This is a genomic window from Candidatus Polarisedimenticolia bacterium (genome assembly GCA_036004685.1).
In the GTDB taxonomy this organism is placed as follows: domain Bacteria; phylum Acidobacteriota; class Polarisedimenticolia; order Gp22-AA2; family AA152; genus DASYRE01.
On sequence record DASYRE010000023.1, the window covers coordinates 1 to 57,671 of the forward strand.

The following is a 57,671-nucleotide window of genomic DNA, read 5'->3' on the forward strand; positions in this document are numbered from 1 at the left end:
TGAGGTGGGAGAGCTTCTTGTAGGCCCCTTGTGACACCGCCTCCTCTCCGATGAGCCGGGCAAGCATTCCTTCGAGCGGGTCCGACTGCGGCGCGGGCGCCGTGCGACCGGCGGAGGGAATCGCCCATAGGAGAAGCACGCAGGAAATCCCCCTCCACGCGACGCGCAGCGGACGGTAGGACATGACGGACTCCTTCGACATGCGTAATCGTGGGACGGGAGGAGGGATTCTGGAAGCAGCCCGGCAGGTTGTCAAACGAGGATGCGGACGCCACAAGTGGGCTTTGAGTACGAGCTTGATAGAATGCGGTGGCTGTTTGCATGACGCACGCCTGTGATGGGCCCTGGATGTTCCCATGACGAGAATCGAGCAGCTCCAGAAGACGGGAATTCGTCGCCTCGGAACGAAGGAGCGCGGGTTCCATTACAAAGGTCCCGCGGATGCCGCGGTCTCGGCGGCGGATCGGAATCGCATCCACCAGCTCAAGATCCCGCCCGCCTGGAACGACGTTTGGATCAACTCGGCCGCCGGAGGGACGGTCCAGGCGATGGGCCGGGACGCCGCCGGCCGCCTGCAGTATCTGTACCACGCCGATCACCTGCGCCGCAGGGAAGCCAGGAAGTTCAGGCGCCTGATCCTATTCGCCCAGGCGCTCCCCAAGATGCGCGGCGCGGTCGCCGCGCACCTCCGGCGGCCGGGCCTGGGAAAAGAGACGGTGATGGCCTCGATTCTGAGGATTCTCTCGACCTGTTTCCTGCGGCCCGGGAGCCAGGTCTATGCCAGCGAGAACGGGAGCTTCGGCCTGGCGACGCTGCGGCGCAGACACGTGCGGGTCCAAGGGAACGTCGTGGAGTTCGACTTCACCGGAAAGTCGGGAGTGCAGCAGCAAAGCCGCCTCAAGGACCGCCGCGTCGCCCGGATCGTCCGCGGCCTGCTGAGACATCCCTCCCGCGATGTCTTCAAGTTTCAAAACGGCGACGGCGAGTTCGTCAACGTCACGCGCCACCACATCAACGAGTACATTCGAGAAGTCATGGGCGAGAGCTTCAGCGCCAAGGATTTCCGCACCTGGGCGGGGACGCTCGTCTGCGCCTGCGCCCTCGCGAAGTTTGGCGCCGAGAACGCCGAGACCGGCGCGGCGCGCAAGCGTAAGGTAGTCGCGGCGATCCAGGAGACGGCGGACATCCTCGGGAACACGCCGGCGGTCTGCCGCAGCTCCTACATCTGCCCCGAGATCCTGCAGGGCTTCGAGAAGGGAAGAGTCATCCGCCGCTTCTTCAAGAGTCCCGAGGAATTGATTTCCTATCGCGGCCGAAGCCTGCACGTCGCCGAGAAGTCGCTTCTGGCTTTCATGAAACGCAGCTCCGCCGATTAGAGAATCGGGATGACGCGCCGGCTCCCGTCGATTCTCGTGCTTGCCGCCGTTCTCGCCCAGGGCGGGTGCGCCATCCTGCCGCACTTCGCGGGCCAGCGAAACCAATATCAGTTCCAGCCCCCCTTTCCCGTCGAGGACCCCCAGTTCCGCCGATCGCTCGACAACATCGGCGGCGTCATCGTGGGCGGCAACTCCGCCGTGCTGCTCGAGAACGGCGACGGGTTCTTTCCCGCCATGCTCAAGGACATCCGGGAGGCCAAGGTCTCGGTCAATCTCGAGGCCTTCATCTACAAGCCGGACGAAGTCGGAAGGCAGTTCGCCGACGCGATGATCGAGGCGTCCCGCCGAGGAGTCGAAGTGCGTCTCATGGTCGACGCTCAGGGCTCGAAGCTGGGGAGCCTCCGGAAAGAGCTCGAGGCCGCAGGCGTCATCTGCAGGGATTACCGGCCGGCCAGCCGCTACCCGATCTTCGGCCGGCGCACGCACCGCAAGCTCCTGGTCATCGACGGCAAGATCGCCTACACCGGCGGGTTCTGTTTCGAGAAGCGCTGGCTGGGAAACGCCCGCGACAAGACCGAGATTCATGACAGCGCGGTGCGCGTCACCGGCCTGGTCGTGTCACAGATGCAGGCGGTTTTCTGCGAGGACTGGACGTTCACGACCGGCGAGATCCTCGCCGGCGACGTCTTCTATCCGAAAACGGCGCCGGCCGGATCGATGGAATCCCAGGCGGTCAAGACCTCCAAGGGCGACGCTTCGTCCCTGCCGAAGATGCTCTATTTCATGGCAATCCAAGCCGCCCGCAAGAGCATTCACATCCAGAACTCCTACTTTCTCCCCGACCGGCAGATTCGCAAGGCGCTGATCGCGGCGGCGAACCGGGGCGTCGACGTGAAGGTGATCGTTCCCGGCAGGCACATCGACTTCCCGCCGGTCCGCCTCGCCTCCCGCTTTCACTACGGCCCCCTCCTCCAGGGAGGAGTCAAGATTTACGAGTACCGGCCGTCGATGATCCACTCCAAGACTTTGATCGTCGACGGCATCTTCTCGACCATCGGCTCGATCAATCTCGACGTGCGCTCGATGTCGAAGAACGCCGAAGTGAGCCTGTCGTTCTACGACCGCTCGTTCTCGGGGGCGATGGAGGCGATGTTCCAGAGGGATCTGAAGATCAGCGAGGAGATCACGTACGAAGGCTGGAAGCACCGCGGCGTGGCCACCCGCTTCTTCGAGCTGCTGTCGGGGATGTTCGAGCCGCTGTATTGAGCCGGCAAGGCTGACCCGCAAGCCCGCGCCGTCGCCGCCTACGCTTCGGGCAGCTCGGTCACCGCATCCGTCACCCTCACCCCGCGCCTGGCGTACTCGGCGAGGAAAGCCTCGACCAGGCGCCCGCCTCGGCGGCCAGCAGCTCCAGCGGGAACACCCCGGGCTTCCGGGCATTGACACCATACTCCGGACTCCGAAAATCCTGCCTGGGCGCCGGGTGCCGGTGAAACGCCCTCCGGCCGGGCCCGGCGCGGTGAAACTTTTCCCAAAACCAGCGGTATTAACAGCATCGTCAGGGTTTGCGGTGACTTGGCGGAACCGTGTCGCGGGTGAGGGTGTCGGGAGCCCGTTGGACCGCATCATGACCCGGAGAACACGCCGGAGCGCCGGCCCCGCCGGCTCAAGGGGGAAAACGTGCAAACGCTGTTGCTGGACCTGCGCTACGCGTTTCGCGTGCTGCGCAAGCGCCCTGCGTTCGCGTCGATCGCCATCCTCACCCTGGCCCTGGGCATCGGCGCCAACACGGTGATGTTCACCGTGGTGCACGCCGTCCTGCTCCGCCCGCTGGGCTTCCGCGATGCCGCGCGGCTGATCCTGGTGGCCGAGAAGAACGACTTCAACACCATCACCGTGTCGTACCAGAACTACCTGGATTGGCGCGACCAGAGCCATTCGTTCGACGGGCCGTTGCAGGCGACGCAAGGCGCCAACACGACCCTCACGGGCGCCGGCGAGCCGGAGCGCCTGAGCCTGCGGCGGATCACTGCGGGCCTCCTGCCAATGCTCGGGGTGACCCCCGTGATCGGGCGCGGCTTCACGGAAAGCGACGATCGCGCCGGCGCGCCGGCGGTGGCGCTGCTCAGCTACGGCTTGTGGCAGAGGCGTTTCGGCGGGTCCGCGGACGTGCTCGGAAAGAGCCTCGCTTTCGACGCGCAACCCTGCACCATCGCTGGAGTGCTCCCCCGGGGATTCGAGATCCTCCAGCCGGCGGAGGTGTTCGTTCCGTTCCATCCTTGGGCGTCGACGCTGCCCGACGATCGCAACTGGCACCCCGGCATCGTCGCGGTGGGCCGGCTCAAGGCCAGCGTGTCGCGCGAGCAGGCGCGCGCCGAAATGGTCGCCATCACCAAGGGTCTCGAGCAGCAATACCCGGACTACAACACCGGCATCAGCGCCGACGTGGTCGGGCTGCAGGACCAGATGGTGAAGAACGTCCGGCCGGCGCTCTGGATCCTCCTCGGCGCCGTGAGCTTCGTGCTCCTGATCGCCTGCGCCAACGTCGCGAACCTGCTGCTGGCGCGCGCCGCCTCCCGCGGCCGGGAGGTCGCCATCCGGACTTCCATGGGCGCCAGCCGCGCGCGCCTCGTCCGCCAGCTGCTCACCGAGAGCGTGTTGCTCGCGCTCACGGGCGGGGCGATCGGGCTGTTCTTCGCCTGGATCTCCCTGGACGCGCTGCTCAAGCTCGCGGCGGGCGCCTTGCCCGCCGCGTTCTCCGTCGGGCTGGACCCCGCGGTTCTCGCCTTCACGTTCACGGTCGCGGTCGGCACGGGCCTGGCCTTCGGCGTGGCGCCGGCGCTCCGCACGACCAAGCTCGACCTGCGGGAGTCCCTGAGCGAGGGCTCGCGCGGCGCGACCGGCGGTCCCAAGATGCAACGCACGCGGCGCATGCTCATCACGGCGGAGATCGCGCTGGCCATGCTGCTGCTCGTCGGGGCGGGGCTGCTGCTCAAGAGCTTCGCCCGCCTGCAGAGCGTCTCCCCGGGGTTCCAGGCGGATCACCTGTTCGTCGCCGACCTGCCGCTGTCGCAGGCGTCGTATGCCGAGCCGGCGCGGCGCGCCGAGTTCTTCGACCGCGTCGTGGAGCGCGCCGCCACGCTGCCAGGGGTGCGCTCCGCGGGGGCCGCGTCGTTCTTGCCGGTGAGCGGCGCCGGCGGCTTGCTGCACTTCAACATCACCGGGCGCCCCCCGAAGGGGCCGCACGACTTCATCGCCGCCGGCTACCGCGTCGTGACGCCCCGTTATTTCGAGACGATGGGGATGCCGGCGGTCAAGGGCCGGCTGCTCACCGCAAGGGACGACGAGCGCGCTCCGTCGGTCGTCGTGATCAACGCGACGATGGCGCGCACCCATTTCCCGGGCCAGGAGGCGCTCGGGCAGCGGCTCCAGCTCGGCGCCACGCCGGACGACAGCATCCCGACGATGGAGGTCGTCGGCGTCGTGGGCGACGTGATTCAGGGGCTCGATCTCGAGCCCAAGGCGGAGATGTACCTGCCCTACCGCCAGGCGGACCGGATCCTGCCCGCTTTCCAGCTGTCGATCGTGATGCGAACGGCCGGCGAGCCGCTTCTGCAAGCCGCGGCGCTGCGGCGCGCCGTCGCCGAGATCGATCCCAGCCAGCCGCTCGTGCATCCGCGCACCATGGAGGACGACGTGGCCGCCTCGGTGGCGCAGCCGCGGTTTCGCACCTGGCTGATCGGCATCTTCGCCGGCCTGGCGCTGCTGCTCGCCGCGGTCGGGATCTACGGCGTCATGTCGTACAGCGTCACGCAGCGCACCAGCGAGATCGGCGTGCGCATGGCCCTCGGCGCGCAGCGGCGCGACATCCTGCGCGCCGTGGTGGGTGAGGGGCTGCGCTTCACGCTGCTCGGCGTCGCCCTGGGGCTCGCGGGCGGGCTTGCCGTCACGCGGCTGCTGCAGGGCTTCCTGTACGGCGTCAGCGCCTCCGATCCCGCCACGTTCGTCGGCGTCGCGGCCCTCCTCGTCGCGGTCGCCGTGCTGGCCTCGCTCGCCCCCGCGCGGCGCGCCACGCGGGTGGATCCAATCGAGGCCCTGCGCTACGAGTAGCCCTCACGCCGCCAGCTCGTGAGCGCTGCCCCCGACCCTCAACCCTAAGCTTGGACGACGAGGGTCGTCGCACCGCCTCAGAGGCCCCAATCACCAGTAGGTCACAATCAGGTCCAGACGAAGGAGCCGCGGGCTCCTTATAATGAGCCGTGGAAGTGTTGCAATGAGGACTGCCAGCGAAGACGGATCCCCATGCCCAACATGAAAGCTGCGGCGCTTTATCGTCCTTTCGTTGTATGGACCGAGTGCATCATTGGGCTCGCCGCGGCGTTGCTTCTCCTCTCGTCGGCCCCGCCAGACCCGTTGCCGCCGCCAGGAAAGCCCCCCATCGCACCCGTCCGAAAAGTGGTGGATGATTACTTCGGAATCAAGGTCACCGATCCCTACCGCTACCTGGAAAACCTTCAGGATCAGGAAGTGCAAGCCTGGTTGAAAGCCCAGAACGATTTCACGAAGGCCACGCTCGGGCGCCAACGGGCCCGCGCCAGCCTGTTGGCTCGCGTGAAGGAGCTCGACGAGTCGGCGCCCGGCCGCGTGGGCGGCATCCGCCGCCTGCCGGCCGGCCCGATTTTCTATCTGAAGGCGTTGTCGAAGGAATCGGTATTCAAGCTCGTCATGCGGGATCACGGCGCCGGCGAGGAGAGGGTTCTGGTGGACCCGGAGGGAATGGCCGACGGCGGCCCGCCGCACACGATCGATTATTACACGCCGTCGGATGACGGAAACTACGTTGCCTACGGAGTGTCGCCGGGCGGCTCGGGAGAGTCCGTCATGCGGATCCTTGACACGCCCACCCGGCAGAACACGGCCGAGATCATCGATCGGGCCGAGTTCGGCGATCACATCGGTTGGCGGCCGGATGGCCGGTCATTCTTTTACAATCGGCTTCAGGCGACCCCGACCAATTCGCCGCCCAGTGAGAAGTATCTCAGGAGCAGAGTCTACCTCCATGTCGTTGGAGCGGATCCCGCGAAGGATGTGCCCGCGTTCGGCTTCGGGGTCTCGCCGCGCGTGAGGCTGGAACCGGCGGACATCCCCTGGATCATGACCGCACCCGGATCGCGCCATGTGCTGGGTATCGTGCAACACGGAGTGCAAAACGAGGTCACGGTCTACGTCGCGCCGCTCGATTCGGTCGCCACCCCGGACACCCCCTGGCGCAAGGTCTGCGACGTTGAGGATGACGTCACCAGCGTCGCGCTGCGCGGCGACGATCTCTACTTGATGACTCACAAGAACGCCTCGCGCTTCAAGGTGATCCACACCCGGGCGTCGAAACCCGATCTGGGTCGCGCTGACGTGATCCTGGCTCCTTCCGAGGCGGTAGTTACGGATCTCGCCGTGGCGCACGATGCCCTCTACGTCCGGATCCGCGATGGAGCCGGCGGCCGACTCCTGAGGGTCCCCTTCGCAGCCGGGGCCAAGCCCGAGCCCGTAGAACTGCCCTCGGACACTTCCATCGGGATTGAGCCGAGCGACCCCCGGATCCCGGGCGTCGTCTTTATCGGGATGGGATGGACACGAGCCCCCCGGGTCTTCGCCTACGATCCTCGGACGAAACGCGTGGCCAATCTGGGTCTTCTGCCCGCCGGAACGTTCGACTCCCCTCCCTCCCTTGAAGCGTTGGAAGTGAAGGTGCGCAGCGCCGACGGCACGATGATTCCTCTTTCCATCATCCACACCCGCGGGCTGACGCTCGACGGTTCGCACCCGACGCGGCTGTACGGCTACGGCGCCTATGGAATATCGATCGACCCCTACTACGACCCGAAGTCTCTCGCCTGGCTCGAGAGAGGCGGCGTTTACGCGGTCGCGCACGTGCGCGGTGGCGGCGAATACGGCGAAGACTGGCACCAGGCGGGCCGAAAGCTCACCAAGCCCAACAGCTGGCGCGATTTCATCGCGTGCGCCGAATATCTGATCGCCCGGAAGTTCACGTCACCGGCGCATCTCGCCGCCGAGGGCAGAAGCTCGGGCGGCGCCCTGGTCGGGCGGGTCATCACCGAGCGGCCGGATCTCTTCGGGGCCGCGATCCTAGAGGCCGGCGACACCGACTCCTTGCGGACCGAGCTCATGGAGACCGGCCCGGCGAACATCCCCGAATTCGGCACGGTGAAAGAGCGCGACGGATTCAAGGCTCTCTACGACATGAGCGCCTACGCGCATGTCATCGAGGGCGCGCGCTACCCGGCCGTCATGCTGCTCACGGGGATCAAGGACCACAACGTGGCTCCTTGGCAGCCGGCCAAGATGGCTGCCCGCCTGCAGGCGGCGACCACCGGTGGCAGACCCGTCCTGCTGCGCGTCGAATACGAGAGCGGGCACGGCATCGCGTCCACGAGGAAGCAGTGGCAAGAACAGCTGGCGGACAAGTTGGCGTTCCTCTTCTGGCAACTCGACCCAACCGCGCCGCCCTAGGTGGCATCGGGTTCGGGTTCCCCTTCACGGAATCCTTGTAAAGCGGAGTGCATTTCGGTACGCGAAATCCGTCGATACGAGGAGGCACAAATAGTGGAGAAAGGAGAGCTTGCCGAATCGGCGAGTGGTTTAGAATCAACCATGCGAAAGTGGCGGAACTGGCAGACGCGCCGGACTTAGGATCCGGTGGGGAAACCCTTGGGGGTTCGAATCCCCCCTTTCGCACCAACCCTCTTCATCATTCTTCCCGCAAGGCGATCAGAGGATCGACGCGGCTCGTGCGGCGGGCGGGAACGTAGGCGCTGATCAACCCCACGGATGCCACGACCAGCGCGGCTGCGGCGAGGCTCACCGGATCCCCCGGCTCGACCTCGAAGAGCAGCGCGCGCAGAAATCGCGTCGTGGCGACCGCGGCGAGCACGCCCGCCACGACGCCGCCCGCGACGAGGAGCGCCGCATCGTGCATCACCAACCCCATCACCTGGCGGGACGAGGCGCCGAGGGCCACGCGGATCCCGATCTCGCGAGTCCGCTGCCGCACCTGCCACGAGATGATCGTTCCGAGCCCGAGGGCCGCGAGCGCGGTGGCCGTGGTCGCAAACAGGCCGAAGACCGCCGCCGTGAAGCGCGGGTGCTCGACCTCCTGCGACACGGCGTCGCTGAGCACCACGACGTCGTCGATCGGCAGGTCCCGATCGATGGCGCGGACTTCGGCGCGAATGGCGGCCGCCAGCGTCCCCGGATCGCCGTCGGCGCGCAGCACGAACGTTTGCACCGGGTAGGGGCATTGCGCCGAACTGATGTAGAGATCGAGCCGCGGGTCGCGCAAGCCGCGATACTTCGCGTCGCCGACGATGCCGACGACCGTGAACCACTGCTTGTCGTAGGGCGAGCCGGGCAGCGGAAACTGCAGGCGCCGCCCGAGTACCGGGCCCTCGGGCCAGAACCGTCGGGCGAAGCTCCGGCCCACGACGGCCACCCCGGGCCGGCCGTCGCGATCGTCGGCATGGATGTCCCGTCCTTCGAGTAAGGGAATACCCAGCGTGGCGAAGTAACCGGGGGAGATGGCTTCGAGATTCGTGAGCGGGTTCCGCCGGGCGTCCGCGGGGCTCTGGCCTTCGATGATGACCGACCAGTCCATGCCGACTGTCCCCCAGAACGGACGCAGCAGCACGGCCGCCGTCCGGCGCACGCCGGGCAGAGTCGCAAGCCGCGGGAGCAGCCGGTCGGCGAACCGCAGGCTGTCTTCCGCCTTTGGATAGCGGCTCGGCGGCTGCGGGACGGCGAAGGCCAGCACCCGGTCGGCGCGGAAGCCCACGTCCACGGCGCGCAACTTGAGGAAAGACCGGCCGACGAGGCCGGCCGCAACGATCAGCACGACGGAGAGCGCAATCTCCCCCGAGACAAGCACGCGGCGGAGCACCGCACGATCTCCGGAGAGCGCGCCTCCGCCTCGCTTCAGCACGGTCTGCACGTCGGCTGTCGTGGCCTGCAACGCGGGAATCAGCGCGCAGAGGACGGTCACGATCGACACCAAGCCGAGCGCGAAGGCGAGCACGCGTCCGTCGACGCCGACGTCGGCGAGCCGGGGGATGTCGGCGGGCCCCCACAGCTTCGCCACTTCGACCAGGCCGATGGCGAGCAGGAGGCCGAGCGTTCCGCTCGCGGCGACCAGTAACGACGATTCGGCGAACGCCTGGCGCACGAGATGCGATCGCTCGGCGCCGAGCGCCACGCGCATCGCGACGTCGCGGGCGCGGGCGGCGCCGCGCACCAGGAGCAAGCCTCCGACGTTGGTGCAGGCGACCGCGAGTAGCACGAGCACCGCGGCCAGCAGCGCCCACAGAGCCGGACGCGTGTCACCCAGCAGCTCGCGCGCCAGCGGCATCACCGACAGCTCCTCCCGCCCGCGCGCAGGATGGAACTTGCGTGCGATCTCGTCGACCGGCGTGGACAGATCCGCGCGGACGCCGTCGGGCGTGACGCCCTTTTTCATCCGTCCGATCATCTCCATCCATCCGGCGCCGCGCTCCTCAACGTATTCGGGGACGGCGTGCGCGACCGTCACCCACAGATCGGTCCCCGCCGGATAGGCGAACCACCGCGGCGCCACACCCGCGAGGAGGAACGCCCGGCCGTCGAGCGTCAGGCTGCGCCCGACGACGGTCGGATCGGCGCCAAAGCGCCTGCGCCAGAACCCGTCGCTCATCACCACGCTGGGAGGTGACGCTGGATCATCGTCGACGGTCGTGAGGGTCCGCCCGATGGCGGCGGAGACGCCGAGCACGTCGAAGAAATTTCCCGACACGATTCTCATCGGCACCTGCACGGGATCGTCCTGGCCCGTCAGGGTCATTCCGGTGCCGGTGTTCTGCACCGCGACCACGGCCTCGAGGCTGCGGCCGATGCCGGCGATGTCGCGGACATCCGGCCAGGAGAACGCCCGCCGCACCGTGTCGCGGCCCGGGGCTACCCCCCAGATTCCGACGAGCCGGTCGGCGCGCGGGAAGGGCAGCGTCCGCAGGACGACGCCGTTCACGATGGTGAAGACCGCGACGGAAGCGCCGATCGCGGTGGCCAGGCAGGCGATGGAAGCGAAGGTCACCGACGGCGTCCGGGCCAGGGATCGTGCCGACTGCCGGAGCTCGGTCATGAAATCGTCCAGCATGCTGCCTCCAACCCCGGATCGCGACCGCCGTACGATCGCTCGTTGCCTCCGAGCGCTTGTCACTGGTGCAGACCCGCTGGACGCGCCCAGACCCATCGCTCATCCCCGATGAACGCCGCCGGAGCGCGATGTCTTCGTGATAGTTGCGTCGCAAGCGTGCGGTTCAAGACCGCACTTCTCGTAGTACGGGAGGATCGGGAGAAGGTTTCCGAGCCGGGAGTCATGGGACGGGCGCGACCGGTCCGGACGCAGTGATCCTCGCGCCGAGCAGTTCCGGTCGCCGGTGGAAGCGCGGGATCGTGATATCTCGAGCTATCGGGGCGACACCTTCGACAAGGCCGCGAGGCGAGCCGCCTCGAATTCGTCGCCCGCATTCCACTTCGGCATCTGCGGTGACTGGGCTACGTCCAGGCCGAGATAGAAGTCGAGCTGGAGATCCTGCACGGCGCCCCGGAGATCCCAGTCGGAGTGAATCTCGTCGCTCGGCTGGTGGTAGTCCGTGGATTCGTATTTGTCGTACTGCTCTTTTCCCCACCCCGCGGGCTTGCCGATGATCTCGAGACCCGACTCGAAATAGGCCGCCGGCACGCCGATCTTCGCCAGATTGAACTGATCGGAGCGGTAAAAGTACCCGCGATCGGGGAACTGGTCCGCCTTCACCACCCGGCCCTGCATCCTCGCGATCGCCTCGATCTTGCCGTCCAGGGTCGATTTCCCCTTGCCGATGAAGGTGAGGTCCCGAGCCGGGCCCCAGATCGAGATCCCGTCGATGTTGATCACGGCGGCCATCCGTCCCGGCTCGATCACAGGATGCTCCGCGAAGTATTTCGAGCCGAGGAGCCCTTGCTCCTCGGCGGCGACGGCGGCGAAAAGGATCGAGCGCTTCGGCTTCACCGAGAGCGCGTTGTAGGCGCGGACGAGGGTGATGAGGCTGGCGACGCCGCTGGCGTTGTCGAGCGCCCCGTTGTAGATCGCGTCCTCGCCCGCCTTGGCCCCTTCCTTCTTTCCAAGGTGATCGTGGTGGGCCATGTACACCACCGCCTGCTTGGACGACTTGGGATCGGACCCGGGCAGGATTCCGAGGACGTTGGCCGTCTTCACGTGCCGGATCTTATTGGCCATTTCGAGCGACAACCTGGTCCCCAGGAGCACGGGCCGAAAGTCCTTCTTCTGCGCCGCGGCTCTCAGCGCGTCCAGGTCCTTCCCCGAAAGCGCCGCCAGCCTCCTGCTGGCGTCTTCCGTCGCCCATCCGTTGAACGCGGTCGTCGGACCGCCTTCCGCCGGAATCTCGAACTGCTCTCCGGACCAGGAGGTCTGGACCACCTGCCACGGGTATCCGGCCGATTCGGTCGTGTGGATGATGATCGCCCCGGCCGCCCCCTTGGCGGCCGCCATCTCGAACTTATAGGTCCAGCGACCGTAGTAGAGCCTCGTCTTGCCCGCGAACAGCGCCGGATCCGCCGAGGGATCGTTGTTCATCATCAGAAGGACCTTCCCGCGCACGTCGACGTCCTTGTAGTCGTCCCAGCCGTATTCGGGCGCGACGATCCCGTACCCGACGAAGACGACCTCGGCGTCGTGGACGCTCGAAGTCGCGGACTGGCCGCCCGAAACGCCGATGTATTCGTCGGAATACTTGAGCGACAGGTGTTTTCCCGCGTTCTCGAACTGGATCGTCGGGGGCGCCCCGCTGTCGACCCCGACGAGCTCGAACTCCTGGAGCCACGATCCGCTGGGACCGGCCGGCCGCAGCCCTTCCGCCTCGAACTGGGTCGCGATGTAGGCCTGCGCGAGCCGGTCGCCGGTGGAGGCGGGGCCCCTTCCTTCCAGGAGATCGCCGGAGAGGAAGCGGATATGCCCGAGCAGCGTGTCGGCCCGGATCGACTGGGCCGCGCGCCGCGCATCGCTCGTGGGCTGATAGGTCGAGACGACCGCGAGGGCCGCCGAAACCGGGAACGCGATGGCCGCCAGGATGATCTTCTTCATGGGTGATCGAACCCTCCAAGGGAGTGGACGCGATCGAGCTTCGTACTCTCATCCCGTCCGCGCTGTCAAGGGGCCGAGCGGGCAGCGCGTCGCAGCGGACGGCAGCCCCGCTCGTCGAGACCGGACGGCAAGGCACGCCTCGAGGCGGATCGGCGGGCGCGAAGCGGCGCACCCGTTCAGGGCGTGGGCGCGGGCAGGATGCGCGCGAGATCCACTTCGTACAGATTGCCGAGGCCGTTCTCGATGCCGTGGATGCGCCCGACCAGCTCGGCGTAGGTCCAGGGCGCCGCGCGGGCCTCGGTGGGTACGCCCCGCTCGCTCGCGAAGAGGAGCCGCCTTCCGTCGGGCGAGAGGCGGGGACTGTACTCGCGGGCCGCGGTGTTGAGGCGCGGGCCGAGACTCTGCGGCGCCAGCCACCGGCCGTCCTGCCGGTAGCTGACGTAAAGGTCGCTGTCACCCTGGGAGTCGTCTCTTCCGGCGGCAGTCAGAACGAGAAAGCTCTCGTCGGGAGCGATCGCCACTTCGAGGTTGAATAGATTCGGACCGTTGATGGCATCTCCCAGGTTCGTGGGCTCCCCGTAACCTTCCCCTTCCGGCTCCGCCGTCCACACGTCCACGAGCCCTTTGCCGCCGGGCCGATCCGAGGTGAAGTAGAGCGTGCCGTCGCGAGCCTCGGCCGCGAAGTGGTTGCCCCAGTCGCCGTTGATCGGCCGGTCGAGCGGGCGCGGTGCGCCCCAGCCGCCGGCCGTCCGTTCCATCCGCCACACGTTGTAGCGGTCGTTCGGCACGCCGGCGGAGAGGGGGCGATCCGAGATGAAATAGAGCCGCTTTCCATCGAGGGAGACCGTGACGTCGAAATCACGCCACGTTCCCGAAAACGACGCGACGCTCGGCTCGCTCCAGCCTTTTCCGTGCCGGCGCGCCATGAGCACGGTGTAGTTCTGCGACCGTGGAATGGAACGGTTGAAGAACAGGGTCGCTCCACCGTCGGCGAGCTGGCCGCCGAACTCGTCGGCGGGAGTGGAAATCACGCCCTCTCCCACGAGATGGAGCAGCGGACGGCCCTCGGGCCCCAGGCGCTCGACCGGCACGCGATAGATGTTGCCCGCGCCGTTGAGCACGGAGCGCCGGGCGCGCTCGAGCGCGCCGGCGTTCGGGCGGTGCGGCATGGGGACGTGGAAGGCCCCGCGCTCGCTCGCGAACGTGAACCAATGCCCGTCGGCGGAGAACGCCGGGGTGGTTTCGGCGGCCGGAGAGTTGAGGGGCGGATCAAGATGGACGGGAGCGCTCCAGCCGCCCGCACCCGACCTCGACAGATAGAGGTCGGCGCGCGGGTAGGGCGCGCCGCCTTCCCGGAGCTCACCGTCTCGTCCGATGGCCACGAAGACGACCAACGAACCGTCGGGGGAGACGGCAGGCTGCGTTTCGGTCGCTTCGCTATTGAGCGCCGACAGGTTTTCCGGCTCGCCGAAGCGGCCATCGACCCATCGCGAGCGATACAGATCGAGGCCGCCCTTGCCTCCCGGACGGAACGACGCGAAGTACAGCGTGCCGTCCTCGGCGACGGAGGGGCTGCCCTCGAACCCCGCCGTGTTGATCGGGGCGCCCAGATTCCTGGGCTCTCCCCACCCACCGCCCGCGGCGCGCTCGAGAACCCAAAGGTTGTAGTCGGCCGCTTCTCCGCTCGACGAGCCGTCGTGCGGCCGGTCGGAGGTGAAGAACAATCGGCGGCCGTCGGTGGAGACCGCGGCGCCGAAATCGGAATAGCGGCCGGAGAAGGGAGCCACGCGCGGCTCGGACCAGCGGCCGTCCCGCCACTCCGTCTCGCAGATGACGAGACGAGGCGGGGAGTTCGTCGTGGGGGTGCGCTTCGTGAAGTAGGCGCTTCGGCCGTCCGGCGTGGCGGCAAAGCCGAACTCGTCGTCCGGCGTCGAAATCACGCCGGGCGCGACCATCGCGGGATCACCCGGTGGCCCGGCGCAGGACGGCCGGAATCCCACCCCCAGGCTTAGGAACGCCATGGCCAAGCCGGTCCCGCGCGCAACTCGAATGACTCCGACGCACATGCAGCTCGCCGATGGTAGGTCAGCCTTCCGGAAGGTCCTTGGCGCTTTCATGGTGCGCCTAAGCCAATCCGTTCCGTCGGCCTGCGGTCGATTCCCGAGGCTCCCCTTCGGGCCACCCCAGGGCATGCATCACGACGTGGCCCGGTTGCGCCGGATCAAGGCTGGGTCGTCCGGGTGGATCCGAACTGGGAAAGCTCCGACTGGACCTTGGCCTCGTCACCCACCACCACGATCGTCTGGCTCCTGGAAGCATAGAAGTCCCGCCCAGCCTGCCGGATCTGCTCGACCGTGACGGCGTTCACTTTCCGCACGAAATCACCCAGCGCTTCCGGCGGCAGGCCATCTACCCAGTTGGTGGCCAGGGTCCCGGCGACGGCGCCCTGGATCTGGTTGCGCAGGAGGTAGAGGCCCCCCTGGTAGCGTTTCGCCTTGGCCACTTCCTCCGACGTCGGCACCGTGGCGCCCATCCGGTCGAGCTCATAGAACATCTCCAACAGCGTGGCGGCGGTCACTTCATTGCGCACGTCGGCCCGCACCTGCAGGAGACCCCCCTCCTCGCGAGTCTGCACGCTGGAGTAGGCCCCATAGGAATATCCCTTGTCCTCCCGGATGTTGCGGGAGAGACGGCTCCCGAAGGCTCCGCCGAAAACGGTGTCGGCGACGAGCAGTGGGAAATACTCCGGGTCGGTCGCCGGCACCGTGGGCCGGCCGAGCATGATGAGCGACTGCACCGACCCGGGGCGGCTGACGACGAGGAGCTGCCGGGCCTTCGCCCCCGGTGAAGGCGGGGTCGGTGCGGGCGCCTCGCCCTGACCCTTCCAGCCGGCGAACACCTTGCCGATCGTCTTGCCGGTGGCGGCGGCGTCCAGGTCGCCCACAACCACCAGGAGCGCCCGCTCTGGCCGGAACCGTCGCAAGAACTCGCGCTTCAGGATGCCGGGGGTGATCGCCGCGATCGTCTCGGGAGTGGCCGCGACGGTGCGGTAGGGGTGGTCATCGTAGACCGCCGCCGCAAAGGCCTTCTGGGCGAGGAACTCGGGAGTGGAGGCCTGGACCTCCAGGCCCTGCAGCGCGTTGGCTTTGGCAAGCTCGACTTCCTGGACCGGAAAGGAGGCGTTCCGCGCCACGTCCGCGAGAATCGTCAGCAACCGGGTGGAGCCGCTCGCGAGGCCTGCAACCGTGAGCTGGATCACGTCGGAGGTCGCATTGGTGGAGAGAGTGCCGCCGACCTCCTGCAGATCCTCGGCGATCTGCTTCGAGGTCCGAGCCGCCGTGCCCTCGTTCAGCGTGTCGGCGAGCGTGTCGGAGATCCCTTCCATCCCGCGCGGGTCGGAGGCCGTGCCGCCGCGCACCGTGAGGATCGCGGTGACCATGGGGAAACCGGGGCGCTGGACCAGCCAGACCGTGAGCCCTTCCGGGAGCTTCGACGCCTTGATGGTGGGGACGGGCAGCGGCGAGTCGGGTCCGAAAGGCGGCAGCTCCTTGGGAAGTGGCTTCTCCTCACCGGCGAGGAGAATGGCCGGAAAAGCGGCCAGTGCGACCAACAGAACGGCAGGGACTAGAGCTGTCTTCTTCATGGACGTTGCCTCCTATCTCGGGTCGGCGGCAGGATCCGCGGCGGCGGTCTGCGGGGCCGGTTTGCGATCGACCACCGTCCGGTTGGCCGCCGTCAGATAGGTGGCCGCCACGCGCTGGAGGTCGGCCGAGGTCACCGTCTCGATCCGGCCGGGCAGCTCGTTGATGGACGCTGCGTTCCCGGTGAAGAGCTGGGCCAGGCAAAGGGCGGTGGAGCGGTTCAGGGGCAGCTCCAGCGTCGAGTAGAGATCGGCCGCCATCTTGGTCTTCGTCCGGGCCAGCTCGCCGGCCGGTACACCTTCCCGAGCCACCTTTTCGATCTCTCCGTTCATGGCGTCGACGACGGTCCGGGCGTCGGTGGTCGGTTTGTAGATGGCGAAGATGTCCAGCAGCGTCGGCCCGTTGTAGTCCCACGGCGTCCCGAGCGGCCAGTTGAGGCCTCCCTGGACGCTCAGGAGGATCTCTTTCCCTTTCACCAGCACCTGGTAGAAGCGGGAGGCTTCGCCGCCCACGAGCAAGTCGGCCAGGACGGCCGCGGGGACGTGGTCCCGGCTCCCGCGCGCCGGCATTTTCCAGGCCACCGCGATCCCCGGAACCCGGGCCAGGGGATCGGTCTGCTCCAGGGTCCGCTCGCCCTGGTTCATCGCCTCGGAGACGTCCGGAGGCTGCGGAGTCTGGCGCGCCGGAATTCCTCCAAAGTACTTCTCGACCTTTCCGAAAACCTCCGCCGGCTTGACGTCGCCCACGATGGCCAGAATGGCGTTGTTGGGCCCGTAGTAGCTCTTGAAGAACGCCTCGACGTCTGCGAGCTTCGCCGCGTCCAGATCCTCGAACGAGCCGTAACCGTCGTGCGAGTTCTCCCACTTGTCGAAGGCCTTGCCGGCCACGTCGGTCCAGAAGAAGATGCCGTAGGGCCGGTTCTTGACGTTGACCCGGATTTCCTCCTTGACCACTTCCTGCTGGTTCTTGAGGTTCTTCTCGGAGAAATCCAGGGTCTTCATCCGATCCGCCTCCAGCCACAGGATCGGATCCAGCGCCGAAACCGGCGCCGTCTCGATGTAGTTGGTGTAATCGTACCGGGTGGAGCCGTTGTTGACCCCGCCGCCGCCTTCGATCACCCGGTCGAAGACTCCCTTGGGGGCGTTGGGCGTTCCCTCGAACATCATGTGCTCGAAGAGATGGGCGAACCCCGTTCGCCCTTTCGGCTCGAGCCGGAACCCGATCCGGAATGCCAGGCAGAGACCGAAGGTCGGGGCGGAATGATCCTGTGAGACGACCACGGTCAGGCCGTTCGGAAACTTCTTGACCTCGATGGGGATCTGCCAGCGTGCCGCGTGGGCCGCTGCCGGTCCCGCCGGGGCGAGAAGGACGCCGCCGAGCAGCAGGGGAAGTGCCAGCCAGGCTCTACGCATCATGCCTCCCTGAGAAAAGCTTCGCCGATTCGTCAGCAAGTACGTCCCGAGATTCCGAAAGTTGCATGCATGACGACATCCCAATCGTTCAGATCTGGAACATGGCTGGAAAACCCCCGAGGCCCCCTCCCGGGGAAATAGACGCCCGGGGGAGAGAACATCCGACCGTGAGAGCCGTATACGACACCGATCCGTTCAAGGCGCCGGAGATCCGTTCAAGGCACGCGGCGCGGCGCGCGGTGGGATCCTGCCGATCGCCCGGCCGTCACTCTCTCAAGGAGAGCCATTCCCGATGCTCTACCCTCGATGTCCTGGTCGCGCCGTCCTCCTCCCCCGACTCGCCCGTCCCTGCGAAGGGGAGGCCGGGATCGTGACCTTCCTTCGCAGGAGCGCGTTCCCTCTCGGGCTCGGGCTGGTGCTCGCGGCTTCCGGGGCGGCGGTTCCAGCCGTCAGCTCGCCGCCGTCGACGCCGGAACTCCGCGTGACGCTCGTCAGGCCCCTGCCCGGCAGTCTGTCCGACTCCGGCGTAGCGGCCGTTCCCCTCGACGATGGTCTTCTGATCTCAGGATTCTCGGACGCCGGCGGCGTCGACTCAGGTCTCCTGCTGCGAGTCAGCGCCACGGGGGACGAGATCTGGCGGCGTGCCCTCCCGAGCGGAGGGGACGGTGCGATCTGGTGTCTCCGGGCGATCGGAGACGGCACGTTTGCGGGTGCCGGATGGGTGAAATCGTCCGCGGGGGATCTCGATGCGACGTTGATCCGCTTCGACGCGGCCGGGAAAGTGATCTGGCAGACGTCCTACCCCGGACCTCATAAGGAGCGCCTCTGGTCGCTGGAGGTCGTGCCCCAGGGACTATTGGCCGCCGGTGAGGCGCTCGAGGCGGACGGGACGTCGAAAGCCCTCGTGATCCGGGCCGATCTCGACGGAAAGGAGATCGCGCGCGTCTCGACCGGGGGAGCGCCGGTGGAGCGCGTCTTCTCGATCCAGGCGCTGGCCGATGGCGGCTACGTGCTCGCGGGTCTGAGCGGGGGCGGCCCGCGTGAAGGGCCCGGGTACGACGCGAAGATCGCCCGCTACGATGCGGCCGGCAAGCCGATCTGGTCCTGCGTGTGGGGAGGGCCGGGGTTCGACGTGGGACACGACGTCCGGCGCCTCGAGGGCGGGGGATTCCTGGCAACGGGATACACGGATGCCGGCGCCGGGCGAGGCACCGACGTTTTCCTGCTCAAGCTGTCGGCCGAGGGGAACGTCGTCTGGTCGCGCACGTACGGCGGACCTCGTGACGACCGTGCGGTTCACCTGGCGCTCTTGCCCGGCGGCGGCGCAGCCATTGCCGGCTACGCGCAATCCGCTTCGGGCGATTGGGACATCGTCGCGCGAGGGACGTCCGGTGACGGCGAGGAGCTCTGGGCGCGGCGGTTCGGAGGAGCCGGGAACGAGCTGGGCCGGACGGTCGCCGCCACCGGCGACGGCGGCCTGATCGTCGTGGGTCACTCGCAGAGCTACGGCCCGCTCGAGCGGATCCTCCTCGTCCGGCTGCATCCTGGGCGCGCCTCGCGCTGACGCCCCTCGCTCCGGCCCGAGTCCAGCTCTCCGGGGAGCAACGCCAGCCCGGCGTCCATCCCATCGCGGAACCCCCGGCCGCGGTGCGCTTGATCGGCAAACCCCGCCTGGAGAGCGATGTCGGCGAGCGCCGCCGCCTCACCAGGGCTTGGCAGCTTCCCGCCGCTTCAGGATCCCGTTGACGAGATCTTCCGCCAGGCCGGTGATGGCGGCCAGGCGCGGGATCGGAAGGTCGGGATGGGAGAGGACGAACTCCTCCTTCTCCTTGTAGCCGGGGGTTTCCTTGAGATAGAAGAGCCGCTCGAGCAGAGCGGTGATTTCGGAGCGCTGCGCGTCCGGGTCGTCCTTGCCGGCGCGAACCTCGAGGAGAACGTTCGTGCTCAGGTCGCGGGCGAAATTTCCCAGGGTGGTGTCGCGGTCGGGACCGACGGGGAGCGGCGCCGCGGGGACGGAGCCCCGGATCTGCCGCGCGTCGTTCCGGCTGCGGTAGATGGTCAGCCTCACTTCCTTCCCGCCTTCGTTGGAGACACGATCGAGGTACACCGTCTCCAGCTGGTAGAAGATGATGGGCAGCTCCCGCCCCCGATAGTGAATCCCTTGCTCGTTGACGACGTTGAAGGCGGCGAAGTAATCGGTGCCGCGCAGATCCATGCGAAGCTGATAGGTGTGGCCCGCGTACTCCGATTGCAGGTCCCGCACGACGCCCCGCTTGACCGCGAGCGCGGCTTGCGGAAAGAGGGCCAGCAGGCCGAGAGCCATCGTGACGAGTCGAGCGGCGGTGCCCAAGGGCGTCCCCGGATGAGGTGATGAAGACCCGCCGATTATAGCCTGGGATTCGGGGCTCAAGAGCGCGGCGAGGAGCGCTGGATCTGGAGGACCTTCTCGATGCGGTCGACCGACTCCACGGGAAGCGTCAGGAATTGGATCCCGACGTCGTATTCCCCTTCCTCCGTGGGACTGGTTCGCCGAATCCTTCCCTGCGCCATGATCGAGCGCCGCCCTTTGTCGGGGTTGAACCGGAGGTTCACGAAGAAGCCGACCCGCAGAGGGGTCGGCGTGCGGACCAGCATCCCGCCGCTGCTGAGATCCATCGAGCGGCCGAGAACCTCGGACTTGACCGTCCCGTAGGAGATGGAGAGGACGACCGACAGGCGCTCCTCCTGGCGCTGGGCCACACCGAGATACTCGGCGACCCGCGGCAGAAGGCGCGAGAAATCAACGGGGGCCGGGCTGAAGAGGCTGCAGCCGGACTTCCGGCACGACACCTCGATCCTCGGCGGCTCCGGAGGCCCCACGATGATGACCGGGACCTTGACGAGCCGCTTGTCGGCCCGAAGCCTCCGGCACACCTGATCGCCCTTCATGACGGGCATCGAGTATTCGAGGAGAAGAAGACCAGGGTCCGAGGTCCCCGCGAGGGTGAGGACCTCGGACCCGGTGCGCGCCGACAAAAGGCGGATCGAGGTCCGCCTGAGGAAGGTCGGCGCCGGACCAAGGCTCGATAGGATTCCTTCCGTGATGATTAGAGTCCGACCGTTGGCCGGGCCCTCGCTCTCGGCCATGATGGTTTGCCTCGCGACGATCGCTTTCAGCAAAGGGCAGGCCAGCCACGGCCGATCAAGCGAAACTGCCTGAACTTCAAGCAGATAGAGAAAATGATCCGAGCTAAGGCAGGAAGGCAGGAGGGTGTCGGAGCCGATTCCGGCGAAGCGTCGCGCCGCGGAGCGCGGGAGGTCTTCTCGAAGCTTTCCTTTATCAATCACTTAGAGCATCCGTCTCACGCGGCGCGCTGAGACGCTCGTGAGACGCTCCGCACGTAACGTATACTCCACAAGGATTTGCCGGCATTCGCATGATCGCCTGATGAAGGAATCCGTCTCAGCAGCGGACGCCGGGCCTCGGAATGCGGCTCTACTTATTAATACGCCCGCCGCAGCGGTCGATCGGGAAGGGCGATGAAGGCGGCGGTCCGGCGGAAGCCGAGGCGCACGAGGGAAAGGTGATGCTTGGGGCGGAGGTCGATCAGCGCGGAGCGGTGATGACGATGTGCGTGGGCGTTCCGTCGGGCTGGAAGCTGAACTCGATGCCGCTGTCGTAGCGGTACCAGCGATCGGCGTCGGCCCCGATGCCGCGCGAGCTGGGCTCGCCGAAAGCATGGAGGATTTCGCTCCGCTTGGAAGAGAGAGTGAGGTCGCCGTTCATCCGTCCCGGATACTCGCGATGGTCGTCCGTTCCCTCGTGATAGAGGAAGATGCTCTTGACCTTCCCTTCTTCCAGAAGGACGTCCAATCCGCGCGCGGGATAGAGAAGGTAGGCGGTCTCCTTCCGCTTCTCCCCGCTCACGCCGCTCGCGGTTTCCTGCTCGGGCTTCCCGAGCGCCTTTTCCACCGTGCTGCGGCTGTCCCCCAGCTTGATGCCGGCGGCGCCCACGCCCGGCCGGATGTCGCCGCCGTACCGGCAGGCGGTCGCGAGACCGGACAGAGTCACGGCCAAGGACAGCGTCCGAAGCAATGTCGTCCGCGAGGGGCGAGCCCGATGAAGCATCCAGACCTCCAACGTCGATTGAATGAGCGTCATCTTATAGCACACCGCGCCCCGCGGGGGCAAAGCCGGAGAGGGACCTCCGCGAACCCGGGATGCGCGCCGTCCGGGGTTTGCACCCCCGTGGAACATCTGCTAGCATCCGAAGCCTCTCCGGAGTGATGCGTCCGGGACCTCCCCACGAACAAAAGCCGAGGCCCTCCCAGCACAGTCAGGGGCGCGCGATGAAGGTGACGATCAACGAGCTCAACAGCGTGAAGCGCGGGATGGAGGTGGAGATTCCTCCCGAGGTCGTCGCCACGGAGATGGAGAAGGCCTACGAGACCTATCGGCGCAGCGCGCGGATTCCCGGGTTCCGGAAGGGGAAGATCCCGTTGTCGATCGTGAAGCAGCGTTACGGCAAGCAGGTGGAAGGCGAGGTTCTTTCCAACCTCATCGAGGAATTCGCCCACCGGGCGCTGGATGAGAAGAAGATCCAGCCGGTCCACCGGCCCGTCCTGGATCAATATGACTACCGGCAGGGCGAGCCGCTGGTCTTCCGGACCACGTTCGAGGTGAAACCCGCGCTCGAGATCCGCGATTACCGGGGTCTTCCGATCGCCCGCCGCGAGGTCGCCGTCACCGACGCCATGGTCGAGGAAAGCCTCCAGGCCCTGCGCGAGCGCGCCGCCAAGTATTCGACCCTGGCCGATCGGAAGGCCGAGAACGGCGACGTCGTCGTCGGCGCGCTCTCGGGCCGGTTCGTGGAGGGGAAGGGAAAGGACTTCACGGGCGAAGCGGTGACCATGCGCGTGGGCTCGGACGACAACCACCCCGATTTCAACGCCGCGCTCCTCGGCCTCGCCGCCGGCGAGACGCGCACCTTCGACGTCAAATACCCGGACGACTACCCTTCGGGGGTCCTCGCCGGCCGGCGGGTGGAATACTCCCTGGCCGCCCGGGAGGTGAAGGTCCGGGAGGTCCCCGCTCTGGACGACGAGCTGGCCAAGGAGCTGGGGGAGTTCCAGACTCTCGAGGAGCTCCGGAGCCACGTCCGGGAGGAGCTCCTGCGGCGGGAGTCGGCGGCGGAGGAGACGGAAGCCAAGGACAAAATCCTGACGATCCTCGTCGATAAGCACGATTTTGAGGTTCCGGACGCGCTCGTCGAGGCTCAGCTCGACCGCCAGGTCGAGGATCTGGTCCGGCACCTTCTCCTCCAGGGGATCGATCCGCAGCATTCCGACGTCAACTGGAAGGAAGAGCGCGAAAAGGGGCGGCCCGCGGCAGTCAAGCGCGTCCGCGCGATGCTCATTCTGGAAAACATCGCGGCGGCGGAGTCGCTTTCCCCGGCGAGCGACGCGGTGAACGAGCGCTTGCGCCACGAAGCGAAGCGTCAAAACGTCAGCGTCGCGGATTTGAAAGAGCAACTCGCGCGAAAAGGCCATCTGGAGGGGCTTGAAAGGCAGTTGCAGAGGGAAATGGCGCTTGACTTTTTGTTGGTTCACGCTACTATTAGTCGGGAGGGTTAGCTCAATGCCGCTTGTGCCGATGGTTGTTGAGCAAACCAACCGGGGCGAGAGAGCCTACGACATCTACTCGCGATTGCTCAAAGACAACATCGTATTCATCGGCAGCGGGATTGACGACAGTCTCTCGAACCTGGTAATTGCTCAGCTCCTGTACCTGGAAGCGGAAGACCCCGAGAAAGACATACACCTTTACATCAATAGCCCGGGCGGATCGGTGACGGCCGGTCTGGCCATATACGACACGATGCAGTTCATCAAGCCGGACGTGTCGACGATCTGCATCGGCCAGGCGGCGAGCATGGCGGCGGTCCTGCTTGGGGCCGGCACGACGAAGAAGCGCTTCGCGCTCCCGAACTCGAGGATCCTGCTGCACCAGCCGATGGGGGACTTCTCGGGCCAGGCCACCGACGTGGACATCCACGCCAAGGAAATATTGCGGATTCGGGAACGGTTGAACGATATCATCCGGATTCACACGGGCCAGACGAAGGAGAAGATCGAGCGGGACACGGATCGGGACTACATCATGACGGCGGCCCAGGGTCTGGAGTACGGAATCATCGACCAGGTGATCGCGAAGCGGGACTGAACGGGACCCAAGGAGAAGCGGAGAAGGCGGATGGCGGGCAAGAAGAGCGAAGGCGAATCGCTGCGGTGCTCCTTCTGTAACAAGGATCAGAGGGACGTCAAGAAGCTCATCGCGGGTCCGACGGTCTACATCTGCGACGAGTGCGTCGACATCTGCCTCGACATCATCGCCGAAGAGCGGGAGCTGGACGAGCCGAAGACCCGTCTGAAGCTTCCCAAGCCGATGGAAATCCGCGAATTCCTCGACGAATACGTGATCGGCCAGGAGAAGGCCAAGAAGAAGCTCGCCGTCGCCGTCTACAACCATTACAAGCGCAACGAGAGGAGCAAGCGCCGGAGCGAGGTGGAGGTGCAGAAGAGCAACATCCTCCTCATCGGCCCGACCGGCACCGGCAAGACGCTGCTGGCCCAGACGCTCGCCAAGCTTCTGAGCGTGCCGTTCGCGATCGTGGACGCCACGACGCTGACCGAGGCGGGCTACGTGGGCGAGGACGTCGAGAACATTCTGCTCCGGCTGCTGCAGGCGGCGGGGAACGACATCGAGAAGGCGAAGCGCGGCATCATCTACATCGATGAGGTGGACAAGATCAGTCGCAAGAGCGACAGCCCCTCGATCACGCGCGACGTCTCCGGCGAGGGCGTCCAGCAGGCCCTCCTGAAGATCCTGGAAGGGACCGTGGCGAACGTCCCTCCGCAGGGAGGCCGGAAGCACCCGCACCAGGACTTCATCCCGATGGACACGACGAACATCCTGTTCATCTGCGGCGGCGCCTTCGTCGGCCTCGACACGATCATCGAGCAGCGCACCGGCAAGAAATCGGTCGGCTTCAAGGCGGACGTGAGGCGGAAGAGCGACAAGGACATGCTCAACATCCTCGAGCAGGTCCAGCCCCAGGACCTCATCAAGTACGGCCTGATCCCCGAGTTCGTCGGACGCCTCCCCGTCATCGGGCTGCTGGGCGAGCTGGACAAGGAGGCCTTGGTGCGGATCCTCACCGAGCCGCGCAACGCCCTGACGAAGCAGTACCAGCGGATCTTCGAGTACGAGGACGTGACCCTCACCTTCACGAAGGACGCCCTGGAAGCGGTCGCCGAGAAGGCGCTGGGGCGGAAGATCGGGGCGCGCGGCCTGCGGCTCATTCTCGAGGACCTGATGCTGGACCTCATGTACCAGCTCCCCTCCCAGAACAACATCACCGAATGCGTCATCTCGCGGGAAGTCGTCGAGAACAAGGTGGCGCCCATCATCCTTATGGAAAAGGCAGGCTAAAAACCGATGACCCAGCCCGTCCTTCCTGGACAACACGAGAAGGTCGAACGTCTTCCGCTCGTCCCGCTCCGGGACGTGGTGGTTTTCCCCTACACGATGATCCCGTTCGTCGTCGGCCGCAAGACGTCGCTCACCGCGGTCGAGCGCGCTCTGGAGACCGACAAGAAGCTGTTCCTCTCGACCCAGCGCGACGCCCGGACCGACGAGCCGAAGCCCGACGAGATCAACTACGTCGGGACGGTCGTCAACGTCGTCCAGAGCCTGAAGCTCCCGAACGGGAACATCAAGCTCCTCGTGGAAGGCGTCAGCCGCGGCAAGGTGCTCGACATCCAGGAAGCCGACGGCTATTTCGTCACGACGCTCGAGCCGATCGACGTCAAGCCCGAGATGACTCCCGAGATGGAAGTCGAGATGGGGAAGGCGGTCTCGCTGTTCGAGAAGTACGTCAAGCTCAGCCCGAACCTCCCCTACGAGACGATGATCTCGACGATCCGCGTCTCGGAGCCGGGGCGCCTCACCGATACGATCGCCGCCCACCTGCAGGTGGGCGTCGAAGAGAAACAGAACCTCCTCGAGACCTTCGATCCGAAGGAGCGCCTGACGATCCTGGTGGAGCTCCTGGAGGGGGAGATCGAGAAGCTGCGGGTCGACCGCCGGATCCACCAGCGCGTGAAGAAGCAGATGGAGCGGGCGCAGAAGGAGTACTACCTCAACGAGAAGATCAAGGCGATCCAGCAGGAGCTGGGGCGCAAGGACGAGCGAGGCAACGAGATCGAGGAGCTCAAGGAGAAGATCGAGGCCGCCAAGATGCCGAAGGAGGCCCACGAGAAGGCGATCCAGGAGCTCAAGCGCCTCGAGGTCATGCCGCCCGTCTCCGCCGAAGCGACCGTCTCGAGGAACTATCTGGAATGGCTCCTCGCGGTCCCCTGGACCAAGAAGACGAAAGAGAACCGCGACATCGATCGCGCCGAGAAGATTCTCAACGCCGACCATTACGGGCTGGAGAAGATCAAGGAGCGCATCCTGGAGTTCCTGGCGGTGCGCCGGCTCGTCCGGAACGTCAAGAAGGGGTCGATCCTCTGCTTCGTCGGCCCGCCCGGCGTCGGGAAGACGTCGCTCGCCCAGAGCATCGCGCGCGCCACCGGACGGCGGTTCGTGCGCCTGTCGCTCGGCGGCGTCCGGGACGAGGCGGAGATCCGCGGACACCGTCGGACCTACATCGGCGCCTTCCCGGGACAGATCATCCAGATGATGCGCAAGGCCGGGACGCGGAACCCGGTGTTCCTGCTCGACGAGGTCGACAAAATGAGCATGGACTTCCGCGGTGACCCCTCGGCGGCCCTGCTGGAGGTCCTCGATCCGGAGCAGAACTCGACGTTCGTGGATCACTATCTCGACACCGAGTTCGACCTGACCCAGGTGATGTTCATCGCCACGGCGAACGTGCTGCATCCCGTGCCGGCGGCCTTGAAAGACCGGATGGAAGTCATCCGCCTCGCCGGATACACCCTCAACGAAAAGATCCGCATCGCCAAGCAGTTCCTCATCAACAAGCAGCTGGAGGCTCACGGCCTCCAACCGAAGAGCATCACCTTCGAGGACGAGGCGATCCGCGACGTCATCGAGAACTACACGCGTGAAGCCGGGGTGAGGAACCTCGAGCGGGAGATCGCGTCGATCGCCCGGAAGCTCGCCCGCCGCGTCGTCAAGGAGGGAAGGAACTACGAGCACGTCGTGAAGTCGGGGGAGATAACGGACTTCCTGGGCGTGCCCCGCTACCGGCCGAAGGACCAGGAGAAGGCGAAGAAGAGCGAGATCGGGGTCGCCACCGGCCTGGCCTGGACGGAGGTCGGAGGCGAGATCCTGATGACCGAGGCGACGCTCATGAAGGGGCGCGGCAAGATCACGATCACCGGGAAGCTGGGAGACGTCATGCAGGAATCGGCTCAGGCGGCGCTCAGCTACGTCCGCTCCCGCGCCGAGAGCCTGGGGATCGACGACGAGTTCCACAAGCTGTACGACATCCACATCCACGTTCCCGAGGGGGCCATCCCGAAAGACGGGCCTTCCGCGGGGATCACGATCGCGACCGCCCTGGCATCGCTCCTGACGAGGACGCCGGTCCGCAAGGAAGTGGCGATGACGGGGGAGATCACGCTCCGGGGGCAGGTCCTGCCGATCGGCGGGGTGAAGGAGAAGGTGCTCGCGGCGCACCGCCTCGGCATCACCACCATCATCCTGCCGCGCGACAACGAGAAAGACCTCTCGGAGATCCCCGAGGACATCCAGAAGGAGCTCGAATTCCGTCTGGTCGAGAGCATGGACGAAGTCCTCAACATCGCCCTGGAAAAGGAGCCCAAGGGAACTCCCCCCATCGAAAAGATCGAGAAGGGGTTTGACAAGAGCCTTCCCGACAGCTCCGTTCATTAGGTTGTCCTGAAGCCACATTCCCAGACATGTTCTCATGCGTCCCGCCCGATGCGGTGAGCCGTGAGGGTAGTCACCTGCGAATTCCTGGTGGGAGCCGCTGTTCCGCGAGACTTTCCGCCCGCGACGATTCCTGAGGTCGCCTTTCTCGGTCGCTCCAACGTCGGAAAGTCGAGCTTGATCAACGCACTCTTGGGCCGGCGCGGGCTGGCCCGCACCAGCAGGACGCCGGGCCGGACGAGGCAGGTGAATTTCTTCCGGGTGAACGACGCCTGCTTGTTCGTGGACCTTCCCGGGTACGGATTCGCCCGCGTTCCGAAGGCGACGCGGGAGGAGTGGAAGGTCCTCGTGGAAGCCTTCTTGGATCGCCGGCCCCCGGAAAGGCTGGCGCTGCTCATCGTGGACGCCCGGCACTCCCCGTCGCCGCTCGACCGGGAGATGCGGAACTGGCTCGAGGACCGGAGAATGCCCTATCGGATCGCGGCCACGAAATGCGATAAGCTTAGCGCGAACGAACGGAACAGGAGTCTCAAAACCCACCTCAAGGAAATCCACCGACCGGATCTGCTGATCCCATGCTCCGCGGAGACGCGGGAAGGGATTCCCCGGATCTGGGCCGCCATCGACGGGATGCTGAATGAAACGACACCCTCGCCCGGAACGTAACCCGAACTCCAACCCCTCCGCCCGTCCCGTCCGTTACGCGGACGACGAAATGAAAGGACCGGGTCCAGAGACTCTTGAAAATGGGGCACCTGTGATCACTGAAAGAGCACGACCGGAAGGAAGCGCGTCGGCCGGCGCCGTCGGGGAAAAACTCGACATCACGGCCTTGAAGGAGATGAGCATCACCGAGCTGACCAACATCGCGAAGGAGCTGAACGTCGAAGGCGCGACCGCGATGCGCAAGCAGGAGCTGATCTTCAAGATCCTGCAGGCCCAGACCGAGAAGAGCGGATTGATCTTCGCCGAGGGGGTCCTGGAGTGCCTGCCGGACGGATTCGGCTTCCTGCGCGCCCCGGAGTACAACTACCTCCCCGGGCCCGACGACATCTACGTCTCGCCGTCGCAGATCCGCAAGTTCGACCTGCACACCGGGGACACCATCTCGGGCCAGGTCCGGCCCCCGAAGGAAGGGGAGCGCTACTTCGCCCTGATCAAGGTCGAGGCGGTCAACTTCGAGCATCCTGACGAGTCGAAGGAGAAGGTCTTCTTCGACAACCTGACTCCGCTCTACCCGAACGAGCGGATCCGCCTGGAGACGGCCCGGGACAACATCTCGGCCCGCGTGATGGACATCCTCACGCCGATCGGCAAAGGCCAGCGCGGCCTCATCGTCGCGGCCCCCCGGACCGGGAAGACGATGCTCCTGCAGAGCATCGCCAACAGCATCAGCCAGAACCACCCCGAGATCATCCTGATCGTCCTGCTCATCGACGAGCGGCCCGAAGAGGTCACCGACATGCAGCGGTCGGTGAACGGCGAGGTGATCAGCTCCACGTTCGACGAGCCGGCCCAGCGCCACGTGCAGGTGGCCGAAATGGTCATCGAGAAGGCGAAGCGGCTGGTGGAGCACAAGAAGGACGTGGTGATCCTGCTCGATTCGATCACGCGGCTGGCGCGCGCCTACAACACCATCGTCCCGCCCTCGGGGAAGGTGCTTTCGGGCGGCGTCGACGCCAACGCTCTGCAGCGGCCGAAGCGCTTCTTCGGCGCGGCCCGGAACATCGAGGAAGGGGGCAGCCTGACGATCATGGCGACCGCCCTGATCGAGACGGGCAGCCGCATGGACGACGTGATCTTCGAGGAGTTCAAGGGGACGGGCAACATGGAAATCCACCTCGACCGGAAGCTGGCCGACCGGCGCGTCTTCCCGTCGATCGAGATCACCCGCTCGGGCACCCGCAAGGAGGAGCTCCTCCTGTCGAAGAAGGAGCTCGACCGGACGTGGGTCCTGCGCAAGGTGCTGAACTCGCTGTCCAGCACCGAGGCGATGGAGCTGCTCATCGAGAAGATCGGCAAGACGAAGAACAACGAGGAGTTCCTGGGGTCGATGAGCGAGGTTTCGTAGGGATCGCCTCTAACCCAGTCCCGCCCCTCGGACACGATCCGAGGAGGATCCCTCCAGGGCAGACTGCGCAAGCGGTGGAATATCTTGCTGAGTGAGGCGGTTGGAGCGTAGAATAACGCACTTTGGAGAGTAGCGATGAAAGCCAAGATCCATCCCAACTACAAGGAAGTCACGGTGGTGTGCGCCTGTGGCGAGACCTTCGTGACCCGCAGCACCATGAAGGAGGTGCGCCTGGAAATCTGCTCCAAGTGCCATCCCTTCTTCACGGGCAAGCAGAAGCTGATCGACTCCGCCGGGCGCGTCGAGCGGTTCAACCGCCGCTACCGCGGCGGCAGCCCCGCGGGCTCCGCGAGCTGAAGGGCCGCCGGCCGTGAGCGAAGAGGTCCTTTTGGGCGGGCAGGCGGTCATCGAGGGCGTGATGATGCGCGCGCCCGGGGCCTACGCCGTCGCCGTCCGCCGCAAAGGGGGCGATGTCGTCACCCAGCGCAAGGCGGTGACGCGTTACACTGATCGGCATCCCTTCCTGCGCGCTCCCGTCCTGCGCGGTTGCGTGGCGCTCTTCCAATCGCTCGCCCTCGGAATCCGGGCCCTGAACTTCTCCGCCGAGCAGGCCTTGGACGCGGATCAGGAAGAGGGCTCCGACTCGAAGTCCTCGGGCGGATGGGCCGTGGCGGGCTCGCTGTTTTTCGCGCTGCTCTTCGCGCTCGGCCTGTTCTTCTATCTCCCGCTTTTCCTGACCGACGTCCTGGCGCGATCGCTCCCGGTTCTCGGGCACGGGTTCGCTTACAGCCTGGTGGACGGCGGCATCCGCATCCTCCTCTTCATCCTTTACATCCTGGGGATTTCACTTTCCGGGGAGATGCGCCGGGTCTTCCGGTACCATGGTGCCGAGCACAAGGTGGTCCATGCCTATGAGGCGGGTGAGGAGCTGACGGTGGCGAACGCCCGGCGGCACAGCACCCTGCACCCGCGCTGCGGCACCAGCTTTCTCCTGTTCGTCATGATCCTCTCGGCCCTGGCGTTCGCGATGATTCCCACTTCCACTCCGTTCGTCGGAAAGCTGGTCGCCCGCCTGGTCCTTCTGCCCCTCATCGCCGGCTGCTCTTTCGAGCTTCTCCGGGCGAGCGCGCGGCGGGCCGGGACCCCTCTCTTTTCCCTCGTCGTGGCGCCCGGCCTCTGGCTGCAGCGCCTGACGACGCTCGAGCCGGCGGACGAGCACCTCTCGGTTGCGATCGAGGCGCTCCGCGCCGCCATGGGCGGCGACGTTCCTGTCCGGCGCGAAGCGCTTCCTCTCTAAGCGGCGGTCCTCCCGTGTTCGACAAACTGGAATCCCTCGAAAAGCAGTACGAAGAGCTCGCCCGGCGGATGAGCGATCCCGACGCCTTGAAGGACAAGGCGCGATACCTCGCCGACGCCAAGGCCTACACCGAGATGGAGCGGGTCGTCGAGGCCTACCGCGAATTCAAGGGGGTGGAGAAGGAGATTCTCGAGACCGAGAAGATTCTCAAGGGGGCGGACGCCGATCTGCGGCAGCTCGCGAGCGAGGAGCGCGAGGAGCTGAACCGCCGCCGCGAGACGCTTCTGGAAGAGATGAAAGCGCTTCTCGTTCCGCGCGATCCGAACGACGAGAAGAACGTCATTCTCGAGGTGCGCGCCGGGACGGGCGGGGAAGAGGCCGCGCTCTTCGCCCAGGAGCTCTTCCGGATGTACAACCGGTACGTCGAGCGCCATGGATGGAAGCTGGAGATCCTCGATCTCAGCGAATCGGAGCTGGGGGGGCTGAAGGAGGTCATCGCCAGCATCGAAGGAAAGAACGCCTACTCGCGCCTGCGCTTCGAGAGCGGCGTGCATCGCGTCCAGCGCGTCCCCCGGACCGAGGCCTCGGGAAGGATCCACACCTCCACCGCCACCGTGGCGGTCCTGCCGGAGGCCGAAGAGGTGGACGTCGAGATCAACGACAAGGACCTCCGGATCGACCGGTTCTGCTCGACCGGCCCGGGCGGGCAGAGCGTCAACACCACCTACTCGGCGATCCGCATCACGCACCTCCCCTCCGGCATGGTCGTCCAGTGCCAGGACGAGAAGTCGCAGCACAAGAACAAGGCGAAAGCGCTGCGCGTGCTGAGGTCCCGCCTGCTCGAAGCGGCCCGCCAGGTGCAGCACGATTCGATCGCCAAGGACCGGCGCACCCAGATCGGCAGCGGCGACCGCAGCGAGAAGATCCGGACCTACAACTTCCCGCAGAGCCGCGTCACCGACCACCGCATCAACGTCACCGTCCACCAGGTCGAGTCCTTCATGGACGGCGGTCTCGATTCGCTGATCGATCCTCTCATCTCCCATCACCAGTCGGAGAAGCTCAAGGCGGAGACGGCTCCGGCGGCCTCCGCCTCGCCCTCGGGCAGGCCGTGACGGAGGCCTCCGCTCCCACCCTCGGCGATCTGGCGAGGGAGGGCGCCGCCTACCTCGAGGAGAGGTCGGTGCCTGCCGCGCGGTTCGACGCCGAAGTCCTTCTGGCCCACACAATGGGACTCGATCGCTCGGCGCTGCTCCCCAGACTGCGGGAGAGCGCGGCGGCCGATGCCGTCGCCTCCTTTCGCGGGCTTCTCGAGCGCCGCGGGCGGCGGATTCCGCTGCAGCACCTCACCGGTCACCAGGAGTTCTGGTCGCTCGATTTCCAGGTCGATGCCAGGGTCCTGATTCCCCGGGCCGAGACGGAGCTGGTGGTGGAGGCGGCGATCGCGATGGCTTCATCGCCCTCCTTCCGGATCGCCGACGTCGGTACCGGGAGCGGCAACATCGCCATCGCGCTGGCACGAGAGCTTCCCCAGGCCGAGATCTGGGCCACCGACGTCTCCGCGGCGGCCCTGGAGGTCGCGCGGGGGAACGCCGCGCGTCACGGGGTCGAAAAGAGGATCGTGTTTCTCGAGGGGGATCTGGGGCGTCCGCTGGAAGGCGAGGTTCGACCCGGCGGCCTCGATCTCCTCGTCTCCAACCCTCCGTACGTCGGCCAGCTCGAGCTGGCTTCGCTGGCGCCTGAAGTGCGCGAGCACGAGCCGCGCTCGGCGCTCGTTCCCCCGGGGGGCGAGCCGCTGGCGCTTTATCCTGCGTTGCTGGCGGCCGGGAGGAGGTTCCTCCGCTCGGGAGGCCATCTCATCCTGGAGCTGCCGGCCGGTGGGGCCGAGAAACTGCCTCCGCTGCTTCGCGCGGCAGGAGAGCTGGACTTGGTCGAGGTGCGGACCGACTACTCGAGGATCCCCCGCATTCTGGTCGTCCGGCGGAGATGAGCCGATGAAGGATCCGCGCGCTCCGATGATCCCGGTGGCGCAGGCGCTGGAGATCGTGCTTCGCGAGGCGGCGCCGCTCCAGCCGGAGAGAATTCCGCTGCGCGAGGCGATGGGCAGGGCGCTTGCCGAAGATGTCCTCGCGGACGCCGACCAGCCTCCCTTCCCGAAGGCGCTGATGGACGGCTTCGCCGTCCGATCCGGCGACCTGCGCGACGTCCCCGTCGAGCTGCGCCTCGTCGAGGAGATCACGGCGGGCCACGTGCCGCGGCGGAGGATCGACAGGGGCGAGACCGCCCGAATCATGACGGGCGCGCCGATCCCCGACGGGGCCGACGCCGTTCAGGTGGTGGAGCGCAGCGAGCCCGCCGGCGAAGGCAAGGTCAGGATTCTGGAGAAGGTGGAGGCCGGGGCGAATATCGCTCCGAAAGGCTGCGAGATCCGGGTCGGCCAGAAGGTCCTGGAGGCCGGAGAGCCGCTGACGCCCGCCCGGATCGGCGTCCTCGCGTCGGTGGGGCGCGCGCAAGTCTCCGCTCATCGCCTGCCGCGCGTGAGTCTCGCGGCCACGGGCGACGAGCTCGTGGAAGCCGAACGGACTCCTCCGGCCGGTAAGATCCGGAACAGCAACGGCCCGGCGCTCGGCGCCCGGGCCAAGAGCCTCGGCGCGGAAGTCGTCGATCTGGGAATCGTCCGGGACGATCCCGAGACGCTGCGCGATTGCCTGGGCCGCGGCCTGCAGGGCGATCTTCTGCTGCTCTCCGGAGGCGTCTCGATGGGGGTGCACGATCTCGTCGAAGCGGCGCTCGCCGAGGCGGGAGTCGAAGTCTTCATCCGCAAGATCGCGATCCGTCCCGGAAAGCCGGCCGTCTTCGGGCGCAAGGGGTCCTGCCTGGTCTTCGGCCTTCCCGGGAATCCGGTGTCGTCCTTGGTGATCTTCGAAGTCCTGGCGGCCGTCGCGATCCGCAAGATGTTGGGATGGGCGAAGCCGGAAGGGGAGCTCGTCGAGGCGGTCCTGGAGGAGGAGGTTCGCCAGCGTGCCGGCCGCACGTCCTATCTCCCGGGACGGCTGCGCTTCGAAGGCGGCTCGATCTTCGTCCAGCCTATCCGCTCCCAGGGCTCGGCCGATCTCCTCGCCCACTCCCGCGCCGACGCTCTCTTCATCGTCCCCGCCGACCGGGAGAGTATCTCCGCAGGAGAGAGGGTACGTATCCTCCTCCTGACGTAAGATAGGCACGCAATCGGAAGCGCTCTCGCCTCATCGTGCTGAGCCATCGAGGAGTGTGCCATGCTTGCTCTTCGTAGGATCCGGCCGTTCGTCATCTGCGCAATGCTCTTGTCACTGGTCGACGGCCCTCTGGTGAGGAGCATAGCTTCCGAGAAGACAAAGAACGATAGCGCGGAATCACTCCTGAAGGTGCTCATCCGCACGGATCGAGAGAAGTATTCCGTGAAGGACGTCGTGAAGCTGTGTATATGGTTCGAAGCCGACGGATGGATCTTTATCGATGGAAGGATGCTCCTGGGTGGGCCGGTGTACGGTCTCACGCTGGAAGTGAATGACGAGTGGGGAAAACCTGTGCGCTTTGGCACCTTCGCCGATGCGCGACTTCCTCCACCGCCGCCGAGAGATGGGGTGCTCGTTGCACTCGACGAGGATTCATTCTATGGGACGAGGATTAAACTGAACGTCAAGCAAATATTTCAAAAGCCTGGAAAATACTCCATCCGTGTCATCTACAAGGGCTGGGTTGAAAGAGGGAAGGATCCCCCTCCTCTGGAAGATCTGCTTCCGATTTGGGAAGCGCCATCGGTTCCTTCCGAGCCGGTATGGATCAAGATCACTCGTTAGCGAATGCTGCCTGCCTGGTCCGGCGCAGCCAGTCGGTTCGCTCGTCCGGTGAAGTTCTCAGGACCCATCTGGAGTGAATACTGCGCGCGGCAATCCGGGATGGCTTCCAGGGCCTTTGATCGAGGCCTACCTGCGGCGGAGCAGGTCTTGATAGAGGTTCTGCAGGGGAGGGTTGTCGGGGTGGCGCGCCAGGCTGTCGCGGGCGAAGGCGAGGGCGTCGTCGGAGCGCTTGAGGCGCAGGTAGCTCAGGACGATCCCCAGATCGGCGCGCGCCGATACCGGGCCCCCGATCTCCCGGGCCTTCTGGAAAGCGGCGAGGGCGCGCTCCGTGTCGCCGGTGCGCAGGCGTACGTTCCCCAATCCGAGGTAGAGATCGGCGTTCGGCGACGCGGCGGCCGCCTTGTCGAGCACGGCCCCGGCCTCATCCCACCGCCCTAGATCCATCAGAGTCAGTCCGAGGTTCAGCGAGAATCGCGCATCGGCCGGGTTCAGCTCGACGGCCCGCCGGAAGTGCCGGTAGGCCTCCTCCTTCCTGCCCGCCTCCGAGTCGAGCGCGCCGAGAAGGTTGTGATATTCGTCGATGCGCTCGCTTTTCCGCAGACCGGCCTCCAGGGTCGGGCGGAGCGCTTCGAGCCTTCCTTCCCGACTCAGGTACCCGACCAGCTGCTTCGCAGCGCCCACCAGCGTCGGATCGGCGCGCAGCGCCTCCCAATACAGCCGCTGCGCCTCCTCGGCGCGCCCCCCCGCTTCAGCGAGCTGTCCCTCGGCGGCGCTCCGGATCGCCGGCGCTTCTTTCAGCCCCTTCCGGTGGTCGTCCAGAAACGCCTTCCCTCCCGCCGGGTCGCCCAGCTCGGTGGAAAGCTGGACGTACCAGAGGACCGAATCGGCCCCCATCCCTTCCGGCACTTCCTTCCATCCCTGTTCCAGCGCCCGCCTCGCTTCCTGCTTGCGCCCCAGCGCGTCGTACGATTCCGCGAGCATGGCGTAAGTCTTCGGCAGCTTCTCGCGGCGGTTCGCTTCCAGCAGCTCGGCGATCGCCTGCGGATAGTCTCGCTGATTCAAATAATAGGTCGCCATGTTCCGGTGATACGTCACGGGCGTGTCTTCCGGCGCGGCGGCCGAGGAGGCGGCGGTTCCGGGCGCCGCTTCGACTCGCGGCGAGCTTTTCTCCGAACCAGGCTTCGCTGGCTCCGATTCGGGATTCCCGTCGTTCCCGCCGACGTACCCGAGGGCGCGAAGCTGGGCCATCATCTCGGCGGAAACCTCTTCCGAGCTTCCCGAGGCTTCCTCCGTCTCCCGCGGCGCCCCCACTCCTTCGTAGGTCGGAACGTGCTGCGGCGGGAATTTCGCGAGAAAGGCCGGATCAATCGCCTCTGCGAGGACCGCGCCCGGCATGTCGGAGGGCACCGGCAGCCCGAGCAGGGCCAGGACCGTCGGAGCGACGTCGAACAGTGTCACCGAGTCCTGCCGGGCACGCCGGGCGGCGCCCGGACCGCTCAGGACGAAGATTCCCTCCTCGCGGTGCCACTCCACCGGCTGGTCCACGGTGAAGGGAAGAATCCCCTCCATCCGGCGCGCGCCCGCCTTGAATCCATGATCCGAGAGGATCATCACCGTCGTCTCGGGCCCCGCCCTGCGAATCAAATCTCCCAACAGCTCGTCCTGATAGACGTAATACTCGGTCACGACGCGGTGGAACTTCTGAAACTCCTCCGCGCTCACCATCGCCATCTTTGGCGGCAAGTAATGCTGGAAACGATGCCCGACCAGGTCGATCCCCTCGAAGTACACGGCGGTCAGATCGAATCGCCGGCCCGCGAGATCCAGCGCAATCGCCTGGTAATTGCGCGCCGCGGTCAGGATCTTGATCAGCAGGCCGACGGGATCCTGCGGCGGGATATTCTCCTTCTTGGTTTTCGGGGCGGCCGGCGGATGCGCGATCCAGTCCAGCCCCGCCTGGTATTCGGCCGGCGTCACGTCGGCGAAGCGCCTGACTTCCTCGAGGGACACCTGGCGCGGCAGCGCCAGCTTCGGCAGGATCTCCTTGAGGTAGCCGGGCGGGTAGGTGTGGCCGGGACGGCCAGCGAGGCCTTCGCGGTTCGGAAGCATGCTCAAGGCCGCCACGCGATCCGATACGAGAATTCCGTCCAGATGATCGGCCGGATACGAGGCCCACCACGCCACGATGCCGGCTGAGCGCCCCAGGTCGCTCGCGATGTTCCAGAGCGACTTCACCTTCCGATAACGGCTGCCGATCGGAACCTTGTTCCCGGTCGCCTTCTCGATCACGCTGAAATCCGCCACGCCGTGCAGGTCGGGTCCTTTGCCGGTCGCGACCGTCGTCCAGAGTAGCGGGGAAATCATCGGATTGTAGGAACGCATTCCGGCCCGGACTCCCGAATCGACCAGCCGCTTCATGGCGGGCATCCGGCCGGCGCCCACCAGAGGATCGATGATCTCCCAGTCCGCCGCGTCGAGCCCGATGACCAGCAGGCGAACGCCGGTGCGCCGCGAGCGCCCCGCGTAGTCGCTCCGCAGGAGATTGCGGGTGAAATCCGAGGGCAGCCGGACCTCCCATTTCAGGTTCGACAGCCGTATCCCCGCCGCCTCCAGCGCCTGCGTCATGGAATGGGAGAGGGGAGGTTCGATGGACGCGTGGTCGAGAAACTCGGCCGCCGAGCGACCCGAGAGGTTCCTCTTCAGGGCCTCGGAAGCGGCTTCTTCCAGCAACGCATGAAACCCTTCGTGCCGTTTCGCGGCGGTTGTGGAAAGAGCCGCCGGATCGACCTCGAAATGGAAGCTCAGCTGGACGCTGCCTCGGATTCCCTCCTTGCTCGAGACCGGCAAGGGCGGCAAGGCGCCGTCGCCCCTTTCGGAGAGGATCGCCACCGGGGTGAAAGGCGAGACGAGATGTATTCCCGGACGAAGGACGCGACGACCGGCGACGCCGAAGTGCTCCTGCGGAACCCGTACGATTCCGCGACCGGTGGTCCAAGCAACGCCGAGCGAGAGAGTGAGAATTCCGATGATCACAAAGGGGAGGAATCGCCGGCTCATCGCCAGCAGTCTACGCCGGGGAATGGGTCCGCCTCAAGGAGGCGCCGAGGATCGGGCCTTGGGCCCGAGGGGATGGGGACACCGACCTAATCATTGAGGAGCAGCCGACAATTCCGATGGGAGGAGGGAGAACGCCCGCATCTGCAACGAGGAAGCGAGTCGGCCCTCCGAGTCGGACGCATGAATCTGTTCCGGATGAAGCGCCGCCCCAGGATGTGCGGTACGGGGAGGTCAGGAGCTCGGTATCCGACGAACGATCTCGCATCACGAAAATGTAATCGTGATCTCCTCCACGGGACGCGCTCGAAGGTTCCTTGGGGTCCATCATCCCTCATCGGACTCGACACATGCACCTCGGAGCCTATATTGCAATTGCGGCCCTCCGTAAGAGGTGAAAAGCCTCGGGGCCCGCCATCACATCTTGTTCTTGAGGTGCTCATGAAAGAGCCGCGCGTGAACGAATGCATCCTCAATTCGGGACTCCTGGACGCGGACGGATTGGCGCGAGTCCTGGAAATCAAGGCCCGGGACGGAGGCTCCCTGGCGCGGATCGCGGCGAACCTTGGGCTCGCCGAGGAGGAGTCCGTCAGCCGGGCGATCGCAACCGGCCTTGGTCTCGAATACAAGGACCTGACCGAAGCGTCTTCCCAGCCACCCTCCGAAGTCACGCTGCCGGCGGAATTCTGTGTCAAGCGCCTGGTCGTGCCGCTGGGACTGAAGGATGGAACGCTGCAGGTGGCGATGGCGGATCCTCTCGATCATTCCACCATTCAGGACGTGGAATTCCGGACCAGCAAGTGGGTGGCCGTGGTGATGGCGACCGAAAGCGCGATCCTCAGGGTGCTCAAGGCCTCGTCGCTCCAGCCGGTCGAGTCCACCGCCATGTCGTACGACATGCTCGCGAGCGTGAATCCCGATGGGGAGGTCGAGGTCTCGCAGGAGGATCAGTGCGAGGTGATCGATCCAACCCAGCTGGCGAAGGACGTGAAGCTTCCGCCGATCGTCCGGTTGGTGAACGTCGCCCTGACCAACGCGGCGAAGGCAGGGGCGAGCGACATCCACATCGAGCCGCACGAGCACGGCCTGTTGATCCGACACCGCATCGACGGGATTCTGCAGGACGTGCTGCAGATTCCCAAGCACCTCCAGCAGCCGGTGATTTCCCGGATCAAGATCATTTCCGGGATGGACATCGCCGAGCGCCGCAAGCCGCAGGACGGCCGAAGCCGCCTGAGGGTCGACAAGCGACGAATCGATCTCCGCGTCTCCTCCCTCCCCACCAGCCACGGCGAGAAAATCGTCGTCCGCTTTCTCGACAGCGCCAACGCCAGCGTCAGCATGGATGGAATCGGATTCGCTCCCGATCTACGCCGGCGATTCGAGGAGATGCTGACGCGGCCCCAGGGCATGATCCTGGTCACGGGGCCGACCGGAAGCGGCAAGACGACGACCCTCTATGCCGCGTTGAACCGGGTGAAATCGCACGCCAAGAACATCATCACCGTCGAGGATCCCATCGAGTACCAGCTTGCGGGAATCAGCCAGGTGCAGATCAATCCGAAGGCGGGGGTCACCTTCGCGAGCGGACTGCGTTCCATCTTGCGCCAGGACCCGGACATCGTGTTGCTCGGCGAGATCCGTGATCGCGAAACTGCCCAAATCGCGCTCGAGGCCGCGCAGACGGGGCACCTGCTCCTGAGCACGATGCACACGAACGACGCTCCCTCCTCGATCACGCGGCTCCTCGATCTGGGGATCGAGCCGTTCATGATCGCCGCGTCCCTGATCGGCATTCTGGCCCAGCGCCTGGTGCGCAAACCCTGCCCCGATTGCATCATCGCGCGCGCGCCCTCGCCCGAGATCCTGGAGAAGTTCACCGTCACGAGGCCGGATCCCTCCTACAAAGCAGGACAGGGTTGCCCGAACTGCGGACAGACCGGCTTCCGGGGCCGCACCGCGATCCACGAGTTCCTGGTGATCAACGACGAGCTCCGTGATCGCATCGCCCGCGGGGCCGCAGAGCACGAGACGAGGGCCGCGGCGCGGCGCGCTGGGATGCGGACGCTGATGGAGGACGGGGTGATGAAGGCCGGGGACGGGCTCACGACGCTCGAGGAAGTCCTCCGAGTGATCCCCCCCGACGAGGTAAAGGCGACGACGACCTCCCAGGCCGCTCCGAGGACGGGACCCGCGATCGACGACTCCTCGACCACTCTGCCCGAGGGCGAGAAAGTGAGGGTCCTGGTAGTCGAGGACAGCCCCACGGTGGTCACGGTGGTCAAGTATTTCCTGGAGAACGAAGGGTTCGAGGTGCTGGTCGCCGCCAACGGAGTCGAAGGCTTGCGGATCGCGAGAGACTCGGCTCCACACGTCGTCGTCAGCGACCTCAACATGCCGGAGATGGACGGTATCGCGCTGGTGCAGGAGCTGCGCGCCGACGCCCGTACCCGGGGCGCGGGAATCATCTTGCTCACTTCCGACGACAGCGTGGAAACCGAAGCTCGTGGGCTGGCGACCGGCGCCGACGATTACCTGGCCAAACCGGTCGAGCCGAAGCGGCTGGCCGCGCGGATTAAGACAATCTTAGCCCGAAATCGGACCCGCCAAGCGGAGAAGGTGTGAGAAGCGAGGTCCCTTCAACAGAAACGGCCGCTCGTGGCCATCGATGGATTCACCTCCTGGCGATCGCCGTCTGGCTGGGAACCATCGTCTGGGGCATGGGGATCTTGCTGAGATTCGCCTCGACGCCCGGCGATCCGGGTCATCCGCCGCTGCAATGGCCGGAAGGGAGCCGGATCCCAGCCGCGCACCGCCCGGCCTTGCTGATGGCCATTCATCCCCGCTGTCCCTGCACCCGCGCCAGCATCGAAGAGCTCCAGCAGGTGATGGCCAGGTGCCGCGGGCAAATGGAGGTGCACTTGATCGTCGTGGTGCCTTCGGCCGTCAGCGTGAGTTGGCTTGACACGGAGCTCGAACGGGAGGCGACCGCGATTCCGGGCGTCAACACCTACATCGATCGGGGCGGTATCGAAGCGCGCCGATTCGGCACCGCCACGTCGGGGCACACGCTCGTGTACAACGCCAGCGGGCACCTGGCGTTCAGCGGCGGGATCACACTGGCGCGCGGGCATGCAGGCGACAACTCGGGTCAGGACGCCGTCGTGGAGGCCATCCGCGAGGGAGGGCCGGCCCACGCCACCCACTCCGTCTACGGTTGTCCTCTTCACGATCCCCCGCCCGGCGCTCGGGCTTCGGAGTCCTACCGATGAGCGAGGCGGCGGGCGTCTCCATGACGGAGGCTTCGATGACGAGAGCCTCGGTGTTGTTCCAGGAGCACCAAGGCCGAATCCTCCGTCGCACCGATCGCATCTTCGCGGGTCTCCTCGCCTTCGAGTGGCTCGCGGGCATCATCGCCGCCCTGTTCATCTCGCCTCGAACCTGGGCGGGGCAATTCAGTAAGCCCCACATCCATGTCTGGGCAGCGGTGTTCCTGGGCGGAGCCATCGTCGTTTTCCCGATCGTGCTCGCCCTCTGGCAGTCGGGCCGTCCCTTCACGCGGCACACCATCGGCGTCGGCCAGATGCTTTTCGGGGCCCTCCTAATCCATCTCACCGGCGGCCGTATCGAAACGCACTTCTTCGTGTTCGGCTCCCTGGCCTTCCTGGCCTTCTACCGGGATTGGCGGGTCATTCTCTCGGCGACCCTGGTGGTCGTCGTCGACCACTTCGCCCGAGGACTGCTTTGGCCTCAATCGGTCTATGGTGTGCTCGTCGCCAGCCCCTGGCGGACGATCGAGCACGCGGGCTGGGTGGTTTTCGAGGACATCTTTCTCATCGCTTCCTGCGCGCAAGGAGTGGAGGAAATGCGGCAGATCGCCGAGCGCCAGGCGCGCCTCGAGACCGTCAACGACGAAATCGAGCGTCAGGTGGAAGACCGAACCGCCGCGCTCCGGACGAGCGAGGAGCGCTTCCGTTTGCTGGCCGAGTGCTCCCCCGTAGGGATCTACCAAACGGACGCCGCCGGACACCGCGTCTACGTGAACGCCCGGTGGGCGGAAATCGCCGGGCTGGCCTTGTCGGAGGGACTGGGCGACGGGTGGCTCGGAGCATTGCATCCGGAGGATCGCGGCCGCGTGCTCTCGGAATGGAAAGCCTGCAGCGCCGCCGGGAGAGACATCAATCACGAATTTCGCCTGCAGCGCAGCTCCGGAGAGATTCGCTGGGTCCACTCCTTCGCCTCCCCGGTGCGCACCTCCTCCGGAGAGGCCACCGAGTACGTGGGCATCGTCGAGGACATTACGCGCCGCAAGGAAATCGAGGGCGAGCTGGAACGCGCCAAGGAAGAGGCCGAAGCGGCCGCCCGGATGAAGTCCGAATTCCTCGCCAACATGAGCCACGAGATCCGCACCCCGATGAATGCGGTGATCGGCATGACCGGGCTGCTGCTGAGCACCGACCTGACGAAGGAGCAGCTGGAGTACGCCGAGACGGTCCGGCGTTCGGGAGAAGCCCTGCTGACCATCATCAATGACATCCTCGACTTCTCCAAGATCGAGGCGGGACGGCTCCATCTCGAGGTGATCGACTTCGATCTTCCGGTGCTCGTCGAAGAAGTGGTCTCCCTGCTCGCCGAGCGCGCCCAGGCGAAGAACCTCGAGCTGGTCTGCGTCGTGCATCACGGGGTTCCCTCGGCGCTGCGCGGAGACCCCGGGCGATTGCGCCAGATTCTCTTGAACCTGGTGGGAAACGCCGTCAAGTTCACGGCTCAAGGCGAGGTCGTCCTGAGGGTCAAGTCGCTGGATCCGGATACCGATCCCTGTCCGGTCCGATTCGAGGTCTCGGACACCGGCATCGGCATGCCCGCCGAAGTGATCGATGGGCTCTTCCGGCCTTTTTCGCAGGCCGACAGCTCGACCGCGCGCAAATTTGGAGGCACCGGTTTGGGGCTGGCCATATCCCGGCAGCTCACCGACCTGATGGGAGGCGCAATCGGCGTCGAGAGCCAGCCAGGCAAGGGAAGCACGTTCTGCGTGACCTTGCGCCTGGAGAGGCAGCCGGAAGGGGCCGGTATCCTCCCGGCGCCTCGGGACAGCCTGCGCGGGCTACGAATCCTGAATGTCGATGACAACCGGTCGAATCGCCAGCTTCTTTCCGTCCTGGCTGGTTCGTGGGGCATGAACTCCGACGAGGCCGAGAGTGGCCCCGCGGCGTTGGATCTTGCGCTCGCCGCGGCTCTCGAAGGCCGCCCGTACGACGTGGTGGTCCTCGACATGCAGATGCCCGGCATGAACGGCCTCGAACTCGCCCGCAAGCTCAAAGCCGATCCGCGCACCGCCGCGCTTCGTCTCGTGATGCTGACCTCCGTCGGTCTCCGAGGCCAAGGCGAGGCTTCCCGGGCGGCCGGCATCTCCGGTTATCTGACCAAGCCGGTACGGCAGTCGCAGCTCTACGACTGCCTGGCGACGGTGATGAGCTCGAGCCTGATCAGGGGAGCAGGGGGCAAAGCCTCCATGCCGCTGGTCACGCGTCACAGCCTGCGAGAGGCGAAGGCGCGCCGGCAAAAACGGATTCTCGTCGCGGACGACAACGAAACGAACCAGCTCGTGGCGGTCCGCATGCTGGGCAAGCTCGGCTTCCAGGCGGACGTGACGGCCAACGGGCTGGAGGCCGTGGAGGCTCTCACGCGAATTCCGTACGGGCTCGTGCTGATGGACTGCCAGATGCCGGAGATGGATGGCTATGCCGCGACGCGCGCCATCCGCCAGGCGGAAGAGTCCAAAGGAATTCACACTCCCATCATTGCCATGACCGCCCACGCGATGCAGGGGGACCGGGAGAAGTGCCTGGAAGCCGGCATGGACGACTACCTGGCCAAGCCCGTCCGCTCCGAGGAGCTCGCCAAAACGATCGAGCGATGGCTCCGGCCCGAGGCGGGGGACGAGGACCGCGAGACGGCGGGCACGACCCAGACCACCAACAAGAAAGTCAAGGCTCGCTCGAAGCGGACGAATGTCCAGAGCTCCCTGCCGCAAGAGGCTCCGCTGGATGTGGCCATATGGGACGAGCTAAGGGAGGCGGGCACCGCCGATGAGGACGGATTCCTGCGCCTGCTGGTCGGGAAGTTCCTGGAGGAGGCGCCGGCGTGTCTCGCCGCGCTCTCGGAAGCTTCCGCCGGCGGCGATGCCGCCGCTCTCGGTCGAGCGGCACATCGGTTGAAGGGCGCCGCCGCCACCCTCGGCGCGACCCGAATGGCCTCGATGTCGATGGAGCTGGAGAAGCTGGGGCGAGCCGGCTCCGTGACCGGGAGCCAGGGGTGGATCACGCTTCTCGAGGCAGAGCTGGGCCGCGTCCGCAAAGCCTTGTCCAAGGAGCTGGACGGAGCCGGGACGCAGCGGAAGACGGCCTGATGCGGAACGCGGCCGATCGAGAGAGGGTTTCCCGGGGGGAGTGGCTCGTCGGTGGCGGCGAGATGGCTAAGACGATCAAGGCCAAGGATTGGTCCAAGACTCCTCTGGGTCCCATGGATTCCTGGCCGCAGAGCCTGCGGACCACCGTCAGCCTCGTGCAGGCCTCCAACTCGCCGATCTCCCTCGCCTGGGGCCCCGGCCACGTCCAGATCTACAACGATGGCTACTGGCCCATCTGCGGGGCCAAGCATCCTGCGTCGATGGGCCAGGACTTCCGCGAGTGCTGGGCTTCCGCCTTTCCCGTCATCGGGGAAGCCTACGCGACCGCCTGGTCGGGGAAGAGCGCCTACCTGGAAAAAATGCGGATGTTCCTGGACCGCTATGGCTTTCTGGAGGAGACGTGGTTCACGTTCTCGTTCAGCCCTATCACGGACGAATCGGGCTCGGTCGGCGGCCTCTTTCATCCGGTTACCGAGATGACCAGCCAGATGCTTACGGAGCGACGCACCAAGACGCTTCGTGAGCTCGCCAGCCGCGGGGCCCGGGCCCGGACCACGGAAGAGGCGTTCGCGCTGTCGGCTCAGGTGCTTGCCGAATCCGACCTGGATTTGCCGTTCGTCTTGTTCTATCTGGTGGAGTGGGACTCACGCCGCGCCCGGCTCATCGGCCAGACAGGACTGGAGCCTGGAACCGACGTGAGCCCGAAGCTCATCGATCTGCGCTCGCCGGTCAATCGTCCCTGGCCCGTGGAGGAGGTGACGCGCACGGGACTGCCGTGCCGGATCGACTCCACGGGGACGCTGCTCGCTGGCCGGCCAGTCGGTCCTTACCCTGAGATTCCGAAATCGGCGTTCGCCCTGCCCATTCGCCAGCCGGGCACCGACCAGCCCGCCGCCGTCATGGTGGCGGGCGTCAGCTCGCGGCTGCCCATGAACGAGCCCTACCGCGGCTTCTACGACCTGATCGGCGCGGCCGTGGGTACGGCCTTGGCCAATGCGCGGGCCTACGAGGTGGAGCGCAAGAGAGCCGAGGCGCTGGCCGAAATTGATCGGGCGAAGACGGCGTTCTTTTCCAACGTGAGTCACGAATTCCGTACGCCGATCACGCTGATCCTGGCCCCGCTCGAGGACGAGCTCGCCGAACGCCGGGACCCCTTGCCGGCCGGGCGCCGCGAACGGCTGGAGACGGCGCACCGCAACAGTCTCCGGCTCCTGAAGCTGGTGAACACCCTGCTGGATTTCTCGCGCATCGAAGCGGGGCGGATTCAGGCCACGTACGAGCCGACGCATCTGGGAGAGGAGACGGCGGAGCTTGCCAGCGCGTTTCGCTCGGCGGTGGAAAGAGCCGGACTGCAGCTCACGGTCGATTGCCCTCCCTTGCCCGAGCCCGTCTACGTGGACCGGCAGATGTGGGAGAAGATCGTCCTGAATCTCGTCTCGAACGCTTTCAAACACACCTTCCAGGGCGGCATCGAGATCAAGCTGCGGTGGCGCGAGAATGGCGCGGAGCTTTCCGTCCACGATACCGGAGTGGGCATTGCAACGGAGGAGCTGCCGCGGATCTTCGAGCGCTTTCATCGCGTCAAGGGAGCCCAGTCACGGTCGCACGAAGGGACCGGGATCGGCCTGGCGCTCGTGAAGGAGCTGGTTCTACAGCACGGGGGAGAAGTCCGAGTCGAGAGCCAGGAGGGCAAAGGCAGCGTCTTCACGGTCGCCATCAAGGCGGGGCGCGCTCACCTTCCGGCGGAGCGCCTGCAGACCGATCCCAGGCCCGCCTCCCCGGGGACCGGGGCGGCCGCCTACGTCGAGGAAGCTCTGCATTGGCTGCCCGGCGCGCCGGCCGAGATTGCCATGCCATCCGCCGGAGCGAGGCCGGGCGCCGCTCCCGGCCAATCCGCGGCGGCCGCTTCCCAGCACCGATCGAGCGTTCTCTGGGCCGACGACAACACCGACATGCGTGAATACGTCCGGCGGCTGCTGTCGCAGGATTACGACGTGATCGCGGTCGCCGACGGCGTCTCGGCGCTCGAGATGGCGAAGAAACAACGACCCGACATCGTTCTGACGGACGTCATGATGCCGCGGCTGGACGGATTCGGCCTTCTCCGGGAGCTGCGAGCCGATCCCTCGATGCGGACCGTTCCGGTCATCCTTCTCTCGGCGCGCGCCGGGGAGGAGGCGACTCTCGAAGGCCTCCAATCGGGCGCCGACGATTATCTCGTCAAGCCCTTCTCCGCTCGCGAGCTTCAGGCCCGGGTGCGGACGCACCTCGACATGAGCCGCGCCCGCCTCGAATGGGCCAGGCGCCTGGAGCAGGCGAACCAAGAGCTGGAGGCCTTCAGCTATTCCATATCGCACGATCTGCGAACGCCGCTACGTCACATCCAGGGATTCGTCGAGCTGCTCCGGGAAGAGGCCGCTTCGGCTCTCGACGAGAACGGGAGTCGATATCTGGGCAAGATCGACGCTTCCGCGAAGAGCATGGCGAAGATGATCGAGGACCTGCTTGCGTTTTCGCACATGGGCCGCCGCGAGATGCGCGATACCAGGGTGGATATGGGCCGCCTGGTCTCCGAAGTGAAGAGCGAGCTTCAGGAGGAGGCGAGAGGACGCCGGATCGTGTGGAACATCGGACCCATGCCGGAGGTCCGGGGAGATGCGGCGCTGCTCAAGCTGGCCGTGACCAATTTGCTCGCCAACGCGATGAAGTACACGCAGAATTGTGAGGAAGCCCGCATCGAGATCGCCTCGGAGGCTCCCCGGAACGAAGTCGTGATCTCCGTGCGGGACAACGGCGTCGGCTTCGATCCGCGGTACGCCCATAGGCTGTTCGGCGTCTTCCAGCGGCTTCACGAAACGAAGGAATTCGAAGGCACCGGGATCGGTCTGGCGAACGTGCGGCGGATCGTCAGCCGGCACGGTGGAAGGACGTGGGCCCACGGAGAGGTCGGCCGGGGCGCCGCGTTCTTCTTTTCACTTCCCAAGGCGTGGGACGAGGAGGAAGGACCCGCGGCCGCGGACCGGCTCTCCGAAGACCTGGCAGGAGCATGAGTCACCCGGCGGAAGCGAGCCGACCCGAAAGACTGCTGCGGATTCTTCACCTGGAGGACGATCCGAATGACGCGGAGCTGATCCGGAAGGCTCTGCCGAAAGCGGGGCAGGGCCTCTTGGTCGAGCAGGTGTCGACACGAAGCGAGTTCGCGCGGCTCCTCGGCCGGGGAGCAGTCGACCTAATCCTCTCGGATTTCGCGCTGCCCGACTTCGACGGTCTTTCCGCCCTCAAGCTGGCGCGCGAAAGGTTCCCGGACGTTCCCTTCATCCTCGTGTCGGGAACGATCGGTGAGGAAGCCGCCATCGAAAGTCTGCGTAGTGGCGCGACGGACTACGTTCTGAAGCACCGGCTGTCCCGCCTGGGGCCTGCGGTCTCCCGCGCCCTCGAAGAAGCTGCGGAGCGCAGAAAGCGCGTCGACGCGGAAGAAGCGCTGCATCGGGAACAGCGATTGTCGCGCTTGGAGGAGGCCCGGCGCCGCCGGAGCGAGGAGCGGCTTGCGGCGCAGTTCGACATGGCTCTTGCTCTGGCCAAGTCGACCTCCCTGGCCGAAGCGACGCCGCGCATTTTGAAGTCGGTCTGCGAGGTACTCGAGTGTGAATATGCGGCGCTCTGGGAGGTGGACCGCCAGGCCAAAGTTCTGCGCTGCGTGGAGATCTGGCACCCCGCGCGGATCGGCTTCCCCCAGTTTGAGGAGCTGAGCCGACGGACGACCTTTGCTCCCGGCGTCGGGCTGCCCGGAAGGGTCTGGGCCAGCGGCAAGCCGGCTTGGATCCAGGACGTCGTGGAAGACGCCAACTTCCCGCGGGCCCCGGCGGCGAGGCGCGAAGGGCTGCATGGGGCCTATGGCCTGCCCATCGTGCTGCAGGGGGAAGTCCTGGGCGTTATGGAGTTTTTCAGCCGGGAGATCCGGGAGCCGAGCAGCGATCTGGTCGCGATGCTCACTACGGTGGGAAGTCAGATCGTCCAGTTCATCGAAGGGAAGCACCGCGAACAGGAGCTGGTGGAACGGGTGCGTCTGACCGCCCTTGGCGCGGACATCGGCATGTCCCTGACCCAGCCCGGCACCCTGCGCGACCGGTTGCAGCGCTGCGCCGCGGCCGTCGTGAAACACCTCGACGCGGCCTTCGCGCGCATCTGGACGCTCGACCAAGCCGGCCAAGTCCTGGAGCTCCAAGCCAGCGCGGGCCTCTACACGCACCTGGATGGCGCCCACAGCCGGGTGCCCGTGGGGAAGTACAAGATCGGCCTCATCGCCGAAGAGCGCCAGGCCCACTTGACGAACGACGTCCTCAATGACCCCCGAGTCGGGGATAGAGAATGGGCGGCGCGCGAGGGGATGGCCGCGTTCGCCGGTCATCCTCTCATCGCGCGGGATCATCTGGTCGGAGTGATGGCTCTATTCGCGCGGCACCCCTTGAGCGACTACGTCTTGACGGCCCTGGCGACCATCGCCGACAACGTCGCGCTGGGTATCGAAAGCGAGAAAATCGAGGCGGAACGCGAGAAGCTGGAGATCCAGTTCCGGCAGGCCCAGAAGATGGAAGCCGTGGGGCGTCTCGCCGGCGGAGTCGCCCACGACTTCAACAACCTGCTGAGTGTCATTCTCGGCTATGGCAACCTCATGCTGGCGCGATCGGAGCGCAGCGAAGGAGATCGCAAGAGCCTACAGGAAATGTGCAAGGCCGCCGAGCGCGCCGCAGGCTTGACGCGCCAGCTTCTCGCCTTCAGCCGCCAGCAGGTTCTGATCCCGGAGATCTTCGATGTTCGCGAGACCGTCAAGGAACTGTCGAAAATGCTGGGCCGGCTGATCGGCGAGGACGTCGAGCTGCAGACGCATTGTTGCGAGGAGCCCTGCCACGTATTGGCCGATCGTGGGCAGGTGGAGCAAGTCATCATGAACCTCGTGGTGAACTCGCGCGATGCCATGCCTCAGGGAGGAAAGCTGTGCGTCGAAGTCCGGAGCGTCGGAGTGGCTGCGCCGATTCCGCACGATCACGTGACCATGCCGGCAGGACGCTACGTGATGCTGGAAGTCATCGATACCGGAACCGGCATGGATTCCGCCACCCAAAACCGCGTTTTCGAGCCGTTCTTCACGACCAAGGAGCAGGGAAAGGGGACCGGCCTGGGACTCGCGACGGTGTACGGAATCGTCAAGCAGAGCAATGGCTACATCTGGGTGCACAGCGAGCCTGGCAAGGGAACGAAGTTCACAATCTATCTGCCGCTTTCCCAAGGGCAGGCGAAGGAGGCGATTCCCGTGCCGCGCGGCGCGCTCCTGCGCGGAACCGGCACGATCCTCCTGGTGGAAGATTCCGAAGCTCTGCGCCGTCTGGCCCGGCACGTGCTCGAGGATACCGGCTACACGGTTCTGGCCGCCTCCAGCGGCGAAGAAGCGGAACGTCTGGCAGCCGGCCATTCCGGCCGGATCGATCTGCTTCTCGTCGATGTCGTCATGCCTGGAATGAACGGCCGAGAACTGGCGGAGCGCTTGTCATCGTTGCGCTCCGAGATGCAGATCCTCTACATGTCGGGCTACACGAACGACGCGGTCTTGCAGCACGGGATCGCGTCGGAGGCGGTGAACTTCATCCAGAAACCGTTCACTCCGAGCGTCATGACGCGCAAAGTGCGCGAAATTCTGAAGCAGAATCCCTCCTTCTGAAGTCATTCCCCGCCTTCTCCGGAGCGAAAAGTGTCGGAGCCCCGCTCTTTGCGCATCTCCGAAGAGACGGGGCATCGTCCTCGGACGAGGCCGTTGGCAAGGATATAATCCCCCAGGCGTTGGGCATCCGGAGCGCACAGGGGACATCGAATGAACCGCAAGGCCATCATTTTCATCGCATTGGCCGTCATCGCGGGCTCCGCGGTCCTCTATTTCTGGTTCGCTTCGCGGCCCCGGACGATGGTCTTGACCGGGTTGGTGACCACGAACGACGTCATCGTCAGCTCGCAGATCGCCGGTCAGATCGACAAGCTCCTGGTCACCGAAGGCAACGTCGTGAAGCACGGAGACCTGCTCGTGGTGATCAAGCCGGACGAGCTGCAGGCCGACGCCGCCTACTACGCTCACAGCGCCGAGGGAGTCGCGGAGCAGGTGAAGGAGGGCGAGGCGGCGCTGCGGTATCAGCAGCGGCAGACCACCGATCAGATCAAGCAGGCGGAGGCTGTCGTTTCCTCCGTGGAGGCCCAGCGCGCCGCCGCCGAGGCGGACGCTGAGAACGCCCGGCTGATCTTCGAGCGCAGCGAAGGCCTGAAGAGCCAGGGTATCCTTTCCCAGGGTGAGTACGACCAGGCGCGCACAACCTACGCTGCGGCCCAGGCCAAAGTGGACTCGTTCCGGAAGCAGGCGGACGCCCAACGGGCCACCCTGGCGCTGGCCCGGGCGAACGCCGAACAGAACGCCGTCAGATTGCACCAGCTCGATTCGAGCCGCCAGGAGCAGGCGGCGGCCGCCGCGCAGCGGACGAAGGCCGACGTTCGGCTCGCCTACACCGAGCTGCGGGCCCCCATCGGCGGCTTGGTGGACGTGCGCGCCGTCCGCGCCGGCGAAGTGGTCGCCGCGGGCCAGCCGCTCCTGACTCTCATCAATCCGGACGATCTGTGGGTGCGCGCGGACGTAGAGGAGACTTATGTGGACCACGTGCGGCTCGGGGACCGTCTGACCGTGCGGCTCCCTTCGGGCAAGGAGCGCCCGGGGGTTGTCTTCTATCGCGCGGCCGACGCCGCGTTCGCCACGCAGCGCGACGTGAGCCGCTCCAAGCGGGACATCAAGACCTTCGAGATCCGCCTGCGCGTCGACAACCGGGACCGGGGCCTCGCCGTCGGCATGACGGCCTACGTGATCCTCCCGCCGATTTCCTGATGGCCGCCATCGACGTCCGTCAGATCGTGAAGAAGTTCGACGACTTCACCGCCGTCAGCGGCGTCAGCTTCACGGTCGAGCGCGGGGAAATCTTCGGCCTCCTGGGCCCCAACGGCGCGGGAAAATCGACGCTCATCCGGATGCTCACGACCCTGATCGTGCCGACTTCCGGCACCGCGACCGTCAACGAGTTCGACATCCGGACCCAGCAAAACGGCGTCCGGCAGTCGATCGGCGTGATCCCCCAGGCGATGACCAGCGATCTCGAGCTGAGCGTCGAGGAGAACCTGATCATCTACGCGAAGCTCTACGGCGTGACACGCGAGCGCCGTAAGAAGCTGACGCGCGAGCTGCTCGAGTCGGTGGAGCTGACGCAGTGGGCCGACAAGCCGGTCAAGAACCTTTCCGGCGGGATGCGCCGCCGCGTGGAGATCGCCCGCGGCCTCGTCCACGAGCCCAAGATCTTCTTCCTTGACGAGCCGACGACCGGGCTCGACCCGGTGTCGCGCGTCGCCGTCTGGGAGATGCTCCAGCGCATCAAGGGGCAGCGCGACCTCACGGTTCTGCTGACGACCCATTACATGGATGAGGCCGACAAGCTGTGCGATCGGATCGCCATCGTCGACCACGGCGAACTGAAGGCTCTCGATTCCCCGGCGAAGCTGAAGGCCTCCGTCCCCGGACAGAACTTCGTGGAGGCCAGCTTCTCGACGGTGCCGGAGGGCTGGCCCGAAGTCCTGAAGGGGCTTCCAGCCGTCCAGAGCGTGACCGGCAAGGACAGGATCTACCGGATCTCGTCGGGCGACGGTCCCGAGACCACGATGGCGCTGATGGACGCCGCCCGGAAGTCCGGGGTCGACGTGGAGTCGCTCTCCGTGCAGAGCACGACCCTGGACGACGTGTTCGTCCATTACACGGGGCGGGGGCTCCGGGACGCCCTGCAGGAGGCCTCCCCGATGGACAGCCCGTTCATGATGCGGCGCGGGTAGGAGCGGGACGATGCAGCGGATGTGGGCGATCATCGAGCGCGAGCTGCGGCGTTTCCGCAGGAGCCCGGCGCTGATCTTCATCTCCCTCGTCTTCCCGCTCGTCCAGCTCGTCGTGCTGGGATATGCGTTCGGCGGCGTCGTAAAGCACCTCAAGATCGGAATCGTCGATCAGGATCACGGCCTCTCCGCGGTGAAGGTCCGCGAGCTCTGCAACGCCGCCGCGAGCGGCGCGAAGACCTTCGATCCCGTCCTCTACGCCGATCCGGGCGTGGCGCTGCGGGATCTCAAGAACGGAAAGATCAACGGCATCCTGACGATCCCGCCCGATTTCTCGCGGCGGACGCTGCAGAAGGCGGGATCCCGCCTCGCCTTGATCGAGGACAACACCGACGGGTTCGCCTCCTCCGCGCTGGCCGCGTCGGTCGGCGGGCTGGTGGGCGCCCTGAACCTGCCGGCTCAGGACGCGCGGCGGGTGCCGACCCAGGTGAGTCTGGATGTCGTTGAGGTGTATCCCTACGTCCCGTACATCCAGTACCTGCTTCCGGGGACGGTCGTCATGTCGATCTTCATGATGGTGATGATCGGCGGGGGGATCATCTTCATCGACGACAAGGCGCGCGGCCTGCACGAAGGCTACCTGGTCACCCCGATCTCCAAGCTCGAGCTCATCGGCGGCTTCAATCTCTCCGGGACGATCAAGGCGGTGGCGGCGGGCACGGTCCTGGCACTGCTCGGCTCGTGGATCGCCGGGATCCCCGATCCGCTCCAACCCTGGCGCCTCGTCAAAGTGTTCCTCGTGATCGTCGTCACCGCGTTCGCCCTCATCAGTCTCATGTTCCTGCTGATGGTGCGCGTGACCGATCCCCTCGTTCCCCGCGCTGTCTTCGGAGTCCTGAATACCCTGCTCTTCTTCCCGAGCGGCGCCGTCTACCCCCAGCAGGCGTTTCCTCCCTGGCTCAAAGGGATCGCCACGATCGATCCCTTCACGTACGCCGTCCACGCGCTCAAGAGCCTGCTCCTGAAGAACACCGGCTTCGACGCCATCGGCTGGGACCTCGTCTACCTCTCGATCTTCTCCATCATCGCCATGACCGCCGCCACCATGCTCTTCCGAAGGACGCTCTGAGGGCTTACAGTAAAAGGGCCCGCACGGGCGGGCCCTCACGAATCAATCTTCCGAAGAGCGAGCGGCTAGAAACTCCAGCTCAAGGCCAGGCGCATGGTGCGGGGCGCGCCGTAGCTGTTCGGCGTCAGAAAGACGGGGTTCCCGATCCCGGCGATCGACTCCACGTTGTCGTCGAAGGTCCGGGCCTCCTGGTTGCCCCCCCGATGCTCTCCTCGTGATGGCCTAGAAAGTCCAGTTTGCTGCCAGCCGAATGGCCCGGGGCGCGCCGTAGGCGCTGGGCGTCAAGAAGTCGGGGTTCCCGACTCCCGCGGTGCTTTCCACGTTATCGTCGAATCGCCGAGCTTCCTGATTGTTGAAGACGTTGAACACGTCGAAGGACAGGTTCAGCTGGGATTTTTCGCCGAACTTCACCGGATAGCCAAAATGGACGTCGATGGTCACGATGTCCGGATTTCGGCCCAATAGTCCGCGGGGAACGTGTTTGTAGTCGACGAGGAAGAGATTGCTTTTCGTGCAGCCGGGGACCAAGCTGGAGGAACACTTTGGCAGGGCGAAGAACTCAGAGCTTTTGCCTCGATCGAGGGTGTCGGCCGTGTCATCGCCATCCGAGTCTAACCACCAGGCATAGACCGGCTCCAGGCCCGGAAGCTCACCGCTGTTCTGGTATAAGGCGTGGGGGTGGGCGAGCTGGGGGGTGCGGGGAGTGCCCGACTGCCAGTTGAAACCTCCGCCGATCGTGAATCCGCTGGGCCACCGGTAATAGGGATAAACGTTCAGGACGTGCGTGCGGTCCGTATTGAGGAAGCCGGATGCGAATTGCCCCGACATGAGGGGGGAATTAGGGAAGTCGAAGAGCGAAGTGATGTTCGGGTCGCTCTGGCCGTTATCGTTCCGGAACAGTCCTTCGTAATTCCCTTTGAGCTGCGCGTATCGGTAGTTGGCCGTCACCGCCCAACTATTGGAGAAGGTCTTGTTGATGTTGAACTCGAGCGCTTTGTAATCCCGCTTCGGGGCGGGGAAGTTCGCGGCTCTTGGAGTATTTACGGCAGGATTGGCCAGGACGTAGTTCCCGAACGGGGCGGCATCGAACGACCCTGCCGGCACCCCGGGACAGGTCGTCCCGGAGCTGGGGAATGGGTCGCAGGGGTACCCGTAGTTGGTTCCGTAGTAATAGTTTTCGGTGGCTTCGATGGTCGAGAATTGGGTGTCCTCCAAGACTCGTCCCTGATAGCGGAAGATTCCCCGGATCTCAACGGCCAAGTCGGGGCGGATCTGCTGCTGGTAGCCGAGAATGTACTCGTCCTCATAGGGCAGGCGGGTCCCGGGCTGGACGGTGGTAGTCGCTCCCCCGAGCCCGTGAACGGTGTCGGTCTGGGTCGCCGTCCTCGGATCAGGTCCGTCGTATTCGATCCGCCCCCCGACCTCATTGCTGAACGAGCGGACAGCGAGATCATTCGGGATCTGCTCGTAGTAGCGGGCGTAGTTCCCATAGAGCTTGCTTTTCCCGTTTCCCAGGACGTCGTAGATCGCCCCGATTCGTGGAGAATACTCCCAGTCGAAGGTGTAGCCGCTGGGCAGGAAGGTCGTGGTTCCCACCCTTCCAGGATTCGCGAGGTTGTAGGGGAGAGTGAAATTCCCCGAGCCCTTCACCTTTTCGTGGGTCGCGCGGACGCCGGCCTTCACCGTCCAACGGGAAGTGATCTGCCAGGTGTCCTGGGCAAAGAGGTTCAACACCTTGTTGGTCGTGGGAGGCACTACCGGACGGAACCGGCTTCGGATGACTTCGAACTGATTGGAGTCTCTCTCTTCGATGAGCGCCCCTGAAAACGACTGGATGGGAGTCTTGTTCCAAACGCTCTTGTCGCAGGTGTCGCCAACGGGGCAATCGGAGTTGCGGACGCAGGCTACCGCCGGGTTCGCGGTGCAGCTGGCGGCAACGAAGGCGGTGAAGCTGGGGCCCGAGTAGTGCTGGTTGTCGGTGTATTCGATGTCATCGAACCCCGCACCGTACCTCACCTCGTGCTTGCCGATGACGTTCGTCAGCTTGACGGAGTACTGCGTGCTGAGGTCCCGCTGGTCGGACAGGAACCCCGGGCCTCCCCGGAAGTTTACCGGACCTACCTCGACCTGGCCCGAGTTAGCGAGCAGCTGCGCTCGCAGGTCCGCGATCTGGTAATCGTCCAGGAGAGGGGTTTCGCTGAACCGGCCGTGGTGCCGGGAGATCTGCGCGTCGATGAAGAACTTCGGAGTGAGGATTCCATTGTACTTGAGGGCTCCATTATTGGCGCCATAGCGGATTCCGCTCTGCCCGCCTCCCAGGACATAGTCACTATAAAGCAAGGAGGACGAACCGCTAATCTGCTGGGTATCGGCGTTCTGCGGACCATTGAATCCCCGGGAAGGGTCGCCGAAGAAAGAGAGGTCGAACCGGTGGTTGGCAGCCACGAACCAGGTCAGCTTCCCGGCATAGTTGTAACTTCGGCGCACCCTCTCCTGGAGCCCGAGCTGGGATGCCGGAAAGGCCTCCTGTCCGGCGATGTCGGGGTTGGTGGTGATGTCGATGGTACAGTCGGCTGGAGTATTGGAGGGCGGACAGCCGACAGGAAAACTGATGGACTGCACATCGAACCTCGTCTTCGTCTCCACGGGATTGATGGCCACGAACCAGAACAGCTTGTCCTTGACGAAAGGACCGCCATAAGAGAATGCGAAGTCGTAAATGTCCTCCTCGCGGGTATTCACGGAGCCCAGGAGGGTTCTCACTCGCTCCCGCGATCCTTCAAGTTCGTGGAACGTCGAGTTGAAGGCGACGCCTCCTCGGAACTCATTGGTGCCTGATTTCACGATGGCGTTCAGGACCCCCCCGAGGGCCTGGCCGAACTCGGCCTCGAATCCCCCCGTCTTGACCTGAACTTCGTCCAGGAAGTCGCCGGTAACACCCGTTCCCAGAGAGCCATAAACGATGTTGTAAGCGCCGATGCCGCCGTAGCCGGTGTTGGTGATGTTGATGCCGTCGATCAGGTAGGAATTCTCCAGACCCGAAGATCCCCCGATCGAAAAGTTCCCGGCCCCGGTGCCTCCGCCGCTCACAACCCCGGGCGCGGTCAGGAAGAGATTGCTGTAGTTCCGGGCGATTGGGATGGACGCGGTGAAGTCTGACACCTTGACGTTAGTGCCGATTGACGTGGAGGTCCGATCGAGGAGTGGCGCCTGACCCGTGACGGTGATCGTTTCCACCTTGCCCGGCTGCATGGCGTACTTCACCGTCGTCTTCTCGTTGAGCTTGATGATGATATTGTCCTGGACGATCGTGGAGAAACCCGCCGCGATGATCTGCAGTGTGTAGTTGCCGGGAGTGAGGAAGGGGATGATGAAGTAGCCATTCTTGTCGGAGATGGCTCTTCTCGCACCCTGGGGAGACTGGGCCGTGACCACCGCGTCGGCGATGGGTCGTCCGCGATCGTCGGTGACGACGCCCGCGATGGTCCCGGTGGTTATTTCCTGAGAGGTGGCGGGGGGCGCAAGGCTGGCGACCGCCATCGCCGTGAGGCAGATGAAGAGCAGGCCGTGCCTTTTCATGGTTCCTCCTCAGAAGACCAGGAAAGGAGTGGAGTTTTCGGATGGGACCGTGCAGGTCAACAGCCTGCCGGAGGCGGCGGGAGCCGCCGCAGGGCGGGAAGCAACGTGGCACCGCGAGAGCTTCACGAGAACCTTCTCCTTCCGGCGAGAGAGACCCGGAACTGACGAAGGACTCGGCACTTGATTGAATCTAGATCACCCTTTGATCCTGTGTCAAGCGAATGATGGCGAAAAGTTTACGGCCCCGGCGACCTTCGCTGGTGGTAAAATCTTGGTCAAGTTCCTCAAGCCTGCCGGAGGTTCGCCATGAGCCTTCTTTCAGCATGCAAGACCTTCCCAGTCCCGTTCACGATGATTCTCCTTTTCGCACGCAACGGAGCCGCCGGCGCGGACGATTCCTACGATCCCCATAAAGTCATGCTGGCCCGGGCCCACTACGAGAAAGGACTGAAGCTGCTTCAAAAAGACAGTCGTCCCGACGCCGAAGTGGAATTCCAGGAATCGGTCCGCGTTTTTCCCGAGTTTGCGGACGGCTATATCCAGCTCGGGAACCTCGCCACGTTGCGGAAGGACTACTCAGCGAGTCTCGCGCATTACATGCGGGCGCGCACGGCGTTGCAAAACCTTCAGGGGATGTCTCGGCGGCAGGAACTGGAGCGCAGGAACCGCCTGCAGGAGAGCATGGACATCCTGAGGGCACGGATCGACCAGATGCGGATGAGCCAACGCCCCACGGACCGCGGGGAGATCAGCGAGGCTATGGCACGCCTCGAGAAGCTCCAGCAGGAACAATCTAGAATCCTGGTTCGCGACGAGCAGCCGATCCCGCCGGAGATCCACTTCCTCATCGGCACGGCCCGGATGAATCTCGAGCAGTTCGATCAG

General features: G+C 65.6%; 37 protein-coding genes and 1 tRNA gene (1 of these 38 running past the window's edge). 27 read left to right on the forward strand and 11 right to left on the reverse strand.

Going from position 1 to position 57,671, the window contains the following annotated elements:
* Positions 1-184: hypothetical protein (locus VGR67_05020; protein HEV8335757.1), on the reverse strand; the 184-nt coding region annotated here is incomplete at its 3' end.
* Between the two features lie 172 nt (positions 185-356).
* Here VGR67_05020 and VGR67_05025 point away from each other — a divergent pair.
* The 5 genes from VGR67_05025 (at position 357) to VGR67_05045 (ending at position 8,132) form a co-directional block, all read left to right on the forward strand.
* On the forward strand, positions 357-1,376 hold the full coding sequence (locus VGR67_05025; GenBank protein ID HEV8335758.1) for a DNA topoisomerase IB: 1,020 nt from the start codon (positions 357-359) through the stop codon (positions 1,374-1,376).
* A 9-nt stretch (positions 1,377-1,385) separates the two neighbouring features.
* A complete protein-coding gene (locus VGR67_05030) occupies positions 1,386-2,642 on the forward strand; it encodes a phospholipase D-like domain-containing protein (protein HEV8335759.1) in 1,257 nt (418 codons plus the stop codon).
* A gap of 414 nt (positions 2,643-3,056) precedes the next feature.
* Positions 3,057-5,486, forward strand: coding sequence for an ABC transporter permease (locus VGR67_05035; protein HEV8335760.1), 2,430 nt, complete (start codon positions 3,057-3,059; stop codon positions 5,484-5,486).
* Between the two features lie 192 nt (positions 5,487-5,678).
* Positions 5,679-7,904: a prolyl oligopeptidase family serine peptidase gene (locus tag VGR67_05040; protein HEV8335761.1), complete on the forward strand. Its 2,226-nt coding sequence runs from the start codon at positions 5,679-5,681 to the stop codon at positions 7,902-7,904.
* A 143-nt stretch (positions 7,905-8,047) separates the two neighbouring features.
* A tRNA-Leu gene (locus VGR67_05045) sits at positions 8,048-8,132 on the forward strand.
* 10 nt (positions 8,133-8,142) lie between these two features.
* Here the strand turns inward: VGR67_05045 and VGR67_05050 are convergent.
* The 5 genes from VGR67_05050 to VGR67_05070 all read right to left on the reverse strand — a co-directional run bounded on the left by VGR67_05050 (position 8,143) and on the right by VGR67_05070 (position 17,614).
* Positions 8,143-10,572: an ABC transporter permease gene (locus VGR67_05050; GenBank protein ID HEV8335762.1), complete on the reverse strand. Its 2,430-nt coding sequence runs from the start codon at positions 10,570-10,572 to the stop codon at positions 8,143-8,145.
* 312 nt (positions 10,573-10,884) lie between these two features.
* On the reverse strand, positions 10,885-12,558 hold the full coding sequence (locus tag VGR67_05055) for a M20/M25/M40 family metallo-hydrolase (GenBank protein ID HEV8335763.1): 1,674 nt from the start codon (positions 12,556-12,558) through the stop codon (positions 10,885-10,887).
* 176 nt (positions 12,559-12,734) lie between these two features.
* On the reverse strand, positions 12,735-14,513 hold the full coding sequence (locus VGR67_05060; protein HEV8335764.1) for a hypothetical protein: 1,779 nt from the start codon (positions 14,511-14,513) through the stop codon (positions 12,735-12,737).
* A 266-nt stretch (positions 14,514-14,779) separates the two neighbouring features.
* Positions 14,780-16,201: a pitrilysin family protein gene (locus tag VGR67_05065; protein HEV8335765.1), complete on the reverse strand. Its 1,422-nt coding sequence runs from the start codon at positions 16,199-16,201 to the stop codon at positions 14,780-14,782.
* 12 nt (positions 16,202-16,213) lie between these two features.
* A complete protein-coding gene (locus tag VGR67_05070) occupies positions 16,214-17,614 on the reverse strand; it encodes a pitrilysin family protein (GenBank protein ID HEV8335766.1) in 1,401 nt (466 codons plus the stop codon).
* 367 nt (positions 17,615-17,981) lie between these two features.
* Between VGR67_05070 and VGR67_05075 the strand changes: the two genes are divergently transcribed.
* Positions 17,982-19,175 (forward strand): hypothetical protein, encoded by a 1,194-nt coding sequence (locus VGR67_05075; GenBank protein ID HEV8335767.1) that lies wholly within the window; start codon positions 17,982-17,984, stop codon positions 19,173-19,175.
* A 138-nt stretch (positions 19,176-19,313) separates the two neighbouring features.
* On the opposite strand, the gene VGR67_05080 is transcribed toward VGR67_05075, so the two are convergent.
* The 3 genes from VGR67_05080 to VGR67_05090 all read right to left on the reverse strand — a co-directional run bounded on the left by VGR67_05080 (position 19,314) and on the right by VGR67_05090 (position 21,668).
* On the reverse strand, positions 19,314-19,961 hold the full coding sequence (locus VGR67_05080) for a hypothetical protein (protein HEV8335768.1): 648 nt from the start codon (positions 19,959-19,961) through the stop codon (positions 19,314-19,316).
* 56 nt (positions 19,962-20,017) lie between these two features.
* The gene (locus VGR67_05085) at positions 20,018-20,737 is read right to left on the reverse strand and encodes a response regulator (protein ID HEV8335769.1); all 720 of its coding nucleotides are present in this window, start codon (positions 20,735-20,737) and stop codon (positions 20,018-20,020) included.
* 460 nt (positions 20,738-21,197) lie between these two features.
* Entirely contained in the window at positions 21,198-21,668 is a 471-nt protein-coding gene (locus tag VGR67_05090) for a hypothetical protein (GenBank protein ID HEV8335770.1), read from the reverse strand.
* A gap of 272 nt (positions 21,669-21,940) precedes the next feature.
* On the opposite strand from VGR67_05090, the gene tig reads away from it, so the two are divergent.
* The 12 genes from tig to VGR67_05150 all read left to right on the forward strand — a co-directional run bounded on the left by tig (position 21,941) and on the right by VGR67_05150 (position 34,713).
* Positions 21,941-23,224 (forward strand): trigger factor, encoded by a 1,284-nt coding sequence (tig, locus tag VGR67_05095; GenBank protein HEV8335771.1) that lies wholly within the window; start codon positions 21,941-21,943, stop codon positions 23,222-23,224.
* A gap of 4 nt (positions 23,225-23,228) precedes the next feature.
* Positions 23,229-23,813, forward strand: coding sequence for an ATP-dependent Clp endopeptidase proteolytic subunit ClpP (gene clpP / locus VGR67_05100; protein ID HEV8335772.1), 585 nt, complete (start codon positions 23,229-23,231; stop codon positions 23,811-23,813).
* 30 nt (positions 23,814-23,843) lie between these two features.
* Entirely contained in the window at positions 23,844-25,082 is a 1,239-nt protein-coding gene (gene clpX / locus VGR67_05105; protein HEV8335773.1) for an ATP-dependent Clp protease ATP-binding subunit ClpX, read from the forward strand.
* A 6-nt stretch (positions 25,083-25,088) separates the two neighbouring features.
* Entirely contained in the window at positions 25,089-27,512 is a 2,424-nt protein-coding gene (gene lon / locus VGR67_05110) for an endopeptidase La (GenBank protein ID HEV8335774.1), read from the forward strand.
* Between the two features lie 87 nt (positions 27,513-27,599).
* Positions 27,600-28,175, forward strand: a complete 576-nt coding sequence (gene yihA / locus VGR67_05115; GenBank protein ID HEV8335775.1) for a ribosome biogenesis GTP-binding protein YihA/YsxC — start codon at positions 27,600-27,602, stop codon at positions 28,173-28,175.
* Between the two features lie 94 nt (positions 28,176-28,269).
* Entirely contained in the window at positions 28,270-29,580 is a 1,311-nt protein-coding gene (gene rho / locus VGR67_05120; protein HEV8335776.1) for a transcription termination factor Rho, read from the forward strand.
* A 135-nt stretch (positions 29,581-29,715) separates the two neighbouring features.
* Positions 29,716-29,937 (forward strand): 50S ribosomal protein L31, encoded by a 222-nt coding sequence (gene rpmE / locus VGR67_05125; protein HEV8335777.1) that lies wholly within the window; start codon positions 29,716-29,718, stop codon positions 29,935-29,937.
* 13 nt (positions 29,938-29,950) lie between these two features.
* On the forward strand, positions 29,951-30,877 hold the full coding sequence (locus VGR67_05130; GenBank protein HEV8335778.1) for a DUF1385 domain-containing protein: 927 nt from the start codon (positions 29,951-29,953) through the stop codon (positions 30,875-30,877).
* A 14-nt stretch (positions 30,878-30,891) separates the two neighbouring features.
* Positions 30,892-31,992 (forward strand): peptide chain release factor 1, encoded by a 1,101-nt coding sequence (gene prfA / locus VGR67_05135; protein ID HEV8335779.1) that lies wholly within the window; start codon positions 30,892-30,894, stop codon positions 31,990-31,992.
* Entirely contained in the window at positions 31,989-32,867 is an 879-nt protein-coding gene (prmC, locus tag VGR67_05140) for a peptide chain release factor N(5)-glutamine methyltransferase (GenBank protein HEV8335780.1), read from the forward strand. The genes prfA and prmC overlap by 4 nt, the downstream gene beginning before the upstream one ends.
* 4 nt (positions 32,868-32,871) lie before the next feature.
* On the forward strand, positions 32,872-34,089 hold the full coding sequence (gene glp, locus VGR67_05145; protein HEV8335781.1) for a gephyrin-like molybdotransferase Glp: 1,218 nt from the start codon (positions 32,872-32,874) through the stop codon (positions 34,087-34,089).
* Between the two features lie 60 nt (positions 34,090-34,149).
* Positions 34,150-34,713, forward strand: coding sequence for a hypothetical protein (locus tag VGR67_05150; protein HEV8335782.1), 564 nt, complete (start codon positions 34,150-34,152; stop codon positions 34,711-34,713).
* A 126-nt stretch (positions 34,714-34,839) separates the two neighbouring features.
* Here VGR67_05150 and VGR67_05155 read toward each other — a convergent pair whose 3' ends face one another.
* Positions 34,840-37,770: an alkaline phosphatase family protein gene (locus VGR67_05155; GenBank protein HEV8335783.1), complete on the reverse strand. Its 2,931-nt coding sequence runs from the start codon at positions 37,768-37,770 to the stop codon at positions 34,840-34,842.
* 438 nt (positions 37,771-38,208) lie between these two features.
* Between VGR67_05155 and VGR67_05160 the strand changes: the two genes are divergently transcribed.
* The 8 genes from VGR67_05160 (at position 38,209) to VGR67_05195 (ending at position 53,207) form a co-directional block, all read left to right on the forward strand.
* Positions 38,209-40,392, forward strand: coding sequence for an ATPase, T2SS/T4P/T4SS family (locus VGR67_05160; GenBank protein HEV8335784.1), 2,184 nt, complete (start codon positions 38,209-38,211; stop codon positions 40,390-40,392).
* On the forward strand, positions 40,389-41,039 hold the full coding sequence (locus tag VGR67_05165) for a RedB protein (protein ID HEV8335785.1): 651 nt from the start codon (positions 40,389-40,391) through the stop codon (positions 41,037-41,039). The genes VGR67_05160 and VGR67_05165 overlap by 4 nt, the downstream gene beginning before the upstream one ends.
* 35 nt (positions 41,040-41,074) lie before the next feature.
* Complete coding sequence (locus VGR67_05170; GenBank protein ID HEV8335786.1) at positions 41,075-44,176, forward strand: response regulator; 3,102 nt, start codon at positions 41,075-41,077, stop codon at positions 44,174-44,176.
* Positions 44,176-47,226, forward strand: a complete 3,051-nt coding sequence (locus VGR67_05175; GenBank protein HEV8335787.1) for an ATP-binding protein — start codon at positions 44,176-44,178, stop codon at positions 47,224-47,226. Before VGR67_05170 ends, VGR67_05175 begins: the two co-directional genes overlap by 1 nt.
* Entirely contained in the window at positions 47,223-49,892 is a 2,670-nt protein-coding gene (locus VGR67_05180) for a response regulator (protein ID HEV8335788.1), read from the forward strand. Before VGR67_05175 ends, VGR67_05180 begins: the two co-directional genes overlap by 4 nt.
* A gap of 150 nt (positions 49,893-50,042) precedes the next feature.
* Positions 50,043-51,092 (forward strand): HlyD family efflux transporter periplasmic adaptor subunit, encoded by a 1,050-nt coding sequence (locus VGR67_05185; protein HEV8335789.1) that lies wholly within the window; start codon positions 50,043-50,045, stop codon positions 51,090-51,092.
* Positions 51,092-52,081: an ATP-binding cassette domain-containing protein gene (locus VGR67_05190; GenBank protein HEV8335790.1), complete on the forward strand. Its 990-nt coding sequence runs from the start codon at positions 51,092-51,094 to the stop codon at positions 52,079-52,081. Before VGR67_05185 ends, VGR67_05190 begins: the two co-directional genes overlap by 1 nt.
* A 10-nt stretch (positions 52,082-52,091) precedes the next feature.
* Positions 52,092-53,207 carry an ABC transporter permease gene (locus VGR67_05195; GenBank protein ID HEV8335791.1) on the forward strand — a complete coding sequence of 372 codons (1,116 nt, stop codon included), beginning with the start codon at positions 52,092-52,094 and terminating at the stop codon, positions 53,205-53,207.
* A gap of 222 nt (positions 53,208-53,429) precedes the next feature.
* Here the strand turns inward: VGR67_05195 and VGR67_05200 are convergent, their stop codons facing one another.
* Positions 53,430-56,786 carry a TonB-dependent receptor gene (locus tag VGR67_05200; protein HEV8335792.1) on the reverse strand — a complete coding sequence of 1,119 codons (3,357 nt, stop codon included), beginning with the start codon at positions 56,784-56,786 and terminating at the stop codon, positions 53,430-53,432.
* A 306-nt stretch (positions 56,787-57,092) separates the two neighbouring features.
* Between VGR67_05200 and VGR67_05205 the strand changes: the two genes are divergently transcribed.
* On the forward strand, positions 57,093-57,671 hold the 5' portion of the coding sequence (locus VGR67_05205; protein HEV8335793.1) for a tetratricopeptide repeat protein. The gene runs 210 nt beyond the window's last position; the window shows 579 of its 789 coding nt (coding positions 1-579); it begins with the start codon at positions 57,093-57,095; its stop codon lies off the right edge, out of view.

Coding starts and splice junctions, on each gene's coding strand:
- VGR67_05025 (HEV8335758.1), top strand. CDS start 357: ATGACGAGAATCGAGCAGCTCCAGAAGACGGGAATTCGTCGCCTCGGA.
- VGR67_05030 (HEV8335759.1), top strand. CDS start 1,386: ATGACGCGCCGGCTCCCGTCGATTCTCGTGCTTGCCGCCGTTCTCGCC.
- VGR67_05040 (HEV8335761.1), top strand. CDS start 5,679: ATGCCCAACATGAAAGCTGCGGCGCTTTATCGTCCTTTCGTTGTATGG.
- VGR67_05050 (HEV8335762.1), bottom strand. CDS start 10,572: ATGCTGGACGATTTCATGACCGAGCTCCGGCAGTCGGCACGATCCCTG.
- VGR67_05055 (HEV8335763.1), bottom strand. CDS start 12,558: ATGAAGAAGATCATCCTGGCGGCCATCGCGTTCCCGGTTTCGGCGGCC.
- VGR67_05060 (HEV8335764.1), bottom strand. CDS start 14,513: ATGGTCGCGCCCGGCGTGATTTCGACGCCGGACGACGAGTTCGGCTTT.
- VGR67_05065 (HEV8335765.1), bottom strand. CDS start 16,201: ATGAAGAAGACAGCTCTAGTCCCTGCCGTTCTGTTGGTCGCACTGGCC.
- VGR67_05070 (HEV8335766.1), bottom strand. CDS start 17,614: ATGATGCGTAGAGCCTGGCTGGCACTTCCCCTGCTGCTCGGCGGCGTC.
- VGR67_05085 (HEV8335769.1), bottom strand. CDS start 20,737: ATGGCCGAGAGCGAGGGCCCGGCCAACGGTCGGACTCTAATCATCACG.
- tig (HEV8335771.1), top strand. CDS start 21,941: ATGAAGGTGACGATCAACGAGCTCAACAGCGTGAAGCGCGGGATGGAG.
- clpP (HEV8335772.1), top strand. CDS start 23,229: ATGCCGCTTGTGCCGATGGTTGTTGAGCAAACCAACCGGGGCGAGAGA.
- clpX (HEV8335773.1), top strand. CDS start 23,844: ATGGCGGGCAAGAAGAGCGAAGGCGAATCGCTGCGGTGCTCCTTCTGT.
- lon (HEV8335774.1), top strand. CDS start 25,089: ATGACCCAGCCCGTCCTTCCTGGACAACACGAGAAGGTCGAACGTCTT.
- rpmE (HEV8335777.1), top strand. CDS start 29,716: ATGAAAGCCAAGATCCATCCCAACTACAAGGAAGTCACGGTGGTGTGC.
- glp (HEV8335781.1), top strand. CDS start 32,872: ATGAAGGATCCGCGCGCTCCGATGATCCCGGTGGCGCAGGCGCTGGAG.
- VGR67_05150 (HEV8335782.1), top strand. CDS start 34,150: ATGCTTGCTCTTCGTAGGATCCGGCCGTTCGTCATCTGCGCAATGCTC.
- VGR67_05155 (HEV8335783.1), bottom strand. CDS start 37,770: ATGAGCCGGCGATTCCTCCCCTTTGTGATCATCGGAATTCTCACTCTC.
- VGR67_05160 (HEV8335784.1), top strand. CDS start 38,209: ATGAAAGAGCCGCGCGTGAACGAATGCATCCTCAATTCGGGACTCCTG.
- VGR67_05170 (HEV8335786.1), top strand. CDS start 41,075: ATGACGAGAGCCTCGGTGTTGTTCCAGGAGCACCAAGGCCGAATCCTC.
- VGR67_05175 (HEV8335787.1), top strand. CDS start 44,176: ATGCGGAACGCGGCCGATCGAGAGAGGGTTTCCCGGGGGGAGTGGCTC.
- VGR67_05180 (HEV8335788.1), top strand. CDS start 47,223: ATGAGTCACCCGGCGGAAGCGAGCCGACCCGAAAGACTGCTGCGGATT.
- VGR67_05185 (HEV8335789.1), top strand. CDS start 50,043: ATGAACCGCAAGGCCATCATTTTCATCGCATTGGCCGTCATCGCGGGC.
- VGR67_05190 (HEV8335790.1), top strand. CDS start 51,092: ATGGCCGCCATCGACGTCCGTCAGATCGTGAAGAAGTTCGACGACTTC.
- VGR67_05195 (HEV8335791.1), top strand. CDS start 52,092: ATGCAGCGGATGTGGGCGATCATCGAGCGCGAGCTGCGGCGTTTCCGC.
- VGR67_05200 (HEV8335792.1), bottom strand. CDS start 56,786: ATGAAAAGGCACGGCCTGCTCTTCATCTGCCTCACGGCGATGGCGGTC.